Source organism: Limnohabitans sp. (genome assembly GCF_030158565.1).
In the GTDB taxonomy this organism is placed as follows: Bacteria; Pseudomonadota; Gammaproteobacteria; order Burkholderiales; family Burkholderiaceae_C; genus Limnohabitans_A.
Genome location: NZ_JAOASQ010000045.1, coordinates 1 through 47,596 on the forward strand (window position 1 = coordinate 1; position 47,596 = coordinate 47,596).

Below are 47,596 nucleotides of genomic sequence, written 5' to 3' on the forward strand. Positions count from 1 at the left end.
GCGCAACCTTGCCAAGGTTGAGGTCGCGAGTTCGAGCCTCGTTTCCCGCTCCAAACATTGAAAGAAGTGCCAACATCTTTCAGCCAAAAAGGGAAGCAATTGCTTCCCTTTTTTGTCGGAATATTTCCGAACATGGCGCGATAGCAAATCGGTTATGCAACGGATTGCAAATCCGTCTAGCCCAGTTCGACTCTGGGTCGCGCCTCCAGATCAAAAGCCGCTGCAGCATATGCTGTAGCGGCTTTTTTCATGTTCATGGGTCGCCTGCGAAAAGGGTGATTTCATCGCTTGTGATCCAACGTGCCACGGCATCAAGCACAGCCAATTCACGACCTTGGTAGGAGTGGAAATGGCCCGCGCCGCATGGGTCACCTTGAGGGGTCCCCCCGCGCACGGTGATCAGCTGCGTGCCGGCAACCGTTTGGATGGGGACATAGGGCGTGGCTTTGCATTGGTCGTTCAAATTGTGGACGAAGATCCAAGGGGCCTTGGCCTGTGCCATGTCCATGCGTGAGATGCTGCTGCCGTAATCGGCGAATCGCATGCCCGCGGCATACGACATGGACGCCGAATGGATACTGCCCTGAATTTGGTCGCCAAGCCGCATGGCGAGCCAACGCGATGAAATGCTCCCGTAGCTGTGCCCCATGATGAAAATGCGCTCGATGCCTTGCGTCGCTTTCAGGTGCGCGATCAAACGCGAAATATCGTCAGCATGTTGTTGGCTTGAGCGGTAACTGTCGCTGCAGCCTGTGGGATCGGCAGATCGCTGGCTGCTGCCCCATTGATCAGTGGGGCAGTCGACCATCACAAACGTGATGCCTTTGGAGGGCATCAAATCAATGTGGCGGGTGGCATAGAAACGGCTGTTGGGGGCATTGGTGATGAAGCGCTCGGCTTGCATGTTCTCAGGCAACCAAAGCTGGCCCGGCCAGCCCGGGAAAAACAGCAATGCTGTTGAGGATGGGTTTTGGCTGGACGCCATGGCAACGGCACGCAAGTGCGCGGGGAATTTGCTGAAAAATCCGAATTCCCGCCCCAGATCGATCTGAATGAATTGCGCCTTGAGGTCTTGTGAGAACACAGGCAGTGCAGCTGTGCAAAACACCAACAGGGCCCACAGTTGGCGTGTGGCGCGGCCAATGGAGATCATGGTTGTCGTCGTTGATCAGCGTGTCAATTGGCGCGGGCTACCCAAACCGTGGCACCCTCAGGGCCATACAGCTCGGCATGAGGCACATTGCGGGCCAAGCGAAAAGTGTCCCCGGCTTTCAGATGCAGAACTTCTTCGCCGGTGGTTAACCAGTATTCACCTCGGGCAACACAGGCGCTGACATCGAAAGGGTGCGTGTGTGTCTCCAAGTGAAGCTGGGGCGCCCATTCCCTGACGATGATTTCATCGAAACCCTCTGAGCGCGCCTGCTGGCTAAATGTTTCAAATGTCGGTGTACTCATGGGGCAGTCTGTCCGTGAATGTGGTGATGTGACTTCAGCAAGCTTATCTTGGTTGAATGGCGGCTGTTTTGTCCAGTGTTCAGGCGACAGTTGGGTCGAGCTGGCAGTGGGCCTGTTGTTCAGTTTGATCGCGGCGCACCGCAAAACGGCTCATTCTTGTGGCTTAATAACGGTTTGCATTATTTTCCTGGAGCCACAGATGGGCAACAAAATCGTTACCGAAGCAGATCGTAAATTCACACCACCACTGCCAGCATTGCCCGGCGTGACACTGCGCACCCACGGCCGTGGCCAGCGCGTGAGCCTGGAGCGTGGCGTGGCGACTCGCAGCAAGAAAAATCCTGGCAAGCGCTCCAAAAAGGGCGGTTGATCGTTCAAGATGTGACGCACAGTCACAACTTGACCAAAAGCCACTGAATCCTCAGTGGCTTTTTTGTTGGCGTTTTTGAGTTTCTACAAAGGGGACACGCATGATCATTTCTTATGCAGCGATTTTGGCGGCTGGTTTGACGCCGCTGGTGTGTGCGGGCATTGCCAAAGCGGGAGCCAAAGGCTATGACAACCACAACCCCCGTGAATGGATGGCGCACCAGACCGGTTACCGTGCCCGCGCCAATGCCGCTCAAGCCAACAGCCTGGAGGCCTTCCCATTTTTTGCAGTCGGTGTGGTACTGGCTTTGTTGACCGGGGTGGAGCCATTTGTGGTGGATCTGCTGTGTGTGTTGTTCACCGCAGCGCGTGTGGCTTATGTGGCCTGCTACCTCAAGGACAAGGCCTTGTTCCGTTCGATTTTCTGGGCTGTAGGCTACATCGCCGTGCTGGCTTTGTACGTCTTGGCGATGCTGAATTTACAGCTCGGCTGAGCGCAGAAAACCCTCTTTATCAGGGCACAATAGAGTCCCAGCCTCGGTGGTGAAACTGGTAGACACACCGGACTTAAAATCCGTTGCTTCCGTAACAGGGGCGTGCCGGTTCGATTCCGGCCCGAGGCACCACAGTCAGAAGAACATCATCATGAACCACGACAACGCACCGTTTGAGATCCACGTGCATGGTGATGTGCCGATCAAACCTGGCACCGATCTCCAGGCTGTTCAAGAAGCGCTCAAGCCGCTTTGGCATTACGCAGGTGCGCGTAGCCTGAGCGAGGGCTCGCTCAGCCTGTATGAAGAAGAGCCAGGCATCCGTTTCGATCTGAACACGCATCGTTTGCACATGTGCTGGACGGTGCGCGGCGATGACGATTTCCGCATGGTTCTGGACGATCTGTGCATGAACCTCAATGAACTGTCTGCCGCTGGTACCCAGATCGAGGTCACTTTCTACGACACCGATTTCGACGACGAAGACGAGGCCAACGGGGGCGAGTCGCGTGACGATTTTGTGATGCTGTTCGTTGGACCCGATCCTGGTGCCATCATGCAGGCGCAGCGTGATTTGCTGGTGCATGACGTGATCAACATGATGGAGCGCCACTTCGATGGTGCCGAGCTTGGCGGTGTGGTTTCTGAAATCGACAAACTGTTCAGCCAGCGTTTTGACAACCTGGTGAGCTCGCTGGACATTGGCAAGCCACCTAAAGGCTCTGGTGGCAACGGCCATGGCGGTGGCAACCGCCGACCCCGACACCTGCACTGAAAGTCCTGCCATGAAAGCCTTGTTCGCAAGCGATGCGCTGAACCCCGGTGTTCGACTTCGAGAGGTGTTTGGATGGGCGATGTACGACTTCGCCAATTCGGGCTACACCACGGTGGTCATCACCGCGGTGTTTGCGGCTTATTTCGTAGGGGGTGTGGCGCAAGGCGCGCCCTGGGCCACATTGGCCTGGACGGTCGGGCTGAGCATTTCTTACGCCATCGTCATGCTGACCATGCCGGGTTTGGGGGCATGGGCCGATCGCACGGCAGGTAAAAAACGTTTGCTCATGGCCGTGACCGCAGCATGCGTGCTCAGCACCGCTGCGCTGGCTTGGGTGGGGCCGGGCCAAGTGGTGTTGGGACTGTGCTTGCTCATCGTCTCCAACACCTTTTTTTCTTTCGGCGAGTCCTTGACGGCTTCATTTTTGCCAGAGCTGGCCAGGCCAGAGGCCATGGGGCGTGTCAGCGGCTGGGGTTGGGCTTTGGGTTACATCGGCGGCATGTTGACCTTGGGTGTTTGCCTGGCCTATGTGCTGGCTGCACAAGCGCGAGGCGAGAGCGGCAGCCAGTTCGTGCCTGTGACCATGCTCATCACGGCGGTGGTGTATGGCGCAGCGGCTTGCGTGACCTTTGCCTTGATGAAGGAGCATTCCCCCCCGCAGCCCGATGCGCCTGTGGTGGGCATGCTGCAAAGCCTGCGCCAGTTGAAGCAGACCTTCAGGGATGCTCGACCTTACAAGGACTTCACACGCTTGATGGCCTGTGCGGTGGCCTACCAAGGTGGGGTGGCGGTGGCGATTTCGCTGGCGGCCATTTATGCCGAACAGGTGATTGGCTTTCAGCCGCAAGAGACCATGGTGCTGATTTTTGTGCTGAACATCGCGGCCTTTGTGGGCGCCTTCGTGTTGGGCTATGCGCAAGACCGCATCGGGCACAAACTGGCTTTGGCCCTGACCTTGCTGGGTTGGATATTGACCTGCGTGATCGCGGCCTTGTCGAGCACGAAAGAAGTGTTTTGGTGGGCGGCGGCCTTGGCAGGGGTGTGCATGGGGTCCAGCCAGTCATCAGGTCGTGCCATGGCGGGCCTGATGGTGCCGCCTGCGCGCCTGGGTGAATTCTTTGGCTTGTGGACCTTTGCGATCCGTCTGGCCAGCATCCTGGGGCCTTTGAGCTATGGCCTCATCACTTGGCTCAGCGGTGGCAACCAGCGCCTGGCCATTGGCTCGACATCTCTGCTCTTTGTGTTGGGCTTGGTCTTGCTGATGCCGGTGAGCGTCGAGCGGGGGCGCCGCATGGCGCTGGTCCAGATCGAGCACTGATCAAACGTGCGGGTCGGCCTTGTGGCAGGCCGAATGGGGCAGTTTCAGCCAACGCAGAGCAGCCGCTTGAAGCGCGCCAAGTTCCCCATTGGTCATCAAGCGCATGCGTGCAGAAGCCGCATGGGGTGCAGGCCCGCTGCGCAATTGGGCCGATGCCTCCAGCAAGCGGCGCGTTTGGCGGGACACAGGTTCACCGGTCGACACCAGTTGCACATCCGGCCCGAGCCATCTGCGCAACGCGTTTTCAGCAAAGACGTAGTGCGTGCAGCCCAGCACCAAAGTGTCCATCTCGCCCGGTGCCGTGCCAAATCGGCCCATCTGTCCGGTGTAGTCCCCAAGCAATGCGCTGATCTGGTCAGCGTCGTGTGTGGCCGATTGGGCGTGTGTGCTTTGCTCAATGGCCAGCGCCAAACCCTTGCAGGGCTGAACCACGAAGTCGGCCTGGTCTTGCAGGCTGGCGAGCAGCCGATGGAATTTTTCGCTCGACAACGTGCCCTTCGTGCCGATGACGCCGATGCGTTTGGTTTGGCTCAGCGCGATGGCCGGTTTGAGCGCGGGCTCGACGCCGATCAAGGGCAAATGCGGGTACTGCGCACGCAAGACGTGGATGGCGGCTGCCGTGGCGGTGTTGCAGGCCACCACCAAGGCTTTGATGTGGTGGTGCTCAATCAGGTGCTGAGCAATGGCCAGGCTGCGCTGGCGCACGAAGAGATCGCCTTTTTCACCATAAGGCGCATGACCGCTGTCGGCCCAGTACACAAAGTGTTCATGGGGCAGCTCGGCCTGCAGGGCCTGCAGCACACTCAGGCCTCCGATGCCGCTGTCAAAAACGCCGATGGGGGATTCGGTCATGGATCGGGTGAGGGCAGGGCATCTTGCCTAAACAAGGCCCCTGCCGCATCACATTCAGGCAGAAGTCACGCCAATGCCCTTGAACTCACCCGTGGCAATGCGCTTTTGCCATTCGGCTGGGCCCGTGATGTGGGCGCTGGTGCCACCTGCATCGACGGCCACCGTCACGGGCATGTCGACCACGTCGAATTCGTAGATCGCTTCCATGCCCATGTCGGCAAAGCCCACCACCTGGGCGTGTTTGATGGCTTTGGAGACGAGGTAGGCCGCGCCACCCACGGCCATGAGGTATGCCGACTTGTGCTTCTTGATGGCTTCGATGGCGACCGGGCCGCGCTCGGCCTTGCCGATCATGGCGATCAAACCGGTGTTGGCCAGCATCATTTCGGTGAAGCCGTCCATGCGGGTGGCAGTGGTTGGGCCTGCGGGGCCCACGGCCTCGTCGCCCACGGGGTCCACGGGGCCGACGTAATAGATGACGCGGTTTTTGAAGTCGACAGGCAATGGCTCGCCCTTGGCCAGCATGTCCTGGATGCGTTTGTGCGCAGCGTCGCGGCCCGTCAGCATCTTGCCGTTGAGCAGCAAGGTCTGGCCGGGTTTCCAGGCTGCCACTTGTTCGGGCGTCAGGGTGTTCAGGTCCACGCGCTGGCTCTTTTCGGTGTCGGCCGTCCAGCCCACATTGGGCCACAGGTCGAGCGAGGGGGCTTCGAGGTAAGAGGGGCCGGAGCCGTCGAGCACAAAGTGCGCGTGGCGCGTGGCCGCGCAGTTGGGGATCATGGCCACGGGCTTGCTGGCCGCGTGCGTGGGGTACATCTTGATCTTGATGTCGAGCACGGTGGTCAGACCGCCCAGGCCTTGCGCGCCAATGCCCAAGGCGTTGACCTTGTGGTACAGCTCCAGGCGCATTTCTTCGACTGGGTCGAGCTTTTCGCCCTTGCTGGATTTTTCGAGCAGCTGGTACATGTCCAGGTCGTCCATCAGGCTTTCCTTGGCCATGAGCACGGCTTTTTCGGCCGTGCCGCCAATGCCGATGCCCAGCATGCCGGGCGGGCACCAGCCAGCGCCCATGGTGGGCACGGTTTTGAGCACCCAGTCGACGATGCTGTCACCGGGGTTGAGCATGATCATCTTGGACTTGTTTTCGCTGCCGCCGCCTTTGGCCGCCACGGTCACATGCACATGGTGGCCGGGCACGATCTTGGTGAAGATCACGGCAGGGGTGTTGTCCTTGGTGTTCTTGCGGTTGAAGTGCGGGTCAGACACGACCGAGGCGCGCAGCATGTTGTCGGGGTGGTTGTAGCCCCGGCGCACGCCTTCGTTGACGGCGTCTTCCAGGCTGCCGGTGAAGCCGTCGAATTTCACGTCCATGCCCACTTCAAGGAACACGTTCACGATGCCGGTGTCCTGGCAAATCGGGCGGTGGCCCAAAGCGCTCATCTTGCTGTTGGTCAGAATCTGCGCAATGGCGTCCTTGGCCGCAGGGCTTTGCTCGCGCTCGTAAGCGCTGGCCAGGTGCGAGATGAAATCAGCCGGGTGGTAGTAGCTGATGTACTGCAGCGCAGCGGCAACGGATTCAATCAGGTCGTCTTGTTTGATCAGGGTGGTCATGGTGTGTGATCCAGTGGAGAGTCAAAATAAAAAAGGCTCAGTGGGCTTTGTCGTGGTGGGACATCAACCGGTCGGCATAAGCAATGGCGATCGCGCTCAGGAGAAACGCGATGTGGATGATGGTTTGCCACATCAACACTTTTTCGTCGTAGTTGGCCGCGTTGATGAAGGTCTTGAGCAGGTGGATGGAGCTGATGCCGATGATGGCCGTGCCCAGCTTGACCTTGAGCACCGAGGCGTTCACATGGTCCAGCCACTCGGGCTGGTCGGGGTGGCCTTCCAGGTTCAGGCGCGAGACAAAGGTTTCGTAGCCGCCCACGATGACCATGATCAGCAAGTTGGAGATCATGACCACGTCGATCAGGCCCAGCACCACCAGCATGATCACGGTCTCATTGAGGCTGGTGATGGCCGCATCGGTCTTGTAGCCAATGCTGCTGATCAGCAATTGCAGTGCGTGCTGGTTGCCAAAAGCGGCTTCGAGCAAGTGCACCAGCTCCACCCAGAAATGGAACACATACACCGCCTGCGCTGCGATCAGACCCAGATACAGCGGCAATTGCAGCCAGCGACTGGCAAAGATGAAGTTGTTGAGGGGGCTGGTGGCGCGTTTGACGCCCGAAGATGGTTTGGACATGGTTTTCCTGAAACTTTCCTGAAGCCAGTGGCTTCTGGCAGACCCGAATTTTAGGCGGTAGAACCGCAATTTCACCCCCAAGGCGTGCAAGTCTGATGTCAGTCAGTGCTTTGTAAGAGCGAAAGCAGACATTTGCACCAGTTTTGAAAACGCCATGTCATTGAGGAGACAAATCTGATGAGTTCCACCATTTACCAACCGAGCGCAGACTTCGTTAAAAACGCCAACGTCTCGGGCATGGCCGCTTACGAAGCCCTGTGCAAAGAAGCCGAAACCGACTACCAAGGCTACTGGGGCCGTCTGGCCAAAGAGCTGATCACCTGGAAGACGCCTTTCACCAAGGTGCTCGACGAGTCCAATGCCCCTTTCTTCAAGTGGTTTGAAGACGGCACTCTGAACGTGTCTTACAACTGCCTGGACCGCAACGTCGAAAAAGGCTTGGGCGACAAGACCGCCATCATCTTCGAAGCCGACGGCGGCGAAGTGACCAAGGTCACCTACAGCCAGCTGCTGGCCAAGACCTGCCAATACGCCAATGCCTTGAAGAGCTTGGGCATCAAAAAAGGTGACCGCGTCGTCATCTACATCTCCATGTCCATCGAAGGCGTGGCCGCCATGCAGGCCTGCGCCCGCATTGGCGCGACCCACTCGGTGGTGTTCGGTGGCTTCTCGGCTCAATCGCTGCGTGACCGCATCGAAGACACCGGCGCAGTCGCCGTCATCACCGCCGACAACCAAGTACGCGGTGGCAAGCTGCTGCCTTTGAAGTCCATCGTGGACGAAGCCATCGCCTTGGGCGGTTGCGATGCCATCAAGAACGTGCTGGTCGTCAAGCGCTCGGGCGCTGACATCGCCATGACCGCAGGCCGCGACCTGTGGATGGCCGATGTGGCGGACAAGCAAGCCACTACCTGCGAGCCAGAGTGGGTGAGCGCTGAACACCCCTTGTTCTTGCTCTACACCTCGGGCTCCACCGGCAAGCCAAAAGGCGTGCAACACAGCACCGGCGGTTACCTGCTGCACGCCGCTTTGACCACCAAGTGGACCTTCGACTTGAAGGCCGACGACGTCTTCTGGTGCACGGCCGACATCGGCTGGGTCACAGGCCACACCTACATCACCTACGGCCCCTTGGCTCTGGGCGGCACTGAAATCGTGTTCGAAGGCGTGCCCACTTACCCCGACGCTGGCCGCTTCTGGAAGATGATCCAGGACCACAAAGTCTCGATCTTCTACACCGCGCCCACCGCCATCCGCTCGCTCATCAAGGCTGCGGAAGCCAACGATGCTGTGCACCCCAAGAGCTACAACCTGTCCAGCCTGCGCCTCTTGGGCTCGGTTGGCGAGCCAATCAACCCCGCCGCATGGGAATGGTACTACGAGCACGTGGGCGGCAGCCGCTGCCCCATCGTGGACACTTTCTGGCAAACCGAAACCGGTGGCCACATGATCACCCCGTTGCCCGGTGTGACCCCCATGGTGCCCGGTTCCTGCACACTGCCTTTCCCCGGCATTCAGGCTGCCATCGTGAGCGAAACCGGCGAAGACATGCCCAATGGCCAAGGTGGTATTTTGGTCGTCAAGAAGCCTTGGCCTTCCATGATCCGCAACATCTGGGGCGACCCCGAGCGCTTCAAGAAGAGCTACTACCCTGAAGACTTCAAGGGCAAGTACTACCTGGCTGGCGACGGCGCGATCCGCGACGAAAAGACCGGCTACTTCACCATCACCGGCCGCATCGACGACGTGCTGAACGTGTCGGGTCACCGCATGGGCACGATGGAAATCGAATCGGCTCTGGTCAGCTGCACCGAGCTGGTGGCCGAAGCCGCCGTGGTGGGCCGCCCTGACGACACCACGGGTGAAGCGATTTGCGCCTTCGTGGTGCTCAAGCGTTCGTTGCCCAACACCGACGAAGGCAAGGCCATCGCCAAGCAATTGCGCGACCACATCGCCAAAGAGATCGGCCCGATTGCCAAGCCCAAAGACATCCGCTTTGGCGAGAACTTGCCCAAGACCCGTTCGGGCAAGATCATGCGTCGCCTGCTGCGCTCGCTGGCCAAAGGCGAAGAGATCACGCAAGACATCTCGACACTGGAGAACCCCGCGATCCTGGGCCAGCTGGGTCAGGCTTACTGATCTGCGCGGGCGCATGCCCGCCGCCCACCAAAAACGGCAGCCTCGGCTGCCGTTTTTGTTGCTGGCGCGATCCTGATGATGGGTCTGGGCTTTCTCTGGCGTCCACAGATTGCATCTTCAACAGATGAATCCATTTGTAAAAAGTAAGAAAAACATCTCTTGAGTTGGAATATTGGGTCATAAAAAATTCATTTACATGTTTAAATGATGACTTGCTACATACCTTGTCGATGAGACTTGGTCCTCTTTTTATGAACTTCCAAGCTATGACTGTTTTGACTGTCCTGATCGGGATTTTTTTGGTGTTGTGGATCGTTTTGCAGCATTTTCAGCTGCTGTCCAGCAGACGGGAATTATTTGCCGAGCAATCGCGTATTCGGGATCTTGCCCGCTTGCAATCCGAGCTGCGTGACAGAGTCAACCTTCATGAAGAAGACGCGCGCCAACTCAATGATCAACATGCTGTGGCACTTCAGAGTTTGGATACGGCCAATCGCAGCATGACAGAGCTGCAGTCTCAACTGCTTGCGTCTCAAGGCCAAGTTCGTCATTTGGAGCAAGCGCTCGCAGGGGCCCAAAACGCGCATGCACAGTCTCAAAATCAATGCAATGCCTTGAAACTGGAACATCACCAGGTTTTGAAAGACAAGGAAGCAGAACACCTTCAGCAGCATCAGGCGCAACTCGATTTGACTGAGCAAAAAGTCAATCAAATGACCCAGCACACAGCTGCGCTGACCACTGATTTGAAGGGCGTGCAAGCGGCTCTGCAAACTTCTCGCAGCGAGCATGCGCAAGCTGTTCAGCTGGTGCAAGAGCTTCGTCGCAAAGTCGAGCAACTGGAAGCGCTTCATCTTGAAACCGATCAGCGACTGAAGCAACAACTGGTTTTGACTGAGCGAAGTGACATGAATGCTCAAAAGTCAGCCCAGGAGTTGGCCAATTCTCACGTGAGGTCGTCGCAATTGCAGGCGGAGACCCAGCAACTCCAGCAAGCCAACCGTCAATTGCAAGAGTCTTGGCAGCAAGAAAAAAGCACTTGGGTGCGGTCACTGGAGCAGCAGCAGTCTGTGCATCAAGCTCAATTGCAAGAGCTTGGACAGTCGCACCAAAATTCATTGGCTCAGGCTTTGTCTGGTGCAGCCAATGAGCTGCAAACGTTGGAAAAAGCCTTGATCGAAAAAATGCAAGGCATGGCCCAGACGCACGCACAAGAACATGCCCGCACACAAAACGAATTGACCAATCTGCAACAGCAATTCCAGGAGCTTGGTCAAAGTCGTGCTGCGCTGGAGGTGTAATTGCATGCTTCACACCATCAGAAGCAGGCGGTTCAAGACAGGGTCATGGATTTTGAAAAACGTTGGAGCCAACTGTCCCACGAACAGCAACAAGCCCACGAAATGCTCATGAACCTGAAGTCGTTGGTGGCGGCGTCCTGATCAGGGCTCAGTCGCCCAACACGACACCTTCGCGGCGCGGGTCAGCGCCGCCAAACCAGCCCGTGGGTGTGCGCTCGATCGCTTGCAAGCCGCTGGTCATGTCCATCTCACGCACCACATGCCCACGGGCTTTGAGCGCATCGATGGTGCTGGCTGGAAAACCTTGGGCTTCGAGCAGGGTGGGGCCGTTGAGAGAGCCAAAGTTGGGCAGGCTGACCGCTTGCTGTGCGTTCAAGCCCCAATGCAGCGTGCCGGTGAGCAGCTTGGCCGTGTAGTGGATGATCAGCGCCCCGCCTGGACTGCCGCCGCTCATCAGCAATTGACCGGTGGTTTTGTCGAACACCAGCGTGGGCGACATGGACGAGCGGGGCCGCTTGCCGGGCTCGACCCGGTTGGCGATGGGACGACCTTGCGCATCGGCAGGCACAAAGCTGAAATCGGTCAACTGGTTGTTGAGCAAAAAGCCACCCGGGCGGGATGGGTCGGTCGTGACCATGCGCCGCGCACCAAACGCGGCTTCAATGGTCGTGGTCATGGCCACGGCGCGGCCTTTGGCGTCGACCACGCTGATGTGGCTGGTGCCGTATTCGGTTTGCATGGGCATGGGCGCCCAGCTGGTTTGGACACCACCGGGCAGCCCTGGTGTGGCCACTTTCATGGACTGCGTGCCGATGAGTCGGCTGCGTTCACGCAAGTAGGCCGGGGCCAGCAGGCTGCGCCAATCACCGCCAGGCGCACTCACAAAGTCGGGGTCTGCCACGTACTGCGCACGGTCGGCAAAAGCCAGGCGCGAGGCTTCGGTGTAGCGGTGCAAAAAGTCGGCGGAGGGCAGGCCATTTGAAAATGCTGCGCCTTGAGCCGAGGTATGGTCCAGTATGCCCAGAATTTGCCCGATGGCGATTTGACCCGAGGACGGTGGTGGAAAGCCGCAGATGCGGTACAGGCGTGCTTGGGCCATGTGGTCAAAGCACAGGGCTTCACGTTCACGGGCTTGGTAGTCGCGCAAGTCTTGCAAAGTCAATGTGCCCGGCCGAGGTGCTTGGGCGCTGCGGGCCACGATGGCCTGGGCCACCGGTCCTTCGTGCAGGGCGCGACTGCCTTCGGCGGCGATGCGGCGCAGTACATGGGCATATTCCGGGTTGCGCAGCACATGGCCTACGGGCCAGGCTTGGCCCTCGGTGTTGTAAAAGAAGCGCTCGGCCAGTGGGTCTTTTTTCAAATGCGGATCGGTTTGCAGCAGCGTGTGCAGGCGCGGGCTGACCTTGAAGCCCTGCTCGGCCAGTGTAATGGCGGGCTCGAACAGCTGTGCCCAGGGCAGCTGACCGTGTTGCCGGTGGGCCGCTTCCAACATGCGCACCGCACCAGGCACGCCCACCGATCGCCCGCTGAGCACGGCCTCGTCAAAAGGCAACGGCTTGCCGTCCGTGCCCATGAACATGTCGCCCGTGGCAGCTGCTGGGGCGGTCTCGCGCCCGTCATGCGCTGTGACTTTTTGCCCATCAAAGTGCAGTAAAAAAGCGCCACCGGCAATGCCGCTGGACTGCGGCTCTACCAGACCCAGCACCATCTGCACCGCAATGGCTGCATCCAGCGCCGAGCCACCCGCCCGCAGAATCTGCAGCCCTGCATCGGTGGCCAGCGGGTTGGCTGCCGCCACCGCCTGCTGGGCATAAGCCCATCCCGGCTTGTCGGTCATGCCGCTGGCGGCTTCGGGTTGCTCGGGCACGCTGTAGCGCCAGCTGGTGCTGGGTGTTGGCGATGCGCAAGCGCCAAGCAGCGCTAAAGTGATCAAGCTCAGTGGCAGGGTTTTACTCATGAGGCCTCCGTTTCACTGCATGCTAGCCCCAAAACGACAACAGGCCCCGAAGGGCCTGTCGCGCAGGGAGGCGAAGCCTCAACTTATTTCGGTGCCAAGCGGATCGCGCCGTCCAGGCGGATGACTTCGCCGTTGAGCATGTCGTTTTCAATGATGTGCTTGGCCAGCTTGGCGTAGTCCTGGGGGGTGCCCAGGCGGCTAGGGAAGGGCACGCCCGCGGCCAGGGCGTCTTGCACCTCTTGGGGCATGCCAAACAGCATGGGGGTGCCGAAGATGCCGGGGGCGATCGTCATGTTGCGGATGCCGTTGCGGGCCAGATCGCGGGCGATGGGCAGCGTCATGCCGACCACGCCGCCTTTGGACGCGGCGTAAGCGGCCTGGCCGATCTGGCCGTCGTAGGCGGCCACGCTGGCGGTGCTGATCAGCACGCCGCGCTCGCCGGTGGCTTCGGGCTCGTTTTTGCACATGGCTTCCGATGCCAGGCGGATCATGTTGAAGGTGCCCACCAGGTTGACCATGATGGTCTTGGTGTAGACGGCCAGGCTGTGCGCGCCGTTTTTGCCCACGGTTTTTTCGGCGGGGGCAATGCCTGCGCAGTTGACCAGGCCCATGAGCTTGCCCATGGACACGGCCTTGGCCACAACAGCTTGGCCGTCGGCTTCGTTGCTCACATCGCATTTGACGAAGGCGCCGCCGAGTTCTTTGGCGACCGCTTCGCCTTTTTCGGCTTGCATGTCGGCGATCACCACTTTGCCGCCGTTGGCCGCCAGCATGCGCGCGGTGCCTTCACCCAGGCCCGATGCGCCGCCGGTGACGATGAAAACCTTGCCTTGAATGTCCATGTCTCACTCCTGTTTCAGTTGACGTTACGTAAACGTCAATTATGCACATTCGCGGCCTGTTCGGGTAGTCCACGCGTGCGGATGTAACGGTTTTCAAGTACGGCGCCTACGTCAAAAAGTGGATTGGCTGGCTTGCTGCCGCTGCTTAGCATGGCTTGTCCGTCAGACCCATCGGTCTGGCGTAGCGCAATGAAGACCCCACAGGAGGCATGCATGGTTTCAAGCTTGGCGTTGGGCCCAGACCGTTTGGTCGAGACCGATGAAAACTGGCGCAGGGCGGCTGATTTGTTGTCAACCGCCGGCATCACGGTGGGGGGGAGTCAGCCTTGGGATATGCAAGTACACCACCCGGCGACCTTTGACCGCATCCTGACCCGTGGCAGTTTGGGTTTGGGTGAGAGTTACATGGACGGCTGGTGGGATTGCGAGGCGGTGGATGAATTCATCGCCAGGATCTTGCGGGCACGGCTGGACCAGCAGGTCGGCCGTGCAGGCTGGATTTGGGCATCGCTGAAAGCGCGTTTGACCAATTTGCAGTCCGAGCAGCGGGCCTGGCAGGTGGGCGAAGTCCATTACGACCTGGGCAATGATCTGTACGAGGCCATGCTCGACCCGTCCATGGCCTACAGCTGTGGCTATTGGGCGCAAGCCAGCGATTTGCAGGGGGCGCAGCAAGCCAAGCTGGACCTGATATGTCAGAAGTTGCAATTGCGCCCCGGCATGAGTTTGCTGGACATTGGTTGCGGCTGGGGCAGCCTGATGCTGTTTGCGGCTCAGCATTACGGCGTGCAATGCGTGGGGCTGACCATTTCCAAAGAGCAGGCCCGTTTGGGGGCGCACAAAGCGGGCACTTTGCCTGTTCGCTTTGAGCTGGCCGATTACCGGCAGTTCAATCTGCAGGGGGCTCAACGCTTTGACCGTGTCGCTTCGGTCGGCATGTTCGAGCATGTGGGGCACAAGAACTACCGCAGTTACTTCGACATGGCCAGGCGCTGTTTGCGTGATGATGGTTTGTTTTTGCTGCACACGATTGGCAAAAACCATGCGGGCTCAGCGATCGACCCGTGGATTGAGCGTTACATCTTTCCCAACGGGGTGTTGCCCTCGGCTTCAGAGATCGGGTTTTACAGCGAGCACGATTTCGTCATGGAGGACTGGCACAACTTCGGTGTGGACTATGACAAGACCCTGATGGCATGGCACCAACGTTTTGAAGCGGCCTGGCCCGACTTGCGGGCCAAGTACGGCGAGCGCTTTTACCGCATGTGGCGCTATTACCTGCTGTGCTGCGCGGGCACCTTCCGGTCACGCGACAACCAGCTTTGGCAGGTGGTCTTTTCGCCAAAGGGGCAGGCGGGCGGCTATCGCCGACCACTGGCTTGAGCGCAGAAGGCGCCTTACTCGTTGGCGTTCATCTTGTGCACAAACATGCGCAGGAAGAAGGCGGCCATGAGCAGCATGAACACGATCACGCCCACACTCATCAGGCCATAGTCGGTAGAGAACAAGTCGAGCAGCATTTTCATTTCAGGTCCTTGAATGGGGCGACGTCTTCACTGTGCGCCGATCTGTCAGACTTGGGCTGATCTGTGTCAAGCGCCGCGCGACAATTCCTGCGGCCTCTGATCTTTGTCAAACTTATCTCGCTGATCTGACATGCCTTCTTCCCGAATTTTTCTGATCCTGGGCGCCTTGAGCGCCGCACTGAGCGTGGTATTCAGTGCTGCCTTCGCCCATCTGCCCGCATTTGCCAATGGCATCCCGGCCATGGTGCAAACCGCTTTGAGCCAGCAGCAGTTCCATGCCTTGGGCCTGATCTTGGTGGGGCTGGCCTTGGGCGGGCGTGGCCCGTCGCGCTGGTGGCTGGCCTCGGGCTGGCTCATGGCGCTGGGCATGGCCTTGTTCAGCTTCAACATTTACGCCCGCGCTTTGCTGGGGTTTGATGCTTGGCGTGCCCTGGTGCCCTGGGGCGGTAGCGCCTGGATCGCGGCCTGGCTGCTCCTGGCCGTGGGGGCATTCCGTCCTGGCTATGACACCCATTGAAACTTCCAATGGCTTTGACCTGCCAGTCGGGGTGGATTCGATTTATGATTCAACCCAATGAGTTTTCTCATTCGATAGTTTTTTTCAACCAACCAAAGGAAACACCATGTCCCTGATCAACACACAAGTTCAGCCATTCAAAACCCAAGCCTTCCACAATGGCAAGTTCATCGAAGTGACCGAGCAAAGCCTCAAGGGCAAGTGGAACGTGTTCATCTTCATGCCTGCGGCTTTCACCTTCAACTGCCCTACAGAAATCGAAGACGCGGCTGACAACTACGCAGCTTTCCAGAAAGCCGGCGCCGAGGTGTACATCATCACCACCGACACCCACTTCTCGCACAAAGTGTGGCACGAGACTTCGCCTGCTGTGGGCAAAGCCAAGTTCCCATTGGTCGGCGACCCAACACACGCTCTGACACGCGCTTTTGGCGTGCACATCGAAGAAGAAGGCCTGGCACTGCGCGGCACCTTCATCATCAACCCCGAGTTGACGATCAAGACCGTGGAAATCCACTCCAACGAAATCGCCCGTGACGTGTCCGAGACCCTGCGCAAGCTGACCGCTGCCCAGTACACCGCCGCCAACCCCGGCCAAGTGTGCCCCGCCAAGTGGAAAGAAGGCGCCAAGACTTTGGCTCCTTCCATCGACCTGGTCGGCAAGATCTAAATCTTGACTCCAAGCCCTGTTCTTCAGGGCTCTCAACACCCTGCAGCGCAGGGCGTTGAGCACAGCGCAACAAGGCCACCCGCCCGGTGTGCGCTGTCCTCAACGATTCCCCCAAACCCTTTTTTCCGAGGCCCCGCCATAAGCGGGACCCTGGATGTGTGCAGCCCGAAACAGGAGAAAACCATGCTCGACGACACCCTCAAAGCCCAATTGCAACAATACCTTGGCTTGCTGCGCCAGCCGATCCGCCTGATCGCCTCGCTGGACGACAGCGAAACCGGCACCGACATGAAGAGCCTGCTGGAAACCATCGTCGGTTTGTCGGACAAGGTCACGCTGGACACCTCGGGCAACGATGCGCGCAAGCCGTCTTTTGTGGTGGCGCGCGAGGGCCAAACCGAAGGCGTGCGCTTTGCAGGCCTGCCGCTCGGCCACGAGTTCACCTCGCTGGTGCTGGCCTTGCTGTGGACCGGCGGCCACCCGCCCAAGGTCGAGCCAGAAGTCATCGACAGCATCAAGGCCCTGGATGGCGACTTCAGCTTCGAGGTCTACATGTCCCTGAGCTGCCACAACTGCCCGGACGTGGTGCAGGCCCTGTCGCTCATGGCCATCTTCAACCCCAAGGTCAAGACCGTGGTGATCGAAGGCGGTGCCTTCCAGAAAGAAGTCGAAGAGCGTCAGATCATGGCGGTGCCCATGGTGTTCTTGAACGGTCAGGTGTTCGGCTCGGGCCGCATGAGCGTCGAAGAAATCGTGGCCAAGCTCGACACGGGCGCAGCGAAGCGCGAAGCAGCCAAGTTGGACGCCAAAGACCCCTATGAAGTGCTGATCGTGGGCGGTGGCCCCGCAGGTGCGGCAGCTGCTGTGTACGCGGCCCGTAAAGGCATCCGCGTGGGCGTGGCCGCCGAGCGTTTTGGCGGCCAGACCAACGACACCATGGCGATCGAAAACTACATCTCGGTGCTGGAGACCGACGGCCCCAAGTTCTCGGCTGCTCTGGAGGCGCAGGTGCGCCACTACGGCGTGGACATCATGAACCTGCAACGGGCCGACAAACTGACGCCCGCAGGGGCCGATGGCTTGGTGCACATCCAGATGGAAAACGGCGCCACCCTGAAGGCCAAGACCGTGATCCTGTCCACCGGTGCTCGCTGGCGCAATGTGAACGTGCCCGGCGAAGCCGAGTACAAAAACAAGGGCGTGGCCTACTGCCCGCATTGCGATGGCCCGCTGTTCAAGGGCAAGCGCACAGCGGTGATCGGTGGCGGCAACTCCGGCATCGAAGCGGCGATTGACCTGGCCGGCATCGTCGAACACGTCACCGTGATCGAATTTGCCGAGCAGCTCAAGGCCGATGCGGTGCTGGTGAACAAGCTGCACAGCCTGCCCAACGTGACGGTGCACACCAACGCCCAGACGACCGAGATCACCGGCGACGGCAGCAAGGTCAACGGCATCCGTTACAAGGACCGCGCCACCGGCACCGAGCACCATGTCGAATTGGCGGGCGTGTTCGTGCAAATCGGCTTGGTGCCCAACACCGAGTTCCTGAAGGGCACGGTCGAGCTGAGCAAATTTGGCGAGATCGTGGTGGACGCCAAGGGCCACACCAATGTGCCCGGCGTGTTCGCCGCAGGCGACTGCACCACGGTGCCGTACAAGCAGATCGTGATCGCCGCAGGCGAAGGTGCCAAGGCCGCTTTGAGCGCTTTTGACCACCTGATCCGTTCCTGATTCTCAGGTGCGCTTAACGAAAACCGGGCTGCTTGCAGTCCGGTTTTTTGTTTTCAGCGCCTCACTTGGTCAAGATCAACTTGCCTTGCCGGGTGATCTGGAGTTTGTAGGTTTCGCCCTGGTGCGCGATCAGCACCTGGTGGGCCGCCTCGAACAAGGTCTGGCTGTCAATGGTGCGCACGGCTTGTGCCACTTGTGGCCTCTTGCCGGGTGCGCTCAGTTCGGGGGCTTGGCCCTGAGGCTTGTTCGCTGGGGTCATGACCGGCCTGACCAGTGAAGGTGTGCGGGGGTGATGTCTTGCGGGGTTCGGCAGCCGCACAGGGTCATGGCCATTTCGAGTTCGTCTCGCAAAAGCCGCAGCACTTGGGCCGCGCCACGCGCACCCGCGTGGGCCAGTCCATAAAGGCAGGGGCGCCCCACCAGCACCGCATCCGCCCCCAGCGCTAGGGCTTTGAACACATCGGTGCCTCGGCGTATGCCGCCGTCCACCAAAACTGCCGCATCGCCTTGCACCGCATCCACCACGGGGGGCAGCAGCCGGGCGCTGGCGGGCTGGGTGTCGAGGGTGCGGCCGCCATGGTTGCTGACGATCAGACCACTCAGGTTCAGGCGCACGGCTTGGGCTGCGTCCAGCGGGTGGGTGATGCCCTTGAGCAGCACGGGCAGCCGGGTCCAGCTCTGCAGCCGCGCCACATCGTCCCAGGTGGGGGCGGCGTTGGCGTGTCCTGCGCACAAGCCAGCGCTTTTGGTGGGCGGCTGGGCTTGCCAATGCACTGGGCGGGCGTGTTCAGGCAGCGGCAGGCCGGGGCCCAGGCGCCGCTCTCGGTCACGCACGCCTTGCACAGGCGCATCCACAGTGAGCACCAAGGCCTCGTAGCCTGCGTCCTCAATCTGTGCCATCAAGGCGCGCAGCGGCCCGTGGTCGGCCTGCCAGTAGAGCTGGAACCACAGCGGGCCGCGCTCGGCTTCGCCCTGCACCAAATCGGCCACGGTCTGCAAAGAGGTGCTGGTCTGGTGCGACAACACCATGCCGCAGCCTTGCGCAGCCGCGGCCAGCGCCATGCCTGCCTCGCCATCGGCGTGGGCCCAGCGCTGGTGGGCCATGGGCGCCACCAGCATGGGGGTGGGCCAAGGGCGCCCCAGCAATTCAATGCGGGTGTGCCCGCCCTTCAAGTCTTGCAGCACGCGAGGCGCCAGGCCCATGTCTTGCCAGGCCCGGGTGTTGTTCTGGAGCGTGATTTCGTCAGCCGCGCCGCCCGAAAAGTACGCCCAAGCCGCCTCATCCAGCGCAGCGTGGGCGAGTTTTTCATGGTCGTACAGGTTGATCGGTGTGTCGTTCATGCGGGCGACGCTCAGGTGTCTGCCCATTGGCGCAGCAGGTTGTGGTACACGCCCGTCAAGGCGGTGGTCTCTTTGGTTTCGCCCAGTTGCGCACGCAGCTTGAGCAGGTTCATGTCCAGGTCGAACAGGATGCGGCGCTGCTCCTCGCTGCGCACCATGCTCTCGATCCAGAAAAAGCTGGCCAGCCGTGCGCCCCGTGTGACGGGCGTGACCTCGTGCACCCGCGTGCCGGGGTAAAGGATGGCGTCGCCCGCTGCCAGCTTGAAGCGGCGTTCACCGCAGTGGTCTTGTATGCACAGCTCGCCCCCGTCGTAATCCTGCGGATCGCTCAGAAAGACCGTGCACGACAGGTCAGAGCGCATCCATTCCGGCGTGCCCTGCGCGGTTTGTGAGCGCAGCACTGCGCCGTCGATGTGTGGCCCGTAATGGCTGTGTGCGGTGTCGTAGCGGTTGAAGAGAGGGTGAAAAATCCGCCTGGGCAGCGCAGCTGAGAGCAACAGGGGCTCGCGCTGCACCGCCGCCAGCACCAGGCCTTGCAAGCGGCGGCAGCTGTCGCTGTCTTGGGCCAGCTGCAGGTTGTGCTTTTGCACAAGTGCTTGGGCGCCCGCACTGCTGCGCCCGTCGATCCAGGGGGCATCGTCGCCCAGCCCGGCGCGTGCGCTGTGCACTTCATCGGGGCTGAGCAGCTGGGGCAGGTGAAGGATCATGGGGCGCGCCTGCCTCAGAACCGTGTTTTGAGCGACAGCTGCACGGTGCGCGGCGCGCCCGGGCCGTAGAAGCCCCGGTACAAGGTGTCGGCATACAGTTTGTTCGTCAGGTTGTTGACGTTGAGCTTGAGCGCGGTGGCGTCGCTGAAGCTGTACTCGGCCATGGCGTCCAAGGTGGTGAAGGCGGGGGCCACCACATGGCGGTTGCCTTCGGGCGATTGTTCGCCCCGGTGGTTGATGCCCCCGGCCACGCGCCACTGGCTGCTGAGCAAGTAGCTGGTCCAGAGGCTGGCGCTGTGCTTGGGCGTCAGGGCCGGGCGGTCGCCCAGGCGCTGGGCGTTGCCTGTGGTGATGGTGCTCTCATCAATGCTGGCGCTCGGAATCCAGGTCTGGTTGTAGAACACTTCCCATTTCGGCGTGATGCGCCCGGCCAGGTTGAATTCCATGCCGCTGGCATGGCGCTTGCCCGACAAGAGCATTTGCGCGGCAGCGGCATCCGGGTCTGTGTTGCGCTCGTTGTATTTTTCCGAGTGGAACAGGGCCACGCCCAGCGAGGCTTTCTTGTTGAAGATTTCCCACTTGCCGCCCAACTCGAAGTTGCGGCTTTTTTCGGGTGGCGTGTTGGCCAGTTTGGCGTTGGCACTGCCCTCGCCAAAGCTGCCCAAGGCAAACTGGTAGGTGTCGCCCGAGGTGTTGTACGAGGTGCCCGCGCTGGCGTAATAACTGCTCAATTCGTCAGGTTGGAAGATCAGTCCCGTGCGCGGGCTCCAGAGGTTTTCGCTCATGGCAAAGCTGTTGCCGCTGGGGTCGCGGTAGTCGCCCGTGAAGTGGTCAAAGCGCAAACCCGCCACCCATTTCAGGTGCGGCAGCAGTTCGACCGTGTCTTGTGCATAGACACCCAGGCCTTGGGCCTTGAAGGTGTTCATGGGGGCGCTGCCCCGCGTATCGGCGCGCCAGGCACCGTCGTCGGGGGTGCCCACGGTGGTGTTCAGGCCCGATGCTGCTCCTGCAAAGCTTTGGTTGCGCTGGGCGTTTTCGCGGTATGCGTCCACGCCGGTGATCAGCTGGTGCGTGTGGCCCCAGGCTTGCAGCTTGCCCGAGTAGTCGCTTTGCACTTGGGTCAAGTCGCTCACGCCCACGCGGCCTTTGGGGGTGCGCTTGAGCGCGGTACTGGCGCTGATCTCGGCCAAGCGGGTGATCGGGTTGACAAAAGCGATGGCGCTGGCCCACAGGTCGCGTTCGTAGTGCCCTTGGCGCAGCTGTGTTTTGATTTGGCTGTCGGCGTCAAAGCGGTGCACATGGCTGAAGGTGCCGTAGGTGCTTTCAGTGCGCAGGTGGTCGCTGGCCAGCCCGTAGTAGTTTTGGGCGGCCAAGGTCGGCACGATGACGCCGCTCTGGATGAACCAAGGGTGGTTGTAGAGCGGGCGACCCTGGGTTTCCAAGTGGTACAGGCCGACGCTGAATTCGTCGCGGTGGCCGATGCCCCAGCGAAAAGTCGGCGCAATGCCTCGCTTGTCCACTTTGGCGCCCCAGTTGTCGGCTTGGTGCGTCATGGCGTTCAGGCGGAACGCGGCGTCTTCGCCGGTCACCCAGTTGAAGTCGCCCGTCAGGCGGTGCTGCTGGCCGCTGCCCACCGTGAGGTTGAGTTCGTGCTCCTCGAGCAGTTGGGGCGCCTTGTTGACCTGGTTGACCACGCCGCCCGTGGAGCCTTTGCCAAACAACATCGAGGCCGAGCCTTTGAGCACCTCGACCCGGTCCTGGTTGAAGGTGTCGCGCTCGATGAGCGGGGCGTCGCGCAGGCCGTCCACATAAATGTCGCCCGCCTGGCCCAGCGAAAAGCCGCGCAGTCGCACATCTTCTTCGCCCGTTTCTCCGGCCTGAAAAGTCACCCCCGCCGTGGTCTTGAGCACTTCGCGGAAGTCGTCCAGGTTGCGGTCTTGCATCAGCCGTTCGGTCATCACCGTCACGGTTTGCGGGATGTCGCGCAGCGCCTGGCGGCCTTTGCCAATTTCGGTGTCGCGCACACGCAGCACGCTCTTGGCGTCTTCGATGCGCGAGTCCTTGATGACCACGGTGCCCATCTCGCGGTCGGATTGGGCCTGCGCGACGGGGCTGACAGCGCCGGCCAGCATCAGCGCGGCCAGGGGCAACAAGGGCGTTTTTGTAGAGGTGGTGTGCATGGTGAAGTCCAATCCAAGGCGGTCGAAAACATCGGTTTTCGGGAAAACAGGCAATGGCTGGCTATCACCCCCGGCTGGTCCGGGGTGAATGGCTGGCTGAAGAAGGGGAGACGGTCAGGCGATAAGGCGCCGACCTGGGGGCTTACTTGAAGCCCACGCGGTCGAGCATTTGCTGGACCTTGATCTGGTTCATGCCGACGGCGCTGATCGGGATCAGCTCGCTTTTGAAGCTGCCGCCGGTCATGGCTTTCAAGGCCGGGTTGTCAAAGCTCACCCCTTTGGCGACAGGCCACTCGTTGTTGCCGTTGGCAAAGTGGTTTTGGGCGCTGGGGCTGGCCAGGTATTCCAGGAACTTGATCGCGTTGTCCGGGTTTTTGGCATAACGGGCCACGGCGCCACCGGCCACATTGACGTGCGTGCCCCAACTCGACTGGTTCGGAAAGACCACACCGATGCGTTCGGTCACGGCTTTGTCGGCCGGATTGGTCGAACGCATCATGCGCGCCAGGTAGTAAGTGTTGGTCACGGCCACACTGCATTCACCTGCGGCCACGGCCTTGATCTGGTCGGTGTCGCCGCCTTTGGGGCTGCGGGCCATGTTGTCCACCAGGCCCTTGAGCCAGGCTTCGGTTTTTTGCGGGCCCAGGTGCTCGGTCATGGCACCGAACAGGCTCAGGTTGTAGGGGTGCGAGCCGGAGCGGATGCACAAGCTGCCTTTGAGTTTGGGGTCGGCCAGTTTTTCGTAGCTGTCCACATCGGACTTGCTGAGCTTGAGCTTGTCATAGACCACCACACGGGCCCGGGTGGACAGGCCAAACCAGGCAATGCCACCGTTGTCGGTGGCTTTGGCGTGCAGGTTGGCCGGAATGGCTGCTTCGAGGACTTTCGATGACACGGGCAGAAAAAGGCCATCGACCTCGGCGCGCCACAGGCGGGCGGCATCTACCAGCAAAATCACGTCTGCCGGGGAGGCCGAGCCCTCGGCCTTGAGACGGGCGAGAATACCGGCATCGTCGGCATCGACCCGGTTGATCTTGATGCCGGTGGCTTTGGTGAAGTCGCTGTACAGCGCTTCATCGGTCGGGTAGTGGCGAGCCGAATAGATGTTGACCACTTTGTCCTGGGCAAAAGCCATGGACGAGGCGATCAGCAAGGGCAGTGTGATGGCGGCAGGCAGGAGGCGCATGGTGGTGCTCTCGGGCTTTGTTTCGATGTGAAAATTCTAACTCAAATGCGAATCATTATCAATAACTTTTTAAAATCAGGGAAAAAGATGGACGGTCACAAGACCTCGCCGCAGTGGCTGGCCCGAGGTGGCATGGGCCTGTTGGCGGCTTTGCTCAGTGCTTGCACCAGCTTGCCACCGGTCGCGGTCAACACCGAAGTGAAGACCACCCCAACGCCCACACAGTCCTCGCCCACCGTCGAAGTGCCCTTGGTGCGCCGACCTGTGCATCTGGGTTTGGCTCTGGGCGGGGGCGCGGCGCGTGGCTTTGCCCACGTGGGCGTGATCCAGGTGCTGGAGGAGGCCGGGTTGAAGCCCAGCCACGTGGTGGGCACATCGGCCGGCTCACTGGTGGCCGCCTTGTATGCGAGTGGCAAGAGCGTGCCCGAGCTGCGCAAAGCCGCCGAAACCATGGAAGAGGCGGAGATCACCGACTGGATGGTGCCTTTGCTCAACCGGGGCGCCTTGCGGGGTGAGGCCTTGGCCAAATACGTGAACGCCCAGGTGGGCGGACGTAACCTGGAAAACATGAAGATTCCGCTGGGCATTGTGGCCACCGATTTGCGCAGCGGCGAGGCCATCACCTTCCGCCGGGGCAACACTGGCTCGGCAGTGCGTGCCTCCAGTGCTGTGCCGGCCGTGTTCCAGCCGGTGCGCATTGGCGACCGGGAGTACGTGGACGGCGGTCTGGTGGCCCCGGTGCCGGTGCATCAGGCCCGTGAGATGGGGGCCAATTTCGTGATCGCGGTGGACATCTCCAGCGACCCGGAGGGCAACCCCGCCGGTGACACTTTCCAGATTTTGTTGCAGACCTTCACCATCATGGGCAAAAGCATCAACACCTTGGCGCTCAAGGAGGCGGACATCGTGATCCGTCCGGCGCTGTCCGGTGTCAAAAGTGCCGACTTCAGCGCCCGCCGCCGCTCGATCGAAGCGGGACGGGTGGCCATGCTGGCGCAGCTGCCGCGCCTGAAAGAGCGCCTGGCGGCTTTTGAAGCCGGGCGCTGATCAGGCGGGCATAAAAAAAGGGCTGATCTTGCGATCAGCCCTGAAGGGATCCCTGTTTCCCAGATGAAATTCAAAAGGATCCGAGGAGACAACTTGCAAATTCAGGGGGCCGGTCCTTGCAAAACCAGCCGCCTGTGAAAAATCACTTCTTCTTGCCAGCTTTGGGGGCAGCAGCCGAAACGGCAACCAGATTGGATTCGGCCAGATCGGTGGCTTGCTTGACGGCTTTTTGCACGGATTCGAAAGCGGTGTTGGCGGCAGTCACGGCACCCTTCATCATGGCCACGGCTTGCTCGGAGCCAGCGGGGGCGTTTTGCGCAGCGCTGTCCACCAAAGAGGCGAACTGCTTTTGAGCGGCCGCAGCTTGGGCTTCGAAAGCCTTGGTGAATTCGCCACCGGTGCCGGAAGCGATGTCGTACAGGTGACGGCTGTAAGCAGCGGTCTTTTCAGCCAAAGGCTGGAACAGGTTGGCTTGCATGGCCAGCAGTTCTTGGGCGTCTTTCACGCTCAGAGCGGCTTGGGTGTTGTTGGCGGACTCGTCCAAAGCGGCTTTGGCGGCGGTCAGGTTCAGCTCGACCAGTTTTTCCACGCCTTCGAAGGCTTTGGCGGTCAAACCAAACAGGGTTTCCACATTGGCTTTGTGTGAGGCGACGATTTGTTCAGCGGTCATCATGAGAATCTCCAAAAAAGGTTTCAAAGGGACTGCGCCGAAACTGGCCGGGGCCGTACAACTTTGTTGCAGTGCAGCATGGTTTCAATTTTAGGGTTTCTCAGCTCGCTTGCAAGGGGTTTAGCCGCTTCGCGCAGCAGTTTAGAGAGCGTTTTCTAGAATCGAGCTTTCCGCCCTGGCTCCCTCGTACGCCTTCATGCACGCTTACTACGCCGATCACTTTGTTTTGCCCTTGCCTGAAGGCCACCGCTTTCCGATGCGCAAGTACAGCCGCCTGCGCGACCGGCTCACGCAGGAGCTGCCCGGTGTGCGGATGCGCGAAGCCCCTGCGGCCAGCGACGGCGAGCTGGCGCTGGTGCACACCCCGGCCTACATCCAGGGCGTGGCCACCGGCAGTCTTGATCCGGCCATTCAAAGAGAGATCGGTTTTCCGTGGAGCCCGGCCATGGCCGAGCGGGCCCGCCGCTCGGTGGGCGCCAGTGTGGCCGCCGCCCGCGATGCGCTGGTGCAAGGCGTGGCAGGCAACCTGGCTGGTGGCACCCACCACGCCTACGCCGACAAAGGCGGTGGCTTTTGTGTGTTCAACGACATCGCGGTCACGGCCCGCCTGATGCAAGCCGAAGCCTGGCGACAGCACCGCCAGCAGATGGAGGTGGCCGTCATCGATCTGGATGTGCACCAAGGCAACGGCACGGCGGCCATCTTTGCCCGGGATGCGAGCGTGTTCACCTTGTCGCTGCATGGCGAAAAGAACTTCCCTTTCCGCAAAGAGCCCAGTGATCTGGATGTGGGTCTGCCCGACGGCTGCACCGATGCGCCGTATCTGGAGGCGCTGCACCAGGCTTTGCAGACCCTGCAGGACCGGTTTGATCCGCACCTGGTGATTTACCTGGCCGGGGCCGACCCGCACGAGGGCGACCGCCTGGGCCGCCTCAAGCTCACGGCCGACGGCATGCAGGCGCGTGACCGGGTTGTGATGGATTGGGCCTGGCAGCGGCGCCTGCCGGTGGTGTTGTGCATGGGCGGGGGTTACGGCCACGACATCGAGACCACGGTGCAGGTGCAAATGCAGACCTGGCAGGTGGCCTTGGACTATTGGCAACGCTGGCACAATCTCAGGCGATGAACACGCCTGCCAAACCTCAGCCCGAAAGCCGCGATGCCTACAAGGCGTTTCGCGCCATCACCACCCGCTGGATGGACAACGACGTCTACGGCCACGTGAACAACGTCGTGTACTACAGCTGGTTCGACACTGCTGTGAATGCGACCTTGATCGAAAAAGGCGTGCTCGACATCCACGGCGGCAGCACCATCGGCCTGGTCATCGAGACCCAGTGCAATTACTTTGCGCCGCTGGCCTTTCCGCAGACCATCGACGCGGGCATCCGTGTGGCCAAGTTGGGCACATCGAGCGTGCGTTACGAGGTGGGCTTGTTCGCCCAAGACGAGCCCCTGTGCGCCGCCAAAGGCCATTTTGTACACGTGTACGTGGACCGCGAAACGCGGCGCCCCGTGCCCTTGCCCCCCGCATTGAAAGCTTATCTGGAGACCTTGACATGAGCATCCCCCACATCGACCAACAAGTCAGCGCCCGCGTCAGCGATGCGGCCAGCGTGGACACCGCCATCCTGAGCCGGTTTTCGGCCCGCGCCTTTTTGCCACAAGCGGTGGATCGCCAAGTGCTCGAAGAAGTGCTGCAAGTGGCCGCCCGCGCCCCCAGCGGCACCAACACCCAGCCCTGGAAGGTCTATGTGCTGCAAGGTGCCAAGCGCGATGAACTGGTCGCCAAGACCTGCGCTGCGCACGACGCCATCAGCGCCAACCCCGCTTTGGCCTCTGAATACGCCGAGGTCTACGACTACTACCCTGAAAAATGGGTCAGCCCCTACATCGACCGCCGCCGCGAATGCGGCTTTGGCCTGTACGGCGTGCTGGGCATCGGCAAGGGCGACAAAGACCGCATGCACGCGCAGCACCAGCAGAACTTCCGCTTTTTCGACGCACCCGTGGGCCTGATCTTTACCATCGACAAAGTCATGGGCCGAGGCAGCTTGCTCGACTACGGCATGTTTTTGCAGTCCATCATGGTGGCCGCCCGTGCGCGGGGCCTGCACACCTGCCCGCAAGCGGCCTGGAACAACTTCAGCAAGATCATCTTGCCCCATGTGGGCGCGGGCGAAAACGAGATGGTGGTCTGCGGCATGGCGCTGGGCTATGCCGACGAGTCGGCTCTGGTCAACACCTTCCAGACCACGCGTGTGAACGCGCAGGACTTCACCCACTGGGTGGCGTGAGTCGGTAGTCTGAGAACAAAGGGGCTGGTTTGGGTCTGGACAGTTTTGCGCTGCAGTTGCTCAACGGGCTGAGCCACGCCACCACGCTGTTTCTCATGGCTTCCGGGCTGACGCTGATCTTTGGCGTCACCCGCATCGTCAACTTTGCGCACGGCAGTTTCTTCATGCTCGGGGCGCTGTTCTCGGCCCATGCGGTGACCCGCTGGTGGCCGGTCTTGGCCGATTCGTCAGTGAGCTATGCCGGGGCCATGTTGCTGGGGGCTGCTGTGGCGGCGCTGGTCGGGGCGCTGGCCGAATTCGCCTTGCTGCGCCGCATGCGCCAAGCCCCGGAGCTTTATCAATTGGTCGCCACCTTTGGCCTGACGCTGGCGCTGCACGACGCGATGCGCTGGTTTTTCGGGCCCGACGAGGTGTTTGCGCCGCGCTTTCCGGGCCTCAAGGGTGCGGTCGCTTTGGGCGAGGCGTACTTTCCGACCTGGCAACTTTTCACGCTGCTGCTGGGCCCCTTGGTTTGGTGGGGCTTGCACGCGCTGCTGACCCGCACGCTGTGGGGCAAGCAGGTCAAAGCCGCCACGCAAGACCGCGACATGCTGGACGCACTGGGCGTCAAGCCCGCGCCGCTGATGCTGGGCGTGGTCATGCTCGGCTGTGCTCTGGCGGGCCTGGCCGGTGCTTTGCAGCTGCCGCGTGAGCCGGCCAATTTGCAGATGGATGTGAGCGTGGTGGTCGAAACCTTTGTGGTGGTGGTCACGGGCGGTCTGGGCAGCGTGGGCGGGGCTTTTGCGGCGGCGGTGCTGATTGGCGTCATCCACGCGTTGGGCGTGGCTTGGGTGCCGCAAGCCACGCTGGTGTTGGTGTTTTTGACCATGGCCGTGGTCTTGGTTGTGCGGCCTCAAGGCTTGGGCGGTGCGGCAGTAGCGGCCACGCAGCGTGAGGCGGTGCCGGTTTTCTCAGTGGCCCCGCAGGGTGCGCTGCGCTGGCTTGGGCCTGCGCTGGTGGCGGCGGTGCTGGCTTGGGCGCTGGGGCAGGGCGACTACAGCCGCAGCCTGACGGAAGACCTGCTGGTCATGTTGCTGTTGGGCTTGAGCTTGCAAGTGATGATGGCGCTGGGCGGTCTGGTGAGCTTTGGCCATGCAGCTTTTTTTGCGCTGGGCGCTTACGGCGCGGCGCTGGTGCATGTGCAGTGGGGCTGGGCTTTGCTGCCCGCACTGGCGGCAGGCATGGCGCTGGCGCTGGCCGTGGCGGCGGTGTTTGGCCTGGTGCTGGTGCGCATGAGCGGGGTGTACCTGGCCATGTTGTCGCTGGCGCTGGCGCAAGTCATCTGGGCCGGGGCCAGCCAGTGGGTGGCCCTGACGGGGGGCGACAACGGCCTGATTGGGCTCACGCTGATCGCGCCCGAGTCGCGTGCTGTTTTTGATGCGTTGCTGCTGGCGGGCGTGCTGGCAGCGGTCGCCATGCTGGGCCGCTGGAGCGTGTCCAGCCGGGGGGCGGCTTTGCAGGCTTTGCGCGATGCGCCTTTGCGTGCGGCCGCCAGTGGCCTGCCGGTCAATCGTTTGCGCTATCAGGTGTTTGTGCTCAGCGCGGCTTTGGCCGGGTTGGCCGGTGGCTTATGGGCCGCCATCAAGGGCGCGGTCTTCCCGTCGGTGGCCAGCGTGGGCACCTCGGTCGATGCGCTGTTGGTGATCTTGCTCGGTGGCGTGCACCAGCTGTGGGGTGCTCTGGTGGGCAGCGCCTTGCTGGTCTGGGGCGGTGCCGAACTGGGCCAGGGCCTGGAGTATTGGCGCGGCGTGCTGGGCCTGGTGATCATGGCCGTCATGGTGCTCTCGCCCAGCGGCGTGCTGGGCGGTTTTCAGTCCTGGTGGCTGGCAAGGCGGAGGTCCGCATGAGCCTGATTGTTCAAGATCTGCTGCGCCACTACGGCGGTGTCAAAGCGCTCGACGGGGTGAGCTTCGAGGTGCCGTCCGGCCAGTGTGTGGCCCTGATCGGGCCCAACGGCGCGGGCAAGTCCACCTGTTTTGCTTGCCTGGCAGGGCAGCAAACGCCCGGCAGTGGCCGCGTGGTCTGGCGTGGTCAAGACGTCACCGGCCTGCAGCCTGCCCAGCGTCAGGCGCAGGGCATGGCCCGCACCTTTCAGGTGGCGCAAACCTTTGAAGCCCTCACCGTGCAGCAAAACTTGCAGCTGGTTTTGTCCCGCGAGCGGCTGTCGTGGTGGGATCGCTTGGCGGGCCGTCATGCTGCTCAAGCCCTGCAGGCTTTGGCCCAAGTGGGCTTGGGCGATCAAGCCCAGACCGTGGTGGCCGATTTGCCCTACGGTGCCAAAAAGCGGCTGGAGTTGGCCATGGCGTTGGCGGGTCTGTCAGAGACGGGTGAGCGCATTTTGTTGCTCGACGAACCCGCGGCCGGTCTGGCCCCTGCTGAGCGCGCCGACATGATGGCGTTGGTGCGTCAGGTGGCCACCGATGGCGTCACGGTGCTGTACACCGAACACAATATGGACGCCGTTTTTGGCGTGGCCGACCGGGTGCTGGTGCTCATGCAAGGGCGCTTGGTGGCCGACGGCACGCCCGAGGTGGTGGCGCAAGACCCGCAGGTGCGCGAGCGTTACCTGGGGCTCGATTTCGACATGTCTCTGGGCATGCATTCCGACATGAAAGGGCAGCGCGATGCTCGCGGTTGAAGGCCTGAACGCCTGGTGGGGCCATGCGCAGGCGCTGTTTGAAGTGCACCTGCAAGTGGGCGAGGGCGAGTTGGTGGTCTTGCAAGGGCTCAACGGTGCGGGTAAATCCACGCTGCTCCAGTCATTGATCGGCATTGGCCCGCGTGTGCAGGGCCGCATCACTTGGGACGGCCAGGCCATTCAAAGCTGGCCAGCCCACCGCCGTGCGCGGGCCGGGCTGGGCTTTGTGGCCGAAGACCGGCGGCTGTTCACCAGCTTGTCGGTGCAAGACAATTTGTGGATCGCCGCGCAAACCGAAGGGCAAGGGACGCCTGCCGAGCGCTACGCCCGTGTGCTGGCTTTGTTCCCACAGCTGCAGCCCATGCTGCAGCGCCCCGCCAGCCAGATGAGTGGCGGCGAACAGCAAATGCTGGCTTTGGCCCGTACCCTGATGACCGGCCCCCGCTTGCTGCTGCTGGATGAACCCTGCGAGGGCATCGCCCCGGTGCTGGTGGCGGCCATGCGCGATGCGCTGCTGCAATTGGCCCGCGAAGGCGTGACCATGCTGGTGGCCGAGCAAAACCACATCCTGGCCAGCCACGCGCAGCGGGTGCTGACCTTGGTGGGCGGCCGGGTGGTGTGAAGGTTCAAAGCCAGCGGAAAGCCAGGGTGGCGATCGCGGTGGGCGGCAAGGCTGCCAGCAGCAGGCGCAGCGGGGCGATGGTGTTGTCTGGAAAATAGCCCTTGAGGATGGCCGCGCCCGCCGGGTTGGGCGCGTTGGCAATCAAGGTCAGGCCACCACCGGTGACGGCTCCCGCAACCAGTGCCACTTTGAACTCTTGACTCAGACCGGGCACCAATGAACCCAGATAGGTGATGGCCGCGTTGTCGGTGATGGCTGTGAGCGCTGTGGCACCATAGAAAACCGCATCGCTTGGAAGGCGCATGAGCAGCGGCTCCAGCCACCATTGCTGCAAGCCGCCCAGCACCACCAGCCCGGCCAGGAAAAACGACACCAGCAAGGCCTCTCGCAAAATCAGTTCGCTTTGGTGTTGACGCCAAGCGCTGGCGAACCCCAAAAACAGCAACAACAGCCCGATGAACACCACCGGGTGGTGCGCAAAAAAGACAACGCCACCCAGGAAAAGCAAGTGCATGGCCATGATGCCGGCGGGCACAGTGGCCACTTGCGAAGGGGGGCTGGGGGGCAAGGCGCTCAATTCGCGCCGCAAAATCAGCGTGGCCCCCAAGGCATTGATGCATACGGCGATGGCTGCCTTCCACCCAAAGGTGAAAAGCATGAAGCCTGCATCCCATTGCCAGACCTTGGCCACCATCAGCACGGGTGGCGCGGCAAACGGGGTCAAGGTGCCGCCAATGGACACGTTCACGAAGAGCACCCCCAAGGTGATGTACTTCAGCCGTTCTGACACGTCCCGACTGAACAAGGTGTCGCGCAGCAGTAAAGCCCCGAGTGTCATGGCGGCGGGCTCGGTGATGAGTGATCCGAGCAAGGGCACCAGTGACAGCACCACCATGTAAAGCGCCAACAGGGGGTGTTGGGGCCATAACCGGGTGATTCGCAGGATCAAGCCTCGCGCCAAACTCAGGATGGGGCGTGTGCCCGCGATCACCATGACGGCAAAGACGAAAAGGGGTTCCGTGAAATTGCGCGACTCGAGGTAGTTCAGTGTCCGGTCTTGACCGATCAGCGCGAAGAACGTCGCCATCAACAAGCAAGCCCAAAGACCGAAGACGACTTCGACTTCGCCCAGCAGATGCCAAAGACCGGCATGCCGAGGGTGCGTGTGAGCCAGGTGCTCAAAAAAGCGTGTGGAAAATGAGTGGATCAGGGCCAGTGCAAACACAGCAGCGGCCATCCATTGCAGTAAGGAATCGGTGGGAAAAGTCAAGGCAAGGCTCCGGTGCGAGGCGGCCCGACCATCGCACATACCTGTTGCGCCACCGATGGCGTAACACCCTATAGCGATATTAGCTGATCAGATTGACTCGCTAATATCTGGTTAATATCACGCTCTTGCTTACCGCATCGCCCCGTTTCTGTGGGGTGGTCACCTTTTGCCATGATCATCACCAGTCTGCTCGACACCGACCTGTACAAATTCACCATGATGCAGGTCGTGCTGCACCAGTTCCCGGGTGCCCAGGTCGAATACAAATTCAAGTGCCGCAACCCCGGCGTGGCATTGGCACCTTTCGTCAACGAGATCCGCCAGGAAATCCGCTCACTGTGCAGCCTCAACTTCAAGGAGTCCGAGCTGCAGTACCTGCGCTCACTGCGCTTCATCAAGAGCGATTTTGTGGACTTTCTGGGCTTGTTCAAGCTCAACGAAAAATACATCCAGGTCACGGCCTTGCCCTCTGGCGAGATCGACATCACCATCCAGGGCCCTTGGCTGCACACCATTTTGTTTGAAATTCCGGTGCTGGCCATCGTCAACGAGGTGTACTTCCGCAACACCCAGAAGGTGCCCGATCTGATGGAAGGCCGTCGCCGCGTGGACCAGAAAATCGCGCAGTTGCAGGGCGCAGGTCTGGAAACGCTCAAGATCGCCGATTACGGCACGCGCCGCCGCTTTTCGCGGGCCTGGCACGAAGAGGTGCTGCGCGTCTTGTCGGCCCGTTTGGGCACCGGCCCTCAAGGCCAGTTTGCGGGCACCAGCAATGTGTATTACGCCTACCTGCTGGGCCTGACGCCCCTGGGCACCATGGCCCACGAATACCTGCAGGCCGCGCAGGCCTTGGGCCCGCGTCTGCGAGACAGCCAGATTTTTGCTTTCGAATCTTGGGCCAAGGAGTACCGGGGTGACCTGGGCATCGCGCTGTCCGATGTGTACGGGTTTAACGCCTTCCTGCGTGACTTTGACCTGTATTTTTGCAAGCTGTTTGATGGGGCGCGCCACGACAGCGGTGACCCGTTCAGCTGGGGCGAGCGCATGATTGCCCACTACCAGCATAACCGGGTGGACCCGAAAACCAAGACCCTGATCTTCAGCGACAGCCTGACGATCCCGCGCACCATCGAGCTGTACCAGCAGTTCCGGGGGCGCTGTCAGCTGGCTTTTGGCGTGGGCACCAACCTGACCAACGATTTGGGATACGAGCCGCTGCAGATCGTCATCAAGATGACCCGCTGCAATGGCCAGCCCGTCGCCAAGTTGTCAGACACGCCGGGCAAAGGCATGTGCGATGACGAAAAATACTTGGCATATCTGAAACAGGTTTTTGAAATTGACTCAACCGAAACCATCGCTGTATTGAAAGGGGTCTGATGTGCTGACGGCAATCATTGCTATTTTTGTTTTGGCTTATGCCGCTATTGCTTTTGAGCACCCACTCAAGATCAATAAAACCGCGACGGCTTTGCTGGCTGCAGGGGTGCTCTGGACCCTTTACGCACTTGGGAACACGGATGCTGAACAAGTGAGTCATCAATTGGGTGAGTCGCTGATGTCGACGGCTCAGATCGTGTTTTTCTTGATGGGGGCCATGGCCATTGTGGAGGTTGTGGATGCCCACAATGGATTTGAAATCCTCACCTCGCGCATCCAGACCCGTTCCTTGTCGGGTTTGATGTGGTTGGTTGGGCTGGTCACATTTTTTCTCAGCTCGGTGCTCGACAACTTGACGACAGCCATCGTGATGGTGTCGTTGATGAAAAAATTGCTGGACCAGCGTGAAGATCGTTTGTTTTTTGCCGGAGCCATCGTCATTGCCTCCAATGCAGGCGGCGCTTGGTCACCCATCGGCGATGTCACGACCACCATGCTTTGGATTGGCGGGCAGATCACGGCCCTGGAAATCATGAAGGGGGTTTTTGTTGCCTCGTTGACCAGTTTGCTGGTGCCTTTGGCCGCCATGGCGTATGTGGTGCGTGGGCGTGAGGTGCTCTCACCAGCGCTTGCAGAGCGCGCCGATTTGACCGATACGCCGGCTTTTGAGCGCAATCTGATGTTTTGTTTGGGCTTGGGCATCCTGGTGGCTGTGCCGGTGTTCAAGGCACTGACGCATTTGCCACCGTTCATGGGCATTTTGCTCGGCCTGGGCTTGTTGTGGCTGGTGGGTGATCTGGTGCACAAGGACAAAACCGACGAGGCCAAAGCCCACCTGACGCTGGTCAGCGCTTTGACCCGCATTGACATGAGCGCAGTGCTGTTTTTCGTGGGCATTTTGCTGTCGGTTGCCACGCTGGAGCACACCCATATTCTGTCCTCGCTGGCGCAGTGGTTTGATCAAACTGTTGGGCGCCAGGATGTGATCGTCATGATCATTGGCTTGGTCAGTGCCGTGGTGGACAACGTGCCTTTGGTCGCAGCTTCCATGGGCATGTACAGCCTGACACAGTATCCGCCCGACAGTTTCCTGTGGGAATTTTTGGCTTATTGCGCAGGCACCGGTGGCTCGATCCTGATCATCGGTTCAGCCGCTGGGGTGGCTGCGATGGGGCTGGAAAAAATCGATTTTGTCTGGTACGTCAAGAAAATCAGCGTTTGGGCTTTGTTGGGCTATTTCGCTGGGGCCGCTTTGTACATCCTTCAGTTTCATTTGACGCACTGAATGACCATGACCTGAATTTTGAGTGAAACCATGAATAAACCTTCCATCTTGGTGGCACGCGCCATCTTCCCCGAGGTCCTGCAGTCTTTGACGCAGGTGTTTGAAGTCGAGAGCAACCAGGCCGATGAGGTTTGGTCTGCCGCAGAACTGACCCGCCGCATGCAGGGCAAAGTGGGCGCATTGACCACCGGCAGCGAGCGCATCGACGCTGCGCTGCTGCAAGCCAATCCTCAACTGCGCATCGTGGCCAACATGGCTGTGGGCTTCAACAACTTTGACGTGCCCGCCATGACCGCTGCGGGCGTGGTGGCCAGCAACACGCCTGACGTGCTGACCGAGACGACTGCTGATTTTGGCTTTGCGCTGCTCATGGCCACAGCCCGCCGCATCACCGAAAGCGAGCATTTTCTGCGCGCAGGCCAGTGGACCAAGTGGAGCTACGACATGTTTGCCGGGGCCGAAGTGCACGGCTCAACCATTGGCATCATCGGCATGGGTCGCATTGGTCAGGGCATTGCCCGCCGCGCCGCGCACGGCTTTGGCATGAATGTGATTTATCACAACCGCAGTCGCCTGAGCGCAGAGTTGGAAGCCGAGTGCAAAGCCCGTTATGTGAGCAAGGAAGAGCTGCTCAAGACTGCGGACCATGTGATGTTGGTCGTGCCCTACAGCGCCGAGTCGCACCACACCATCGGCGCGGCCGAGCTGGCGCAAATGAAGCCCAGCGCCACGCTGGTCAACATTGCACGCGGCGGCATTGTGGACGATGCGGCTTTGGCCAAAGCCCTGGCTGCGCGCCAAATCGCTGCGGCGGGCATCGATGTGTTCGAGGGCGAGCCCTCGGTTCACCCCGATTTGCTCAAGGTGCCCAATGTGGTGCTCACGCCGCACATTGCCAGCGCCACCGTCAAGACGCGCCGCGCCATGGCCCAGCTGGCGGCCGACAACCTGATCGGGTTCTTCACGCAAGGCCGGGCGGTGACGCCGCTCAACACGGTGGCCGGACGCGCCGCATGAACGAAACCTGGCTGCTGATCGCCCTGGTGGCGCTGAACCTGGTCTTGCTGGTGCTGCTTGTGCTCCGCAAGCCCGCACCGCAAGAAGACAGCCCGGAACGCCAAGCGCGGTTGGCCGAGCAATCGGCCTGGCAACAGCAACAGTTCGAGGCCGTGCAAGGCCAGACCGAGCGCTTGGAGCGCGAACTGCGCACCGAGATCAGCCAGTCGGGCGTGCAGGGTCGGCAAGAGGCCATGCAGACGCTGACCTTGTTTCAGCAATCGCTGTTGCAACAAAGTGCCGAGGCCACCCGCACCCAAAACCAGCAGATCGATGCCTTGGCCCAGCAACTGGCCTTGCTGCAGAAAAGCCTGACCGACAGCTTGGCGCAGCAGGTCAATGCGCTGTCGGAGGCCAACGCCCGCCGCCTGACCGAGATGCGCGGCACCATGGAAACCCAGCTGGCCCAGCTGCAACAAAGCAACGCCGCCAAGCTCGACGAAATGCGCCAGACCGTCGACGAAAAACTTCAGGCCACGCTGCAAGCCCGGCTGGGTGAGAGCTTCAAGCAAGTGGCCGACCGGCTGGAGCAGGTGCACAAGGGCCTGGGCGAGATGCACACCCTGGCGCAAGGCGTGGGCGATCTCAAGCACCTGCTGACCAACGTCAAGACCCGTGGCATGTTTGGCGAGGCGCAGCTTGCTTCTTTGCTGGAACAGGTGCTGACCCCCGAGCAATACGCCGTGCAGGTGGCCACGCGCCCCGGCGACAAAAACCGGGTGGACTTTGCCATTCGCTTGCCCGGCCGCTCTGACAGCGGCCAACCTGTGTGGCTGCCGATCGATGCGAAGTTTCCCAACGAAGACTACGAGCGCCTGCTCGAAGCCCAGGGCCGTGCCGATCCGGTGCAGGCCGAGCTGTGCGCCAAGGCACTTGAAGCCCGCATCAAGCTCGAAGCCAAGTCGATCGCCGACAAATACCTGGAGCCGCCGCACACCACCGACTTTGCTGTGATGTTTTTGCCCACCGAAGGCCTGTATGCCGAGGTCTTGCGCCGCCCAGGTTTGATGGAAGCCTTGCAGCGCGACCACCGCGTCACGCTGGCGGGTCCGACCAATTTGATGGCCATGCTCAACGCCCTGCAAATGGGCTTCAGAACTCTGGCGCTCGAAAAGCGCTCCAGCGAAGTCTGGCAGGTGTTGGGCGCGGTCAAAACCGAGTTCGGCAAGTTTGGCGATGTGCTCGACAAGGTGCGCAACCAGACGCAAACCGTGCTCAACACGCTCGACCAGGCGCAGACCCGTAGCAACGTGATGAACCGCGCCTTGCGGCAGGTGGATGCCTTGCCCGAGTCCGACGCGCAGGCCTTGCTGCCCGGTGGCGATGCCTGATCGGCGCTGGGCATGAAGCGCGAACTCACGCGCCTGATTGCCGGGCAAATTTTTCTGCACGCCTGCATGGCGGGCACCCGCATGGCCGTGCCCTTGCTGGCTTTGCAGCAGGGCTTCAGCGCCATGGCCGTGGGGGCTTTGCTGGCCTTGTTTGCATTGACCCAGGTGTTTCTGGCTTTGCCGGCAGGGCGCTACGCCGACCGCAAAGGCTTGAAAGCCCCGTTGGCCTTGAGCGTGGCCATCGCCTTCACCGGCGTGAGCCTGTCGGCGATTTGGCCTATTTTCCCGATGTTGTGCGTGAGCGCCTTGGCCTCGGGTGGCGCCACCGGGATGGCGGTCATTGCCTTGCAGCGCCATGTGGGCCGTTTGGCCCATGGGCCTGCCGAGCTGAAAAGTGCTTTCAGCTGGCTCTCGATCGGTCCAGCCATTTCCAACTTTCTGGGGCCTGTGCTGGCGGGCTTGATGATCGACTTTGCCGGACCAGCGCGTGCGCATGAGACGGGCTTTCGGGTCGCGTTTTTGCTGATGGCCTTGTTGCCTTTGCTCACTTTGCTGTGTGTGCGCCGTGTGCGCGAAAAGACGTCACCCGTGCTTGAAGGCCCCAAAGAAAAAAAGCATGTGCTGGACCTGCTGCACCAGCCCATGATGCTGCGCTTGTTGGGGGTCAACTGGTTGCTGTCTTCCTGCTGGGATGTGCATACCTTTGTGGTGCCTTTGCTGGGGCACGAGCGCGGTTTGAGCGCTTCGGTGGTGGGCACCATCCTCGGGTCATTCGCGGTGGCGGCGGCCACCATTCGGCTGTGTTTGCCCTGGGTCTCACGCCATCTGCACGAATACCAGATCATCACCACCTCCATGGTGTGCACGGCGGTCTTGTTTGGGGCCTACCCCTTTATGCCCACGCCCTGGGCCATGGGCATGTGTTCGGTCTTATTGGGTTTGGTGCTGGGCGCTGTGCAGCCCATGATCATGAGCACCTTGCACCAGATCACCCCTGCGCACCGTCAGGGCGAGGCGCTGGGCCTGCGCTTGATGAGCATCAACGCCTCCAGCGTCCTGATGCCTATGTTGTTTGGTGCAGCCGGGGCCATTGCGGGCGTGGCGCCGGTGTTCTGGGTGGTGGGGGCGGCGGTGGGGCTCGGGGCCAAGTCGGCCTTCAAGCTGCGCCCACATGGACACATGACCCCAAGAGCTTGAGAGGGCGGGTCATGCCGGACTTGATCCGGCATCCAGGTGTTTCCTGATGGACCCCGGATCAAGTCCGGGGTGACAAGGTGGTAGTCCGGGGTGAAACGAGCTTGGTTCTGGGTGACACAGGGTTGGTTCGAAGTGACACAGGGTTGGTTCGAAGTGACACAGGGTTGGTTCGGGGTGACACGGCGTTGTTCTACCGGACACGGTGTTTGCCGATCCTTCCTTGTCTTCAGGCCTCAGGCACATTCAGTTGGTAGAAGTCGCAAATGGCTTTCCAGGCGGCTTCGGGTGTGTCCACGTAGCGGAACAGCTGGAGGTCTTCGGCGGAAATCGTACCTTCATCGACCAGAACTTCCATGTTGATCAGGCGCGTCCAGTAATCGGTCCCAAACAGCAAGATCGGCACCCGGCGTGCTTTGCGGGTCTGCACCAAGGTCATCACCTCGAACAATTCATCGAGCGTGCCAAAGCCGCCTGGAAAGGCGACCAAGGCTTTGGCACGCATCATGAAATGCATTTTTCGCAGTGCAAAGTAGTGGAACTTGAAGCTCAGATCCGGCGTGACATAGGGGTTGGGGTGTTGCTCGTGCGGCAAAGCGATGTTCAGTGCCACCGAGGGCATGCCGACTTCGTGGGCTCCCCGGTTGGCTGCTTCCATGATGCCGGGGCCACCGCCCGTGCAGATGTAGAGCTTTTCATCCTGCGGCAGGCAACGGCAAGATTGGGCGACCAGTTGTGCAAAGGTGCGGGCTTTTTCGTAGTGCAGTGCGTTGCGCACCTGAGTCAAGGCCTGGGCAATGGCGGGGGCCTGTGCCGTTTGCTGGGCGGCCTGGAGTCGGGCTTGCGCTGTGGCCATGTCGGTGAATCGGGCGCTGCCAAACACCACCACGGTGTGCTCAATGCCGGCTTCGGTCTGGGCCAGATCGGGCTTGAGCATTTCCAGTTGCAAGCGTACCCCACGGGTTTCGCGGCGCAAGAGGAATTCAGGGTCGGCAAAGGCCAGACGTTCTGCTTGCGGCTCCAGCCAGCCGGCATCGTGAAAATCGGTTTGGGTTTCAGCCCAAGCGTGGGGAATGGAAGGGGACTTGAGGTCTTGGATCGATTGCATGCTGCCATTGTGCATCTGGCCTGCGGTGCCAAGCGACACGGCGGTTTCGATGCCCCCATGAAAAAAGCCCCTTGCGGGGCTTTCTGTTCAGGCCGATCTGAAGATCAGACGCGCTTACGGTATTCGCCGGTGCGGGTGTCGATTTCGATCTTGTCGCCTTGGCTCACGAACAAAGGCACGGGCACTTCCATGCCAGTGGCGATCTTGGCGGGCTTGAGCACTTTGCCCGATGTGTCGCCTTTGACGGCTGGCTCGGTCCAGGTGATCTCGCGCACCACGCTGGTGGGCAATTCCACCGAGATGGCTTTCTCGTTGTAGAACACCACTTCGAGTTCCATGCCGTCTTCGAGGTAGTTCAGGGCGTCGCCCATGTTGGTGGCTTCGACTTCGTACTGGTTGAAATCGGTGTCCATGCAAACGTACATCGGGTCAGCGAAGTAAGAGTAGGTGCACTCTTTCTTGTCCAGAATGACCTGGTCCATCTTGTCGTCGGCGCGGAACACGACTTCGGTGCCGAAGTTGGCGATCAAGCTTTTGAGCTTCATGCGCACGGTGGACGAGCCACGGCCGCCGCGTTGGTATTCGGTGCGCAGGACGACCATGGGGTCTTTGCCGTGCATGATGACGTTGCCGACGCGGATTTCTTGAGCGGTTTTCATAGGAATTGAGTCTGAAATGAAAAAGGGTGGCTTGAAGCCAAGCCCTTTATTCTAACCTGCGAGGGCTGGGTTTGCTTCTGCCAACAGCGACTTGGGATCAATCCCGGGTCGTCAGGCCATGGGCCAAAGCACCCAGCACAATGCCACCCAAAGCCCACAGGATGTCGGTGTTGCCCGTGCCCAAAGCCGCAATGGCCGGGCCGGGGCAAACACCCGACAAGCCCCAGCCCACGCCAAAAATGGCCGAGCCGATCACGGTCTGGCGGTTCCAGCTGGCAGGCTGGGTGAGGAACTGTCCGCCCAGCAGGGGGCGTGCGAACCAGCGCGGAAATCCCTTGTAGGCCAGCATGGCCAGACCGGCCGCGCCGCCCATGACCAGCATCAAGCCCCAGTCCTTGAACTGCAAAAAGCCCAGGACCACCTCGGGCTGGACCATGGTGGCGAGTGACAGGCCAAAGCCAAACAGGGCACCGGCCAGCAGGGTGACCAGCGCTTTGGAAAAAGTCAGGGTATTCGGGTTCATGCCAGGCTCCAGGCGATCAGGTTGGCGGTCAAAAAGGCGGTGGCCATGAAAGTCAGCACCGCGCCCAGCGATGGCAGTTGCAATGAGCCCAGCCCGCAAATGCCATGGCCTGAGGTGCAGCCGTTGCCAAGGCGCGCACCGTAACCCACCAGAAAACCACCCACCAGCAGCTGCCACACCGGCACGTGGGTGTGCTGTGCTTGGCCGCCCGCCAATGCAAAGCGCCAGACCAGTGCCCCCAGCACCACGCCCAAGGCGTAGACCAGACGCCAGCTGCGGGAGCCGAGAAAGCGCTCTTGCTGAAAGAAGGGGCGCTTGAACACCCAGGACCAGCTGCTGGAAAAGACGGTGCTCATGCCACCGACCCAGCCGTTGAACAAATAAAGCAGCGCCACGCCAGCGCCAATCGTCAGGCCGCCCAGCAGGTAGTGCTGCCAGCCAAACGGGAATAAGGTTGGGAAGAGAGTGTCGATGAGGGTCATGGGGCCGGATTATCCCTGCAGCTGAAGTCAGGCGTTTGTCGTCTGGGTTGGAAAAAAGTCCATGAGTTGGGCGTGCAATGCGTTTTGTGTGAGCAGTCCGGCGCGTGCAGCTGTGGCACAGGCGGACCAAGTCTCGCGGGTCTCGGCGTTCAATGTGGGCCAAGCTGTGTTTTCAATGCCATTCCAAATCCGATGCGCCCGCCGCAGGCTCTCCGGCGCTTGCATCCAGTCCAAAAACGCCTCCAGCTTGGCATGGTGCGCGTTGTCGTCTTGCGGGTAGATGTGCCAGATGAAGGCTTGGCCCGCCCACAGGGCGCGCACCAGCGAGTCTTCGCCGCGCACAAAGTTGAGGTCGCAGGCCCAGAGCATTTCGTCGAAGCCATTTTGGTGGGTGTAGGGCAGGGCGCTCCAGCTGGGGTGCACGGGCATGTGGGCCAGTGCTTGTTGCACCGCCGCCAGCGGGCGGCCGGGGGTGACCAGCAGGTGGTGGGGCGTGTCCACAAGTTGGGCCAACAGTTGGGGCAGGGCGGCGGGCTCGTAGCAAAACAGGCTGATCAGCAGGCCGTCCGGTGCCAGGCTTGGGGCGTGCTTTTGACGCCATGCATCCCGGTCGAAATGCTGTTGTCTGTCCAGCAGGTCGGTTTCGCGCAGCAGGCCGCCCGTGTCTGCCGTGAAGCCGGGGTAGAAAAAGTGTTTGGTCCAGCCTTTGGCCGGGCCGCTCATCACGGGCGAGGGCAGGCGGTGCATGCGCGGCACCCAGTCCTCTGCGCTCAGGTATTCGAGGTTGATCCAGGCCGGTTGTTTCGCGTGCGTGGCGACGCCATGGGTGACAAAGGCTTCGGGCAGGGTGCAGCCAAAGGCTTCGATCCACACATCGGCGGGCCTCAAGCCGTGCAGCACTTCGCTTTGGCTGCCATCAGACCAGGGCAGCACCTGCAAGTGGGGCAGGGCGTGGGCGTCAGGGGCCATCCAACTGAGGGCCGAGGTATCGTCCACCCACAGGCGCACCGACTGGCCTTGGGCCAGCAGCTGGCGCGTGAGCCGCCAGCACACACCCAGGTCGCCATGGTTGTCGATGACGGTGCAAAAAATGTCCCAGAGGCGGTGCGTCTTCATGGGAGGAGATTGTCGGGGCAAAGTGTTTCACCGTCACAATACGCGCCATGACAGCGGCACACGACGAATCTTTGCTGGCCCAGGTGGCTGCGCTCCCGGCTTTGCCGGGGGTTTACCGCTACTTCGATGCGCAGGGCAACGTGCTGTATGTCGGCAAGGCCAAGCAGCTCAAAAAGCGGGTGTCGAGCTATTTTCAGAAGGACCATGGCGGCACGCGCATTGGCCACATGGTCAGCAAGATCGCCCGCATGGAGACCACGGTGGTGCGCTCCGAGGCCGAGGCGCTGCTGCTGGAAAACAACCTGATCAAGACGCTGAACCCGCGTTTCAACATCCTGTTTCGGGATGACAAGACCTACCCCTATTTGAAGTTGACCGGCAACGGCACTTTGTACCTGAAGGCCGAGGGCGGTGCGCCCGATGCGCAGACTTATCCGCGTGTGGCCTATTACCGGGGCTCGGTCGAGAAAAAACACCGCTACTTTGGCCCGTTTCCCAGTGCCTGGGCGGTCAAAGAGACGATCCAGCTTTTGCAAAAGGTGTTCCGCTTGCGCACCTGCGAAGACACGGTGTTTGCCAACCGCAGCCGCCCCTGCTTGCTGTACCAGATCAAGCGTTGCTCGGGCCCCTGCGTGAACCTGATCAGCCCGCAAGGCTATGCCGACGATGTGAAGCATGCCGAGCGCTTTTTGAAAGGCGAGACCCAGGCCCTGCTGCAAGAGATGGAAGCGCGGATGATGGCGCACGCCGAGCAGCTGGAATTCGAGCTGGCCGCCGAGGTGCGCAACCAGATGTCGGCGCTGTCCAAGGTCTTGCACCAGCAGTCGGTGGACACGGGCACCGACACCGATGTGGACATTTTGGCGGTGCGTGTGCAGGGCGGGCGCGCTTGCGTGAACCTGGCCATGGTGCGCGGCGGGCGGCATTTGGGGGACCGGGCTTATTTTCCGGCGCATGTGGAAGACGCCCACGCTTTGCAGGCGGTGGATGAGGAAGATCAAGTCGCCCGTCCAGTCGAGGAGCAGGTGCTTGAAGCCTTTTTGGCGCAGCATTACATCGGCATTCCGGTGCCTGCGGCCCTGATCACCAGCGTGGCGGTGGACAAAGCCTTGGTCGATGCACTGTCGCAGCAAGCGGGTTACAAGATCGCCGCCGTGCACAACCCGCGTGAGCAGCGCCGGGTGTGGCTGGAGATGAGCGAGAAAAATGCCGACATCCAGCTGGCGCGTTTGCTGGCCGAAGAGGGCTCGCAGCAGGCCCGCACCCGGGCACTGGCCGATGCGCTGGACCTGGCCCCGGACGATCTGGATGCGCTGCACATCGAGTGTTTTGACATCTCGCACACGGCGGGCGAGAACACGCAGGCTTCGTGCGTGGTGTTTCGCCAGCACAAGATGCAAAGCAGCGAGTACCGCCGCTACAACATCGAGGGCATCACGCCCGGTGACGATTACGCCGCCATGCGCCAGGTGCTGATGCGCCGCTATGGCAAGCTGGCCGAAGCCATGCGTTCTGCCGAAGGCACGGCCCGCTTGCCCGATTTGGTGCTGATCGACGGCGGCAAGGGCCAGGTGTCCATGGCCAAAGAGGTGTTCACCCAGCTGGGGCTGGATTTGTCACGCATCGTGGGCGTCGAAAAAGGCGAGGGCCGTAAGGTGGGCCTGGAAGAACTGGTGTTCGCCGATGGCCGCGAGAAGGTTTATCTGGGCAAGGACTCGGCCGCGTTGATGCTGGTGGCGCAGATCCGCGACGAGGCGCACCGCTTTGCCATCACCGGCATGCGGGCCCAGCGGGCCAAGGTGCGCATGGGCGGCAGCAAGATCGAGGAGATCCCCGGCATCGGGCCTCGCAAACGCGCTCGCCTGTTGCAGCGCTTTGGCGGAGTGCGGGGCGTGGAGGGCGCAAGCGTCGAGGATCTGGCCGGGGTTGAGGGCATTTCACGCGAGCTGGCCGAGACGATTTACCAGGCCCTGCACTGAAGGTCGCCCGCTTGTCAGAGAAACGCCAAACAGCCGTGCCACAATGAGAGCCATGTTTTTCACGATTCCAACCCTCATGACCTGGACGCGCATCGTCGCGATTCCCTTGATCGTGGGTGTGTATTACTGGCCTGGTCTGACGGTGGCCACGCAAAACCTGATCGCCACGTCCATGTTCGTGGTGTTTGCCATCACCGACTGGCTCGATGGTTATTTGGCCCGCAAGCTCAACCAGGCCTCGGCCTTTGGCGCTTTCCTTGATCCGGTGGCTGACAAGTTTCTGGTCTGCGCGGCCTTGTTGATTTTGGTGCACATGCACCGTGTTCATGTGTTGATTGCGCTGGTGATCATCGGACGTGAAATCGCGATTTCTTCGCTGCGCGAGTGGATGGCCCAAATTGGCGCGGGCAAGAGCGTGGCCGTGCACATGGTGGGCAAACTCAAGACCACGGTGCAGATGGTGGCGATTCCTTTCTTGCTTTACGACGGCATGTTGTTCGGCGTCATCGACACCCGTGACTGGGGCGCTGTGTTGATCTTGCTTGCTGCCGTCCTGACCATCTGGTCGATGGTGTACTACATGCAAAAGGCCCTGCCTGAAATCCGGGCTCGGGTGAAATGAGCGCGTCTTCTCCGACTTCGGCATGGATCAAGGCCATGCCGGTGGTGTTTGTGCTGATCTGGAGCACCGGTTTCATCGTCGCCCGCTACGGCATGCCTTATGCCCCGCCATTCAGCTTTTTGCTGATGCGCTATCTGTTTTCCATCGTCTGTTTCCTGATCTGGATTGGCCTGGCCCGCGTGGCCTGGCCGTGTGACCGTGCGCAATGGCTGCATCTGGCGGTCACGGGTGTCTTGATGCACGCGGGCTACCTCGGTGGCGTATGGGCCGCTGTCAAGGCGGGCATGGGCTCGGGTTTGTCTTCTTTGATTGTGGGTTTTCAGCCGGTGCTGACCGCGATCTGGTTGTCCTGGAGCTTGCGCAGTTCGGGCCAGCCCGGCGTGACGCCGCGCCAGTGGGCGGGTCTCACGTTGGGCTTTGCCGGGCTGTTGATGGTGGTTTGGCGCAAGCTGACTTTGGGCTCGGCCATGGACCATGTGACACCGGTCAACATGGCGTTTGCCATTGGGGCGATGTTCAGCATCACGATTGGCACCCTCTATCAAAAACGGTTTGTGCAGCCTTGCGATGTCCGCTCGGCCAATGCCGTGCAGTTGTTGGCCGCCTCGCTGGTGACCCTGCCTTTGGCGCTGGCAGAGCCCGAGATCATCCAATGGAATGCCGAATCGATCGGCGCCATGGCCTGGGCGGTTCTGGGCTTGACCTTGGGGGGCAGCTCCTTGCTGTACATCCTGATCCAGCGCGGTGCGGCGGCGTCTGTCACCAGCCTGATGTACTTGGTGCCGCCGACCACGGCCATGATGGCCTGGTTGTTGTTTGGCGAGACCATCACCGCCGCGACGATTGCGGGCACCGCTTTGACGGCGCTGGGCGTCAGCCTCGTGGTGCGGCCTGCCCGGAGCTGAGCACTTTCCAGGGTTCTTCCCGGAACCGGTCGGCCAAAAATTCCTGCAGCAGTCGGATGCGCAAGGGCATCTGCGAGCGGTAGGGCGCCAGCCAGTGGATGTGCGCATCGTGCATCGCACAGTCCGGCAAGACCCGCACCAGCTGACCAGTCGCCAGCAGCGGTGCAATGTCCCACAAACTCCGCAGCATGATGCCCTGGCCGGCCAGGCACCAGTCGCGCACCATTTCGCCTGAATTGCTGGACAGCGGTCCCTTGACCGGGATATGCAAGGGCCGTGCAAAGCCTTCACGCGTCAGTCGCCATTCGTCAAAACGCTGGCCTTGTCCGGTTTCACCGCCGTTTTCGCGCACCACCAGACACTGGTGCTGCGTGAGTTGTTCGGGTGCCGTGGGCATGCCGTGTTGCCGCAGGTAGGCTGGGGCAGACGCCAGCACCCTTTGGTTGGGCGCCAGCTTGCGCGAGATCCATTCGGCGGCGATGTGTGCAGGTGGATTCCACAGCCAGATGGCGGCGTCGAACCCTTCGTTGGCCAGATCGGGCAGGCGTTCCGACAATTGCAGCTCGATTTGCACTGCCGGATAGCGCTGTTGAAAATCGGCCAGCAGCGGCCCGAGCCACAAGCGGCCAAAACCAAAGCTGCTGACCATGCGGATGGGGCCGGAGGGCTCGCTTTGGCGTTCGCGCAGCTCGTCTTCAATGGCGACAAAGCCCTGGAGCAGCTCGGCCGCGCGGTCGCACAGGGCATGGCCTTCGGTGGTGGGGCTCACGCGGCGGGTGGTGCGCTGAAAGAGCCGCACACCCAAATCGGCCTCCAGCGCAGACAAGCGCTTGGTCACCACGGGTGGCGCCAATTGCAATGCCCGAGCGGCTTTGCTGAGGCTGCCGTGCTGTCGCACGGCCAAGGTCAATTCAAGGTCTGAGCGGTCCAATTGTTTTCTTATTGTGAATAATCAATTGCCGGATTATTGCTGTTTTGAGCGCTAAGCTCGGGTCATGTTGGAAACTTTCACCCCTCTCACGGTCGAACGCCAAGGCGTGCAGTTGCACTCCCGCGCCGCAGGGGCGGGGACGCCAGTTTTGCTGCTGCACGGTCACCCGCAAAGCATGGCCATGTGGCACCGTGTGGCACCCGTGCTGGCGCAGACGCACCGCGTGGTGCTGATGGACTTGCGTGGCTATGGCGATTCTTCGCGCCCTGAGGCCGATGCCGAGCACCGCAACCACAGCAAGCGCGAGATGGCGCTGGACGCCCTGGCGGTGATGAAAGCCCACGGCTTTGAGCGCTTTGATGTGTTGGCCCACGACCGGGGTGCCCGGGTGGCCCACCGGCTGGCTGCCGATGCACCCGATGCCGTCAAGCGCCTGCTGCTGCTCGACATTGCGCCAACTTTGGCGATGTACGAAAACACCAACGAAGCGTTTGCCCGCGCCTATTGGCATTGGTTTTTCATGATCCAGCCACCCCCCTTGCCTGAAGCCCTGATTGAATCGGACTCGGCCCGTTATGTGCGCGGTGTGATGGGGGCACGCTATGCAGGCTTGGCGGCATTTGCCCCCGAAGCGCTGACCGAATACGAACGCTGTGCGGCATTGCCGGGCACCGCCCGATCGATTGCCGAAGACTACCGCGCCAGTGCCACGCTTGACTTGGAACACGACCGCGCCGATGTGGCCGCTGGCCGTCAGTTGCCACAGCCCCTTCGGGTGCTGTGGGGGCAGCATGGCGCGGTCGGGCGTTGCTTTGATGTGCTGGCCCTGTGGCG

General features: G+C 61.1%; 47 protein-coding genes and 2 tRNA genes. 28 read left to right on the forward strand and 21 right to left on the reverse strand.

Features of this window, described 5'->3' with window-relative positions; genetic code table 11:
• The first annotated feature begins 134 nt into the window (after nucleotides 1–134).
• Nucleotides 135–208, forward strand: a tRNA-Cys gene (locus Q1W40_RS09580).
• A gap of 45 nt (nucleotides 209–253) precedes the next feature.
• On the opposite strand, the gene Q1W40_RS09585 is transcribed toward Q1W40_RS09580, so the two are convergent.
• A complete protein-coding gene (locus Q1W40_RS09585; RefSeq protein WP_300711298.1) occupies nucleotides 254–1,153 on the reverse strand; it encodes an alpha/beta hydrolase in 900 nt (299 codons plus the stop codon).
• A gap of 23 nt (nucleotides 1,154–1,176) precedes the next feature.
• Nucleotides 1,177–1,455 (reverse strand): AraC family ligand binding domain-containing protein, encoded by a 279-nt coding sequence (locus Q1W40_RS09590; protein ID WP_300711300.1) that lies wholly within the window; start codon nucleotides 1,453–1,455, stop codon nucleotides 1,177–1,179.
• A gap of 199 nt (nucleotides 1,456–1,654) precedes the next feature.
• Here Q1W40_RS09590 and Q1W40_RS09595 point away from each other — a divergent pair, with 199 nt between their 5' ends.
• The 5 genes from Q1W40_RS09595 (at nucleotide 1,655) to Q1W40_RS09615 (ending at nucleotide 4,411) form a co-directional block, all read left to right on the forward strand.
• Nucleotides 1,655–1,825: a hypothetical protein gene (locus tag Q1W40_RS09595; protein WP_199222242.1), complete on the forward strand. Its 171-nt coding sequence runs from the start codon at nucleotides 1,655–1,657 to the stop codon at nucleotides 1,823–1,825.
• Between the two features lie 100 nt (nucleotides 1,826–1,925).
• Complete coding sequence (locus tag Q1W40_RS09600; protein ID WP_300711303.1) at nucleotides 1,926–2,318, forward strand: MAPEG family protein; 393 nt, start codon at nucleotides 1,926–1,928, stop codon at nucleotides 2,316–2,318.
• Nucleotides 2,319–2,358: 40 nt separating this feature from the next.
• Nucleotides 2,359–2,450 (forward strand) — tRNA-Leu (locus Q1W40_RS09605).
• A 19-nt stretch (nucleotides 2,451–2,469) separates the two neighbouring features.
• Nucleotides 2,470–3,093: a DUF6806 family protein gene (locus Q1W40_RS09610; protein ID WP_300711305.1), complete on the forward strand. Its 624-nt coding sequence runs from the start codon at nucleotides 2,470–2,472 to the stop codon at nucleotides 3,091–3,093.
• A 10-nt stretch (nucleotides 3,094–3,103) separates the two neighbouring features.
• A complete protein-coding gene (locus Q1W40_RS09615; protein WP_300711307.1) occupies nucleotides 3,104–4,411 on the forward strand; it encodes an MFS transporter in 1,308 nt (435 codons plus the stop codon).
• Here the strand turns inward: Q1W40_RS09615 and murI are convergent, their stop codons facing one another.
• Genes murI through Q1W40_RS09630 form a run of 3 tightly spaced genes read right to left on the reverse strand, consistent with a single transcriptional unit; the run spans nucleotide 4,412 to nucleotide 7,508 of the window.
• The gene (gene murI, locus Q1W40_RS09620) at nucleotides 4,412–5,263 is read right to left on the reverse strand and encodes a glutamate racemase (protein ID WP_300711309.1); all 852 of its coding nucleotides are present in this window, start codon (nucleotides 5,261–5,263) and stop codon (nucleotides 4,412–4,414) included.
• Nucleotides 5,264–5,317: 54 nt separating this feature from the next.
• Nucleotides 5,318–6,871 carry a fumarate hydratase gene (locus Q1W40_RS09625; RefSeq protein WP_300711311.1) on the reverse strand — a complete coding sequence of 518 codons (1,554 nt, stop codon included), beginning with the start codon at nucleotides 6,869–6,871 and terminating at the stop codon, nucleotides 5,318–5,320.
• 37 nt (nucleotides 6,872–6,908) lie between these two features.
• On the reverse strand, nucleotides 6,909–7,508 hold the full coding sequence (locus Q1W40_RS09630; RefSeq protein WP_300711312.1) for a TIGR00645 family protein: 600 nt from the start codon (nucleotides 7,506–7,508) through the stop codon (nucleotides 6,909–6,911).
• A gap of 177 nt (nucleotides 7,509–7,685) precedes the next feature.
• On the opposite strand from Q1W40_RS09630, the gene acs reads away from it, so the two are divergent.
• Nucleotides 7,686–9,647: an acetate--CoA ligase gene (gene acs / locus Q1W40_RS09635; RefSeq protein ID WP_300711314.1), complete on the forward strand. Its 1,962-nt coding sequence runs from the start codon at nucleotides 7,686–7,688 to the stop codon at nucleotides 9,645–9,647.
• Nucleotides 9,648–9,898: 251 nt separating this feature from the next.
• Nucleotides 9,899–10,948, forward strand: coding sequence for a hypothetical protein (locus Q1W40_RS09640; protein ID WP_300711316.1), 1,050 nt, complete (start codon nucleotides 9,899–9,901; stop codon nucleotides 10,946–10,948).
• A gap of 148 nt (nucleotides 10,949–11,096) precedes the next feature.
• Here Q1W40_RS09640 and Q1W40_RS09645 read toward each other — a convergent pair whose 3' ends face one another.
• Both Q1W40_RS09645 and Q1W40_RS09650 read right to left on the reverse strand, forming a co-directional pair.
• Nucleotides 11,097–12,905 carry a gamma-glutamyltransferase family protein gene (locus Q1W40_RS09645; RefSeq protein WP_300711318.1) on the reverse strand — a complete coding sequence of 603 codons (1,809 nt, stop codon included), beginning with the start codon at nucleotides 12,903–12,905 and terminating at the stop codon, nucleotides 11,097–11,099.
• Nucleotides 12,906–12,988: 83 nt separating this feature from the next.
• Nucleotides 12,989–13,747, reverse strand: a complete 759-nt coding sequence (locus Q1W40_RS09650) for a 3-hydroxyacyl-CoA dehydrogenase (RefSeq protein ID WP_300711320.1) — start codon at nucleotides 13,745–13,747, stop codon at nucleotides 12,989–12,991.
• Nucleotides 13,748–13,960: 213 nt separating this feature from the next.
• Here Q1W40_RS09650 and cfa point away from each other — a divergent pair, with 213 nt between their 5' ends.
• Nucleotides 13,961–15,130: a cyclopropane fatty acyl phospholipid synthase gene (gene cfa / locus Q1W40_RS09655; RefSeq protein ID WP_300711322.1), complete on the forward strand. Its 1,170-nt coding sequence runs from the start codon at nucleotides 13,961–13,963 to the stop codon at nucleotides 15,128–15,130.
• A 14-nt stretch (nucleotides 15,131–15,144) separates the two neighbouring features.
• Here the strand turns inward: cfa and Q1W40_RS09660 are convergent, their stop codons facing one another.
• A complete protein-coding gene (locus Q1W40_RS09660; RefSeq protein WP_300711324.1) occupies nucleotides 15,145–15,273 on the reverse strand; it encodes a DUF3149 domain-containing protein in 129 nt (42 codons plus the stop codon).
• 130 nt (nucleotides 15,274–15,403) lie between these two features.
• Between Q1W40_RS09660 and Q1W40_RS09665 the strand changes: the two genes are divergently transcribed.
• The 3 genes from Q1W40_RS09665 to ahpF all read left to right on the forward strand — a co-directional run bounded on the left by Q1W40_RS09665 (nucleotide 15,404) and on the right by ahpF (nucleotide 18,194).
• Nucleotides 15,404–15,790, forward strand: a complete 387-nt coding sequence (locus tag Q1W40_RS09665; RefSeq protein WP_300711325.1) for a DUF423 domain-containing protein — start codon at nucleotides 15,404–15,406, stop codon at nucleotides 15,788–15,790.
• Nucleotides 15,791–15,896: 106 nt separating this feature from the next.
• Nucleotides 15,897–16,460 carry an alkyl hydroperoxide reductase subunit C gene (gene ahpC / locus Q1W40_RS09670; RefSeq protein ID WP_300711327.1) on the forward strand — a complete coding sequence of 188 codons (564 nt, stop codon included), beginning with the start codon at nucleotides 15,897–15,899 and terminating at the stop codon, nucleotides 16,458–16,460.
• Between the two features lie 183 nt (nucleotides 16,461–16,643).
• Nucleotides 16,644–18,194, forward strand: coding sequence for an alkyl hydroperoxide reductase subunit F (gene ahpF / locus Q1W40_RS09675; protein ID WP_300711329.1), 1,551 nt, complete (start codon nucleotides 16,644–16,646; stop codon nucleotides 18,192–18,194).
• A 61-nt stretch (nucleotides 18,195–18,255) separates the two neighbouring features.
• On the opposite strand, the gene Q1W40_RS09680 is transcribed toward ahpF, so the two are convergent.
• From Q1W40_RS09680 to Q1W40_RS09700, 5 genes are all read right to left on the reverse strand, one after another.
• Nucleotides 18,256–18,453, reverse strand: coding sequence for a hemin uptake protein HemP (locus Q1W40_RS09680; RefSeq protein ID WP_300711331.1), 198 nt, complete (start codon nucleotides 18,451–18,453; stop codon nucleotides 18,256–18,258).
• A complete protein-coding gene (locus Q1W40_RS09685; RefSeq protein ID WP_300711333.1) occupies nucleotides 18,450–19,535 on the reverse strand; it encodes an alpha-hydroxy acid oxidase in 1,086 nt (361 codons plus the stop codon). The genes Q1W40_RS09680 and Q1W40_RS09685 overlap by 4 nt, the downstream gene beginning before the upstream one ends.
• Nucleotides 19,536–19,546: 11 nt before the next feature.
• Nucleotides 19,547–20,242 carry a Fe2+-dependent dioxygenase gene (locus Q1W40_RS09690; protein ID WP_300711335.1) on the reverse strand — a complete coding sequence of 232 codons (696 nt, stop codon included), beginning with the start codon at nucleotides 20,240–20,242 and terminating at the stop codon, nucleotides 19,547–19,549.
• 14 nt (nucleotides 20,243–20,256) lie between these two features.
• On the reverse strand, nucleotides 20,257–22,422 hold the full coding sequence (locus Q1W40_RS09695; RefSeq protein WP_300711337.1) for a TonB-dependent siderophore receptor: 2,166 nt from the start codon (nucleotides 22,420–22,422) through the stop codon (nucleotides 20,257–20,259).
• A gap of 142 nt (nucleotides 22,423–22,564) precedes the next feature.
• The gene (locus Q1W40_RS09700) at nucleotides 22,565–23,608 is read right to left on the reverse strand and encodes an extracellular solute-binding protein (RefSeq protein WP_300711339.1); all 1,044 of its coding nucleotides are present in this window, start codon (nucleotides 23,606–23,608) and stop codon (nucleotides 22,565–22,567) included.
• Between the two features lie 87 nt (nucleotides 23,609–23,695).
• Here Q1W40_RS09700 and Q1W40_RS09705 point away from each other — a divergent pair, with 87 nt between their 5' ends.
• Complete coding sequence (locus tag Q1W40_RS09705) at nucleotides 23,696–24,655, forward strand: patatin-like phospholipase family protein (protein ID WP_300711341.1); 960 nt, start codon at nucleotides 23,696–23,698, stop codon at nucleotides 24,653–24,655.
• Between the two features lie 142 nt (nucleotides 24,656–24,797).
• Here the strand turns inward: Q1W40_RS09705 and Q1W40_RS09710 are convergent, their stop codons facing one another.
• Nucleotides 24,798–25,328, reverse strand: a complete 531-nt coding sequence (locus Q1W40_RS09710; RefSeq protein WP_300711343.1) for a phasin family protein — start codon at nucleotides 25,326–25,328, stop codon at nucleotides 24,798–24,800.
• Between the two features lie 193 nt (nucleotides 25,329–25,521).
• Here Q1W40_RS09710 and Q1W40_RS09715 point away from each other — a divergent pair, with 193 nt between their 5' ends.
• Genes Q1W40_RS09715 through Q1W40_RS09740 form a run of 6 tightly spaced genes read left to right on the forward strand, consistent with a single transcriptional unit; the run spans nucleotide 25,522 to nucleotide 30,921 of the window.
• Nucleotides 25,522–26,451: a histone deacetylase gene (locus Q1W40_RS09715; protein ID WP_300711345.1), complete on the forward strand. Its 930-nt coding sequence runs from the start codon at nucleotides 25,522–25,524 to the stop codon at nucleotides 26,449–26,451.
• Nucleotides 26,448–26,888 (forward strand): thioesterase family protein, encoded by a 441-nt coding sequence (locus Q1W40_RS09720; protein WP_108322830.1) that lies wholly within the window; start codon nucleotides 26,448–26,450, stop codon nucleotides 26,886–26,888. Before Q1W40_RS09715 ends, Q1W40_RS09720 begins: the two co-directional genes overlap by 4 nt.
• A complete protein-coding gene (locus tag Q1W40_RS09725) occupies nucleotides 26,885–27,622 on the forward strand; it encodes a nitroreductase (protein ID WP_300711348.1) in 738 nt (245 codons plus the stop codon). The genes Q1W40_RS09720 and Q1W40_RS09725 overlap by 4 nt, the downstream gene beginning before the upstream one ends.
• A gap of 29 nt (nucleotides 27,623–27,651) precedes the next feature.
• Nucleotides 27,652–29,508, forward strand: coding sequence for an ABC transporter permease (locus Q1W40_RS09730; protein ID WP_300711350.1), 1,857 nt, complete (start codon nucleotides 27,652–27,654; stop codon nucleotides 29,506–29,508).
• Nucleotides 29,505–30,299: an ABC transporter ATP-binding protein gene (locus Q1W40_RS09735; RefSeq protein ID WP_300711352.1), complete on the forward strand. Its 795-nt coding sequence runs from the start codon at nucleotides 29,505–29,507 to the stop codon at nucleotides 30,297–30,299. The genes Q1W40_RS09730 and Q1W40_RS09735 overlap by 4 nt, the downstream gene beginning before the upstream one ends.
• Nucleotides 30,286–30,921, forward strand: coding sequence for an ABC transporter ATP-binding protein (locus Q1W40_RS09740; RefSeq protein ID WP_300711354.1), 636 nt, complete (start codon nucleotides 30,286–30,288; stop codon nucleotides 30,919–30,921). The genes Q1W40_RS09735 and Q1W40_RS09740 overlap by 14 nt, the downstream gene beginning before the upstream one ends.
• 4 nt (nucleotides 30,922–30,925) lie before the next feature.
• On the opposite strand, the gene Q1W40_RS09745 is transcribed toward Q1W40_RS09740, so the two are convergent.
• Nucleotides 30,926–32,191, reverse strand: a complete 1,266-nt coding sequence (locus tag Q1W40_RS09745; protein ID WP_300711356.1) for a putative Na+/H+ antiporter — start codon at nucleotides 32,189–32,191, stop codon at nucleotides 30,926–30,928.
• Nucleotides 32,192–32,362: 171 nt separating this feature from the next.
• Here Q1W40_RS09745 and pncB point away from each other — a divergent pair, with 171 nt between their 5' ends.
• Genes pncB through Q1W40_RS09770 form a run of 5 tightly spaced genes read left to right on the forward strand, consistent with a single transcriptional unit; the run spans nucleotide 32,363 to nucleotide 38,440 of the window.
• Entirely contained in the window at nucleotides 32,363–33,571 is a 1,209-nt protein-coding gene (gene pncB / locus Q1W40_RS09750; protein WP_108322824.1) for a nicotinate phosphoribosyltransferase, read from the forward strand.
• 1 nt (nucleotide 33,572) lies between these two features.
• Complete coding sequence (gene nhaD, locus Q1W40_RS09755) at nucleotides 33,573–34,856, forward strand: sodium:proton antiporter NhaD (RefSeq protein ID WP_300711359.1); 1,284 nt, start codon at nucleotides 33,573–33,575, stop codon at nucleotides 34,854–34,856.
• A gap of 30 nt (nucleotides 34,857–34,886) precedes the next feature.
• Nucleotides 34,887–35,873 (forward strand): D-glycerate dehydrogenase, encoded by a 987-nt coding sequence (locus tag Q1W40_RS09760; RefSeq protein ID WP_300711361.1) that lies wholly within the window; start codon nucleotides 34,887–34,889, stop codon nucleotides 35,871–35,873.
• Nucleotides 35,870–37,243 (forward strand): DNA recombination protein RmuC, encoded by a 1,374-nt coding sequence (gene rmuC, locus Q1W40_RS09765; RefSeq protein ID WP_300711363.1) that lies wholly within the window; start codon nucleotides 35,870–35,872, stop codon nucleotides 37,241–37,243. The genes Q1W40_RS09760 and rmuC overlap by 4 nt, the downstream gene beginning before the upstream one ends.
• Nucleotides 37,244–37,255: 12 nt before the next feature.
• On the forward strand, nucleotides 37,256–38,440 hold the full coding sequence (locus Q1W40_RS09770; protein ID WP_300711365.1) for an MFS transporter: 1,185 nt from the start codon (nucleotides 37,256–37,258) through the stop codon (nucleotides 38,438–38,440).
• A 226-nt stretch (nucleotides 38,441–38,666) separates the two neighbouring features.
• Here the strand turns inward: Q1W40_RS09770 and Q1W40_RS09775 are convergent, their stop codons facing one another.
• The 5 genes from Q1W40_RS09775 to earP all read right to left on the reverse strand — a co-directional run bounded on the left by Q1W40_RS09775 (nucleotide 38,667) and on the right by earP (nucleotide 42,325).
• Nucleotides 38,667–39,545 carry a TIGR00730 family Rossman fold protein gene (locus Q1W40_RS09775; RefSeq protein WP_300711367.1) on the reverse strand — a complete coding sequence of 293 codons (879 nt, stop codon included), beginning with the start codon at nucleotides 39,543–39,545 and terminating at the stop codon, nucleotides 38,667–38,669.
• A 104-nt stretch (nucleotides 39,546–39,649) separates the two neighbouring features.
• Nucleotides 39,650–40,204, reverse strand: coding sequence for an elongation factor P (efp, locus tag Q1W40_RS09780; protein ID WP_062404128.1), 555 nt, complete (start codon nucleotides 40,202–40,204; stop codon nucleotides 39,650–39,652).
• A 97-nt stretch (nucleotides 40,205–40,301) separates the two neighbouring features.
• Entirely contained in the window at nucleotides 40,302–40,727 is a 426-nt protein-coding gene (locus Q1W40_RS09785) for a DUF6691 family protein (RefSeq protein ID WP_300711370.1), read from the reverse strand.
• Entirely contained in the window at nucleotides 40,724–41,209 is a 486-nt protein-coding gene (locus Q1W40_RS09790; RefSeq protein WP_300711372.1) for a YeeE/YedE thiosulfate transporter family protein, read from the reverse strand. Before Q1W40_RS09790 ends, Q1W40_RS09785 begins: the two co-directional genes overlap by 4 nt.
• Before the next feature lie 27 nt (nucleotides 41,210–41,236).
• Nucleotides 41,237–42,325 carry an elongation factor P maturation arginine rhamnosyltransferase EarP gene (earP, locus tag Q1W40_RS09795; protein ID WP_300711374.1) on the reverse strand — a complete coding sequence of 363 codons (1,089 nt, stop codon included), beginning with the start codon at nucleotides 42,323–42,325 and terminating at the stop codon, nucleotides 41,237–41,239.
• Nucleotides 42,326–42,372: 47 nt separating this feature from the next.
• Between earP and uvrC the strand changes: the two genes are divergently transcribed.
• From uvrC to Q1W40_RS09810, 3 genes are read left to right on the forward strand one after another with little or no spacing between them, the layout of a single operon-like run.
• Nucleotides 42,373–44,304 (forward strand): excinuclease ABC subunit UvrC, encoded by a 1,932-nt coding sequence (gene uvrC / locus Q1W40_RS09800; protein ID WP_300711376.1) that lies wholly within the window; start codon nucleotides 42,373–42,375, stop codon nucleotides 44,302–44,304.
• A 52-nt stretch (nucleotides 44,305–44,356) separates the two neighbouring features.
• Nucleotides 44,357–44,926, forward strand: coding sequence for a CDP-diacylglycerol--glycerol-3-phosphate 3-phosphatidyltransferase (gene pgsA / locus Q1W40_RS09805; protein ID WP_300711378.1), 570 nt, complete (start codon nucleotides 44,357–44,359; stop codon nucleotides 44,924–44,926).
• On the forward strand, nucleotides 44,923–45,831 hold the full coding sequence (locus Q1W40_RS09810; RefSeq protein ID WP_300711380.1) for a DMT family transporter: 909 nt from the start codon (nucleotides 44,923–44,925) through the stop codon (nucleotides 45,829–45,831). The genes pgsA and Q1W40_RS09810 overlap by 4 nt, the downstream gene beginning before the upstream one ends.
• On the opposite strand, the gene Q1W40_RS09815 is transcribed toward Q1W40_RS09810, so the two are convergent.
• The gene (locus Q1W40_RS09815; RefSeq protein ID WP_300711382.1) at nucleotides 45,800–46,762 is read right to left on the reverse strand and encodes a LysR family transcriptional regulator; all 963 of its coding nucleotides are present in this window, start codon (nucleotides 46,760–46,762) and stop codon (nucleotides 45,800–45,802) included. The genes Q1W40_RS09810 and Q1W40_RS09815 overlap by 32 nt on opposite strands.
• 64 nt (nucleotides 46,763–46,826) lie before the next feature.
• Here Q1W40_RS09815 and Q1W40_RS09820 point away from each other — a divergent pair.
• Nucleotides 46,827–47,596, forward strand: a 770-nt coding sequence (locus Q1W40_RS09820) for an alpha/beta hydrolase (RefSeq protein WP_300711384.1), incomplete at its 3' end; no start/stop codon positions are given.

Bases quoted from the DNA above. Each gene is read 5' to 3' on its own strand.
- Q1W40_RS09585 (WP_300711298.1), bottom strand. From the start codon at position 1,153: ATGATCTCCATTGGCCGCGCCACACGCCAACTGTGGGCCCTGTTGGTG.
- Q1W40_RS09590 (WP_300711300.1), bottom strand. From the start codon at position 1,455: ATGAGTACACCGACATTTGAAACATTTAGCCAGCAGGCGCGCTCAGAG.
- Q1W40_RS09595 (WP_199222242.1), top strand. From the start codon at position 1,655: ATGGGCAACAAAATCGTTACCGAAGCAGATCGTAAATTCACACCACCA.
- Q1W40_RS09600 (WP_300711303.1), top strand. From the start codon at position 1,926: ATGATCATTTCTTATGCAGCGATTTTGGCGGCTGGTTTGACGCCGCTG.
- Q1W40_RS09610 (WP_300711305.1), top strand. From the start codon at position 2,470: ATGAACCACGACAACGCACCGTTTGAGATCCACGTGCATGGTGATGTG.
- Q1W40_RS09615 (WP_300711307.1), top strand. From the start codon at position 3,104: ATGAAAGCCTTGTTCGCAAGCGATGCGCTGAACCCCGGTGTTCGACTT.
- murI (WP_300711309.1), bottom strand. From the start codon at position 5,263: ATGACCGAATCCCCCATCGGCGTTTTTGACAGCGGCATCGGAGGCCTG.
- Q1W40_RS09625 (WP_300711311.1), bottom strand. From the start codon at position 6,871: ATGACCACCCTGATCAAACAAGACGACCTGATTGAATCCGTTGCCGCT.
- Q1W40_RS09630 (WP_300711312.1), bottom strand. From the start codon at position 7,508: ATGTCCAAACCATCTTCGGGCGTCAAACGCGCCACCAGCCCCCTCAAC.
- acs (WP_300711314.1), top strand. From the start codon at position 7,686: ATGAGTTCCACCATTTACCAACCGAGCGCAGACTTCGTTAAAAACGCC.
- Q1W40_RS09640 (WP_300711316.1), top strand. From the start codon at position 9,899: ATGAACTTCCAAGCTATGACTGTTTTGACTGTCCTGATCGGGATTTTT.
- Q1W40_RS09645 (WP_300711318.1), bottom strand. From the start codon at position 12,905: ATGAGTAAAACCCTGCCACTGAGCTTGATCACTTTAGCGCTGCTTGGC.
- Q1W40_RS09650 (WP_300711320.1), bottom strand. From the start codon at position 13,747: ATGGACATTCAAGGCAAGGTTTTCATCGTCACCGGCGGCGCATCGGGC.
- cfa (WP_300711322.1), top strand. From the start codon at position 13,961: ATGGTTTCAAGCTTGGCGTTGGGCCCAGACCGTTTGGTCGAGACCGAT.
- Q1W40_RS09660 (WP_300711324.1), bottom strand. From the start codon at position 15,273: ATGAAAATGCTGCTCGACTTGTTCTCTACCGACTATGGCCTGATGAGT.
- Q1W40_RS09665 (WP_300711325.1), top strand. From the start codon at position 15,404: ATGCCTTCTTCCCGAATTTTTCTGATCCTGGGCGCCTTGAGCGCCGCA.
- ahpC (WP_300711327.1), top strand. From the start codon at position 15,897: ATGTCCCTGATCAACACACAAGTTCAGCCATTCAAAACCCAAGCCTTC.
- ahpF (WP_300711329.1), top strand. From the start codon at position 16,644: ATGCTCGACGACACCCTCAAAGCCCAATTGCAACAATACCTTGGCTTG.
- Q1W40_RS09680 (WP_300711331.1), bottom strand. From the start codon at position 18,453: ATGACCCCAGCGAACAAGCCTCAGGGCCAAGCCCCCGAACTGAGCGCA.
- Q1W40_RS09685 (WP_300711333.1), bottom strand. From the start codon at position 19,535: ATGAACGACACACCGATCAACCTGTACGACCATGAAAAACTCGCCCAC.
- Q1W40_RS09690 (WP_300711335.1), bottom strand. From the start codon at position 20,242: ATGATCCTTCACCTGCCCCAGCTGCTCAGCCCCGATGAAGTGCACAGC.
- Q1W40_RS09695 (WP_300711337.1), bottom strand. From the start codon at position 22,422: ATGCACACCACCTCTACAAAAACGCCCTTGTTGCCCCTGGCCGCGCTG.
- Q1W40_RS09700 (WP_300711339.1), bottom strand. From the start codon at position 23,608: ATGCGCCTCCTGCCTGCCGCCATCACACTGCCCTTGCTGATCGCCTCG.
- Q1W40_RS09705 (WP_300711341.1), top strand. From the start codon at position 23,696: ATGGACGGTCACAAGACCTCGCCGCAGTGGCTGGCCCGAGGTGGCATG.
- Q1W40_RS09710 (WP_300711343.1), bottom strand. From the start codon at position 25,328: ATGATGACCGCTGAACAAATCGTCGCCTCACACAAAGCCAATGTGGAA.
- Q1W40_RS09715 (WP_300711345.1), top strand. From the start codon at position 25,522: ATGCACGCTTACTACGCCGATCACTTTGTTTTGCCCTTGCCTGAAGGC.
- Q1W40_RS09720 (WP_108322830.1), top strand. From the start codon at position 26,448: ATGAACACGCCTGCCAAACCTCAGCCCGAAAGCCGCGATGCCTACAAG.
- Q1W40_RS09725 (WP_300711348.1), top strand. From the start codon at position 26,885: ATGAGCATCCCCCACATCGACCAACAAGTCAGCGCCCGCGTCAGCGAT.
- Q1W40_RS09735 (WP_300711352.1), top strand. From the start codon at position 29,505: ATGAGCCTGATTGTTCAAGATCTGCTGCGCCACTACGGCGGTGTCAAA.
- Q1W40_RS09740 (WP_300711354.1), top strand. From the start codon at position 30,286: ATGCTCGCGGTTGAAGGCCTGAACGCCTGGTGGGGCCATGCGCAGGCG.
- pncB (WP_108322824.1), top strand. From the start codon at position 32,363: ATGATCATCACCAGTCTGCTCGACACCGACCTGTACAAATTCACCATG.
- Q1W40_RS09760 (WP_300711361.1), top strand. From the start codon at position 34,887: ATGAATAAACCTTCCATCTTGGTGGCACGCGCCATCTTCCCCGAGGTC.
- rmuC (WP_300711363.1), top strand. From the start codon at position 35,870: ATGAACGAAACCTGGCTGCTGATCGCCCTGGTGGCGCTGAACCTGGTC.
- Q1W40_RS09770 (WP_300711365.1), top strand. From the start codon at position 37,256: ATGAAGCGCGAACTCACGCGCCTGATTGCCGGGCAAATTTTTCTGCAC.
- Q1W40_RS09775 (WP_300711367.1), bottom strand. From the start codon at position 39,545: ATGCAATCGATCCAAGACCTCAAGTCCCCTTCCATTCCCCACGCTTGG.
- efp (WP_062404128.1), bottom strand. From the start codon at position 40,204: ATGAAAACCGCTCAAGAAATCCGCGTCGGCAACGTCATCATGCACGGC.
- Q1W40_RS09785 (WP_300711370.1), bottom strand. From the start codon at position 40,727: ATGAACCCGAATACCCTGACTTTTTCCAAAGCGCTGGTCACCCTGCTG.
- Q1W40_RS09790 (WP_300711372.1), bottom strand. From the start codon at position 41,209: ATGACCCTCATCGACACTCTCTTCCCAACCTTATTCCCGTTTGGCTGG.
- earP (WP_300711374.1), bottom strand. From the start codon at position 42,325: ATGAAGACGCACCGCCTCTGGGACATTTTTTGCACCGTCATCGACAAC.
- uvrC (WP_300711376.1), top strand. From the start codon at position 42,373: ATGACAGCGGCACACGACGAATCTTTGCTGGCCCAGGTGGCTGCGCTC.
- pgsA (WP_300711378.1), top strand. From the start codon at position 44,357: ATGTTTTTCACGATTCCAACCCTCATGACCTGGACGCGCATCGTCGCG.
- Q1W40_RS09810 (WP_300711380.1), top strand. From the start codon at position 44,923: ATGAGCGCGTCTTCTCCGACTTCGGCATGGATCAAGGCCATGCCGGTG.